General features: G+C 42.4%; 62 protein-coding genes (1 of these 62 running past the window's edge). 51 read left to right on the forward strand and 11 right to left on the reverse strand.

Going from position 1 to position 57671, the window contains the following annotated elements; translation table 11 throughout:
- Positions 1-475 precede the first annotated feature (475 nt).
- The 27 genes from EV210_RS13710 to EV210_RS13840 all read left to right on the forward strand — a co-directional run bounded on the left by EV210_RS13710 (position 476) and on the right by EV210_RS13840 (position 29288).
- Positions 476-1453 (forward strand): porin family protein, encoded by a 978-nt coding sequence (locus EV210_RS13710; protein ID WP_132081603.1) that lies wholly within the window; start codon positions 476-478, stop codon positions 1451-1453.
- A gap of 122 nt (positions 1454-1575) precedes the next feature.
- A complete protein-coding gene (locus tag EV210_RS13715; protein WP_132081606.1) occupies positions 1576-2013 on the forward strand; it encodes a hypothetical protein in 438 nt (145 codons plus the stop codon).
- Positions 2014-2104: 91 nt separating this feature from the next.
- Positions 2105-3016, forward strand: a complete 912-nt coding sequence (locus tag EV210_RS13720; protein WP_132081609.1) for a hypothetical protein — start codon at positions 2105-2107, stop codon at positions 3014-3016.
- Positions 3017-3169: 153 nt separating this feature from the next.
- The gene (gene lptC, locus EV210_RS13725; RefSeq protein ID WP_132081612.1) at positions 3170-4558 is read left to right on the forward strand and encodes an LPS export ABC transporter periplasmic protein LptC; all 1389 of its coding nucleotides are present in this window, start codon (positions 3170-3172) and stop codon (positions 4556-4558) included.
- Positions 4559-4574: 16 nt separating this feature from the next.
- Positions 4575-5579, forward strand: a complete 1005-nt coding sequence (locus tag EV210_RS13730; RefSeq protein ID WP_132081615.1) for a bifunctional heptose 7-phosphate kinase/heptose 1-phosphate adenyltransferase — start codon at positions 4575-4577, stop codon at positions 5577-5579.
- Positions 5566-6036 carry a D-glycero-beta-D-manno-heptose 1-phosphate adenylyltransferase gene (rfaE2, locus tag EV210_RS13735; protein WP_132081618.1) on the forward strand — a complete coding sequence of 157 codons (471 nt, stop codon included), beginning with the start codon at positions 5566-5568 and terminating at the stop codon, positions 6034-6036. The genes EV210_RS13730 and rfaE2 overlap by 14 nt, the downstream gene beginning before the upstream one ends.
- A 94-nt stretch (positions 6037-6130) precedes the next feature.
- A complete protein-coding gene (waaF, locus tag EV210_RS13740; RefSeq protein ID WP_243650553.1) occupies positions 6131-7183 on the forward strand; it encodes a lipopolysaccharide heptosyltransferase II in 1053 nt (350 codons plus the stop codon).
- Positions 7176-7967, forward strand: a complete 792-nt coding sequence (locus tag EV210_RS13745; protein WP_132081621.1) for a tyrosine-protein phosphatase — start codon at positions 7176-7178, stop codon at positions 7965-7967. Before waaF ends, EV210_RS13745 begins: the two co-directional genes overlap by 8 nt.
- 176 nt (positions 7968-8143) lie before the next feature.
- Positions 8144-8350, forward strand: a complete 207-nt coding sequence (locus tag EV210_RS13750) for a hypothetical protein (RefSeq protein ID WP_132081624.1) — start codon at positions 8144-8146, stop codon at positions 8348-8350.
- A gap of 206 nt (positions 8351-8556) precedes the next feature.
- Positions 8557-9183, forward strand: coding sequence for a polysaccharide biosynthesis/export family protein (locus EV210_RS13755; protein WP_132082036.1), 627 nt, complete (start codon positions 8557-8559; stop codon positions 9181-9183).
- A 21-nt stretch (positions 9184-9204) separates the two neighbouring features.
- Positions 9205-10656, forward strand: a complete 1452-nt coding sequence (locus tag EV210_RS13760; protein ID WP_132081627.1) for a GumC family protein — start codon at positions 9205-9207, stop codon at positions 10654-10656.
- 2 nt (positions 10657-10658) lie between these two features.
- Positions 10659-11339, forward strand: coding sequence for a CpsD/CapB family tyrosine-protein kinase (locus tag EV210_RS13765; RefSeq protein ID WP_132081630.1), 681 nt, complete (start codon positions 10659-10661; stop codon positions 11337-11339).
- A 154-nt stretch (positions 11340-11493) separates the two neighbouring features.
- Positions 11494-12870: a sugar transferase gene (locus tag EV210_RS13770; protein WP_132081633.1), complete on the forward strand. Its 1377-nt coding sequence runs from the start codon at positions 11494-11496 to the stop codon at positions 12868-12870.
- A gap of 282 nt (positions 12871-13152) precedes the next feature.
- Positions 13153-14022, forward strand: coding sequence for a glycosyltransferase family 2 protein (locus EV210_RS13775; RefSeq protein WP_132081636.1), 870 nt, complete (start codon positions 13153-13155; stop codon positions 14020-14022).
- 35 nt (positions 14023-14057) lie between these two features.
- Complete coding sequence (locus tag EV210_RS13780; RefSeq protein WP_165898898.1) at positions 14058-15356, forward strand: oligosaccharide flippase family protein; 1299 nt, start codon at positions 14058-14060, stop codon at positions 15354-15356.
- A 187-nt stretch (positions 15357-15543) separates the two neighbouring features.
- Positions 15544-16635 (forward strand): glycosyltransferase family protein, encoded by a 1092-nt coding sequence (locus EV210_RS13785; RefSeq protein ID WP_132081642.1) that lies wholly within the window; start codon positions 15544-15546, stop codon positions 16633-16635.
- Between the two features lie 5 nt (positions 16636-16640).
- A complete protein-coding gene (locus EV210_RS13790) occupies positions 16641-17702 on the forward strand; it encodes an EpsG family protein (RefSeq protein WP_132081645.1) in 1062 nt (353 codons plus the stop codon).
- 245 nt (positions 17703-17947) lie between these two features.
- Positions 17948-19000, forward strand: coding sequence for a glycosyltransferase family 4 protein (locus EV210_RS13795; RefSeq protein ID WP_165898899.1), 1053 nt, complete (start codon positions 17948-17950; stop codon positions 18998-19000).
- Between the two features lie 77 nt (positions 19001-19077).
- Positions 19078-20070: a UDP-glucose 4-epimerase GalE gene (gene galE / locus EV210_RS13800; RefSeq protein WP_132081651.1), complete on the forward strand. Its 993-nt coding sequence runs from the start codon at positions 19078-19080 to the stop codon at positions 20068-20070.
- 198 nt (positions 20071-20268) lie between these two features.
- Complete coding sequence (gene rfbB / locus EV210_RS13805; RefSeq protein ID WP_132081654.1) at positions 20269-21330, forward strand: dTDP-glucose 4,6-dehydratase; 1062 nt, start codon at positions 20269-20271, stop codon at positions 21328-21330.
- 26 nt (positions 21331-21356) lie between these two features.
- Entirely contained in the window at positions 21357-22232 is an 876-nt protein-coding gene (gene rfbA, locus EV210_RS13810; RefSeq protein ID WP_132081657.1) for a glucose-1-phosphate thymidylyltransferase RfbA, read from the forward strand.
- Between the two features lie 61 nt (positions 22233-22293).
- Positions 22294-22845 (forward strand): dTDP-4-dehydrorhamnose 3,5-epimerase, encoded by a 552-nt coding sequence (rfbC, locus tag EV210_RS13815; RefSeq protein WP_132081660.1) that lies wholly within the window; start codon positions 22294-22296, stop codon positions 22843-22845.
- A gap of 15 nt (positions 22846-22860) precedes the next feature.
- On the forward strand, positions 22861-23688 hold the full coding sequence (gene rfbD, locus EV210_RS13820) for a dTDP-4-dehydrorhamnose reductase (protein ID WP_132081663.1): 828 nt from the start codon (positions 22861-22863) through the stop codon (positions 23686-23688).
- 93 nt (positions 23689-23781) lie between these two features.
- The gene (gene galU / locus EV210_RS13825; protein WP_424218042.1) at positions 23782-24699 is read left to right on the forward strand and encodes a UTP--glucose-1-phosphate uridylyltransferase GalU; all 918 of its coding nucleotides are present in this window, start codon (positions 23782-23784) and stop codon (positions 24697-24699) included.
- Positions 24700-24848: 149 nt separating this feature from the next.
- A complete protein-coding gene (locus tag EV210_RS13830) occupies positions 24849-26231 on the forward strand; it encodes a mannose-1-phosphate guanylyltransferase/mannose-6-phosphate isomerase (RefSeq protein WP_132081666.1) in 1383 nt (460 codons plus the stop codon).
- Positions 26232-26291: 60 nt separating this feature from the next.
- Positions 26292-28265 (forward strand): LTA synthase family protein, encoded by a 1974-nt coding sequence (locus EV210_RS13835; protein WP_243650554.1) that lies wholly within the window; start codon positions 26292-26294, stop codon positions 28263-28265.
- An 84-nt stretch (positions 28266-28349) separates the two neighbouring features.
- Positions 28350-29288 (forward strand): glycosyltransferase family 17 protein, encoded by a 939-nt coding sequence (locus tag EV210_RS13840; RefSeq protein WP_132081669.1) that lies wholly within the window; start codon positions 28350-28352, stop codon positions 29286-29288.
- Between the two features lie 87 nt (positions 29289-29375).
- Here EV210_RS13840 and EV210_RS13845 read toward each other — a convergent pair whose 3' ends face one another.
- The gene (locus EV210_RS13845; protein WP_132081672.1) at positions 29376-29852 is read right to left on the reverse strand and encodes a CatB-related O-acetyltransferase; all 477 of its coding nucleotides are present in this window, start codon (positions 29850-29852) and stop codon (positions 29376-29378) included.
- A gap of 226 nt (positions 29853-30078) precedes the next feature.
- Here EV210_RS13845 and EV210_RS13850 point away from each other — a divergent pair, with 226 nt between their 5' ends.
- Together EV210_RS13850 and EV210_RS13855 are read left to right on the forward strand one after the other, a co-directional pair.
- Positions 30079-31044: a glycosyltransferase family 2 protein gene (locus EV210_RS13850; protein WP_132081675.1), complete on the forward strand. Its 966-nt coding sequence runs from the start codon at positions 30079-30081 to the stop codon at positions 31042-31044.
- Between the two features lie 52 nt (positions 31045-31096).
- Positions 31097-32020 carry a glycosyltransferase gene (locus EV210_RS13855; protein ID WP_132081678.1) on the forward strand — a complete coding sequence of 308 codons (924 nt, stop codon included), beginning with the start codon at positions 31097-31099 and terminating at the stop codon, positions 32018-32020.
- A gap of 23 nt (positions 32021-32043) precedes the next feature.
- Here EV210_RS13855 and pelF read toward each other — a convergent pair whose 3' ends face one another.
- Together pelF and EV210_RS13865 are read right to left on the reverse strand one after the other, a co-directional pair.
- Positions 32044-33132: a GT4 family glycosyltransferase PelF gene (pelF, locus tag EV210_RS13860; RefSeq protein WP_132081681.1), complete on the reverse strand. Its 1089-nt coding sequence runs from the start codon at positions 33130-33132 to the stop codon at positions 32044-32046.
- 37 nt (positions 33133-33169) lie between these two features.
- The gene (locus tag EV210_RS13865; RefSeq protein WP_132081684.1) at positions 33170-34186 is read right to left on the reverse strand and encodes a glycosyltransferase family 9 protein; all 1017 of its coding nucleotides are present in this window, start codon (positions 34184-34186) and stop codon (positions 33170-33172) included.
- 43 nt (positions 34187-34229) lie between these two features.
- Between EV210_RS13865 and EV210_RS23465 the strand changes: the two genes are divergently transcribed.
- Positions 34230-34310 (forward strand): DUF1496 domain-containing protein, encoded by an 81-nt coding sequence (locus tag EV210_RS23465; RefSeq protein ID WP_424218044.1) that lies wholly within the window; start codon positions 34230-34232, stop codon positions 34308-34310.
- Between the two features lie 4 nt (positions 34311-34314).
- Here EV210_RS23465 and EV210_RS13875 read toward each other — a convergent pair whose 3' ends face one another.
- Positions 34315-35106 carry a lipopolysaccharide kinase InaA family protein gene (locus EV210_RS13875; protein ID WP_132081687.1) on the reverse strand — a complete coding sequence of 264 codons (792 nt, stop codon included), beginning with the start codon at positions 35104-35106 and terminating at the stop codon, positions 34315-34317.
- A 201-nt stretch (positions 35107-35307) separates the two neighbouring features.
- Between EV210_RS13875 and EV210_RS13880 the strand changes: the two genes are divergently transcribed.
- Together EV210_RS13880 and galE (EV210_RS13885) are read left to right on the forward strand one after the other, a co-directional pair.
- The gene (locus EV210_RS13880; protein WP_207900738.1) at positions 35308-36678 is read left to right on the forward strand and encodes a phosphohexomutase domain-containing protein; all 1371 of its coding nucleotides are present in this window, start codon (positions 35308-35310) and stop codon (positions 36676-36678) included.
- 46 nt (positions 36679-36724) lie between these two features.
- Complete coding sequence (gene galE, locus EV210_RS13885) at positions 36725-37714, forward strand: UDP-glucose 4-epimerase GalE (RefSeq protein WP_132081691.1); 990 nt, start codon at positions 36725-36727, stop codon at positions 37712-37714.
- A 44-nt stretch (positions 37715-37758) separates the two neighbouring features.
- Here galE (EV210_RS13885) and EV210_RS13890 read toward each other — a convergent pair whose 3' ends face one another.
- From EV210_RS13890 to EV210_RS13900, 3 genes are all read right to left on the reverse strand, one after another.
- Positions 37759-38364 carry a hypothetical protein gene (locus EV210_RS13890; RefSeq protein ID WP_132081694.1) on the reverse strand — a complete coding sequence of 202 codons (606 nt, stop codon included), beginning with the start codon at positions 38362-38364 and terminating at the stop codon, positions 37759-37761.
- A 50-nt stretch (positions 38365-38414) separates the two neighbouring features.
- Positions 38415-39044 carry a hypothetical protein gene (locus tag EV210_RS13895; protein WP_132081697.1) on the reverse strand — a complete coding sequence of 210 codons (630 nt, stop codon included), beginning with the start codon at positions 39042-39044 and terminating at the stop codon, positions 38415-38417.
- Between the two features lie 112 nt (positions 39045-39156).
- Positions 39157-39909, reverse strand: coding sequence for a YdcF family protein (locus EV210_RS13900; RefSeq protein ID WP_132081700.1), 753 nt, complete (start codon positions 39907-39909; stop codon positions 39157-39159).
- Positions 39910-40044: 135 nt separating this feature from the next.
- Here EV210_RS13900 and EV210_RS13905 point away from each other — a divergent pair, with 135 nt between their 5' ends.
- From EV210_RS13905 to EV210_RS13930, 6 genes are all read left to right on the forward strand, one after another.
- A complete protein-coding gene (locus EV210_RS13905) occupies positions 40045-41496 on the forward strand; it encodes a glucose-6-phosphate isomerase (RefSeq protein ID WP_132081703.1) in 1452 nt (483 codons plus the stop codon).
- A 21-nt stretch (positions 41497-41517) separates the two neighbouring features.
- On the forward strand, positions 41518-42714 hold the full coding sequence (locus tag EV210_RS13910) for a hypothetical protein (protein WP_207900739.1): 1197 nt from the start codon (positions 41518-41520) through the stop codon (positions 42712-42714).
- A 99-nt stretch (positions 42715-42813) separates the two neighbouring features.
- Positions 42814-43320: a hypothetical protein gene (locus EV210_RS13915; RefSeq protein ID WP_132081710.1), complete on the forward strand. Its 507-nt coding sequence runs from the start codon at positions 42814-42816 to the stop codon at positions 43318-43320.
- A complete protein-coding gene (locus EV210_RS13920; protein ID WP_243650555.1) occupies positions 43317-44612 on the forward strand; it encodes a type II secretion system protein GspD in 1296 nt (431 codons plus the stop codon). The genes EV210_RS13915 and EV210_RS13920 overlap by 4 nt, the downstream gene beginning before the upstream one ends.
- Before the next feature lie 22 nt (positions 44613-44634).
- Positions 44635-45309 (forward strand): response regulator, encoded by a 675-nt coding sequence (locus EV210_RS13925; RefSeq protein ID WP_132081713.1) that lies wholly within the window; start codon positions 44635-44637, stop codon positions 45307-45309.
- A 61-nt stretch (positions 45310-45370) separates the two neighbouring features.
- Positions 45371-45838, forward strand: coding sequence for a glycosyltransferase family 2 protein (locus EV210_RS13930; protein WP_243650556.1), 468 nt, complete (start codon positions 45371-45373; stop codon positions 45836-45838).
- Here the strand turns inward: EV210_RS13930 and EV210_RS13935 are convergent.
- Positions 45825-46394 (reverse strand): hypothetical protein, encoded by a 570-nt coding sequence (locus tag EV210_RS13935; protein ID WP_132081716.1) that lies wholly within the window; start codon positions 46392-46394, stop codon positions 45825-45827. The two genes, EV210_RS13930 and EV210_RS13935, sit on opposite strands and share 14 nt — an antisense overlap.
- Before the next feature lie 123 nt (positions 46395-46517).
- Here EV210_RS13935 and EV210_RS22675 point away from each other — a divergent pair, with 123 nt between their 5' ends.
- The 7 genes from EV210_RS22675 to EV210_RS13965 all read left to right on the forward strand — a co-directional run bounded on the left by EV210_RS22675 (position 46518) and on the right by EV210_RS13965 (position 50825).
- Complete coding sequence (locus EV210_RS22675; RefSeq protein WP_165898903.1) at positions 46518-46682, forward strand: hypothetical protein; 165 nt, start codon at positions 46518-46520, stop codon at positions 46680-46682.
- 105 nt (positions 46683-46787) lie between these two features.
- Positions 46788-47129: a demethoxyubiquinone hydroxylase family protein gene (locus EV210_RS13940; RefSeq protein ID WP_132081719.1), complete on the forward strand. Its 342-nt coding sequence runs from the start codon at positions 46788-46790 to the stop codon at positions 47127-47129.
- A gap of 21 nt (positions 47130-47150) precedes the next feature.
- Positions 47151-47987 (forward strand): family 1 encapsulin nanocompartment shell protein, encoded by an 837-nt coding sequence (locus tag EV210_RS13945; protein WP_132081722.1) that lies wholly within the window; start codon positions 47151-47153, stop codon positions 47985-47987.
- A 116-nt stretch (positions 47988-48103) separates the two neighbouring features.
- On the forward strand, positions 48104-49990 hold the full coding sequence (locus EV210_RS13950) for an ABC-F family ATP-binding cassette domain-containing protein (RefSeq protein ID WP_132081725.1): 1887 nt from the start codon (positions 48104-48106) through the stop codon (positions 49988-49990).
- Positions 49991-50178: 188 nt separating this feature from the next.
- On the forward strand, positions 50179-50403 hold the full coding sequence (locus EV210_RS13955) for a DUF1659 domain-containing protein (RefSeq protein ID WP_132081728.1): 225 nt from the start codon (positions 50179-50181) through the stop codon (positions 50401-50403).
- Positions 50404-50442: 39 nt separating this feature from the next.
- Positions 50443-50655, forward strand: coding sequence for a DUF2922 domain-containing protein (locus tag EV210_RS13960; protein ID WP_132081731.1), 213 nt, complete (start codon positions 50443-50445; stop codon positions 50653-50655).
- Between the two features lie 26 nt (positions 50656-50681).
- Positions 50682-50825: a YvrJ family protein gene (locus EV210_RS13965; protein WP_132081734.1), complete on the forward strand. Its 144-nt coding sequence runs from the start codon at positions 50682-50684 to the stop codon at positions 50823-50825.
- A 47-nt stretch (positions 50826-50872) separates the two neighbouring features.
- On the opposite strand, the gene EV210_RS13970 is transcribed toward EV210_RS13965, so the two are convergent.
- Together EV210_RS13970 and EV210_RS22680 are read right to left on the reverse strand one after the other, a co-directional pair.
- Positions 50873-51331 (reverse strand): DUF2730 family protein, encoded by a 459-nt coding sequence (locus tag EV210_RS13970; RefSeq protein WP_132081737.1) that lies wholly within the window; start codon positions 51329-51331, stop codon positions 50873-50875.
- 26 nt (positions 51332-51357) lie between these two features.
- The gene (locus EV210_RS22680; RefSeq protein WP_165898904.1) at positions 51358-51501 is read right to left on the reverse strand and encodes a hypothetical protein; all 144 of its coding nucleotides are present in this window, start codon (positions 51499-51501) and stop codon (positions 51358-51360) included.
- A 174-nt stretch (positions 51502-51675) separates the two neighbouring features.
- Here EV210_RS22680 and recD2 point away from each other — a divergent pair, with 174 nt between their 5' ends.
- Together recD2 and EV210_RS13980 are read left to right on the forward strand one after the other, a co-directional pair.
- Positions 51676-53835: an SF1B family DNA helicase RecD2 gene (gene recD2, locus EV210_RS13975; protein WP_132081739.1), complete on the forward strand. Its 2160-nt coding sequence runs from the start codon at positions 51676-51678 to the stop codon at positions 53833-53835.
- The gene (locus EV210_RS13980; protein ID WP_132081741.1) at positions 53829-54488 is read left to right on the forward strand and encodes a ComF family protein; all 660 of its coding nucleotides are present in this window, start codon (positions 53829-53831) and stop codon (positions 54486-54488) included. Before recD2 ends, EV210_RS13980 begins: the two co-directional genes overlap by 7 nt.
- 83 nt (positions 54489-54571) lie before the next feature.
- Here the strand turns inward: EV210_RS13980 and EV210_RS13985 are convergent, their stop codons facing one another.
- Complete coding sequence (locus EV210_RS13985; protein WP_243650557.1) at positions 54572-55168, reverse strand: HD-GYP domain-containing protein; 597 nt, start codon at positions 55166-55168, stop codon at positions 54572-54574.
- 242 nt (positions 55169-55410) lie between these two features.
- Here EV210_RS13985 and EV210_RS13990 point away from each other — a divergent pair, with 242 nt between their 5' ends.
- The 4 genes from EV210_RS13990 to flgK form a co-directional block, all read left to right on the forward strand.
- Entirely contained in the window at positions 55411-55803 is a 393-nt protein-coding gene (locus tag EV210_RS13990; RefSeq protein WP_132081745.1) for a flagellar protein, read from the forward strand.
- Positions 55804-56085: 282 nt separating this feature from the next.
- Positions 56086-56364, forward strand: coding sequence for a flagellar biosynthesis anti-sigma factor FlgM (gene flgM / locus EV210_RS13995; protein WP_132081747.1), 279 nt, complete (start codon positions 56086-56088; stop codon positions 56362-56364).
- A gap of 33 nt (positions 56365-56397) precedes the next feature.
- The gene (locus tag EV210_RS14000) at positions 56398-56886 is read left to right on the forward strand and encodes a flagellar protein FlgN (protein ID WP_132081749.1); all 489 of its coding nucleotides are present in this window, start codon (positions 56398-56400) and stop codon (positions 56884-56886) included.
- Between the two features lie 23 nt (positions 56887-56909).
- A protein-coding gene (flgK, locus tag EV210_RS14005; RefSeq protein WP_132081751.1) for a flagellar hook-associated protein FlgK crosses the window boundary here: on the forward strand, positions 56910-57671 show its 5' portion. Its footprint extends 741 nt past the window's final position; 762 of the gene's 1503 nt are visible here — the first part of the coding sequence; it begins with the start codon at positions 56910-56912; the stop codon falls past the right edge of the window.

A 57671-nucleotide genomic window follows, 5' to 3' on the forward strand; every position in this document is an offset into this window, starting at 1 on the left:
GGTCGGTAACCTTTTCAGTGAGTCTTGAGACTCAGCTAGTAACATGCCCTTTTAGGGCTTAATCAAGCCACCCGTTTTACGGGTGGTTAGTGACTTTCTTTTATTGAATATAATCAATAAAATTCATTTTCGCATTACTTAAAAAGATTAGTCATATGCTTAAAATCACCGAGTCTATAATGTACAAATGTCTTATACTGTCGTACTTTGTAATATTATTGTTAACGCAATGTTAAAATTTTTTTACAATAATCCTTAGTATTAGCAGGAGTTTACGAATTCTAATCGAATAAACACTATATTCTCTTTCGGTTATCCTGTTGCAACAAGGATGTGCACTACTTAGTTGCGGCAGGATTTCTTAGTATAGAGATGGTCGTGACTGGGCTGAGTAAGGAAACGTGGACACTTACCCCTGCGCATAACGACCTTGGTGATTTTATAATAATTTATTAAAACCAAGGGGGAAAACAAAATGAAGAAAAAAGCTCTTACCGCTGCATTGGCAGCCGCCTTCGTTCTTACTACCGCTGGTAGTGTATTCGCCGCTCCTATCGAATTTGATGGAAAATTTGAGCACCAGTATCGTTACAACACCTGGGATAACATGGGTAATCCTGCGAAATATCCTGACAACCAGGATGGCTTTAAGTCAACACTTATCTTGAATGCAACTACCAACGTTGGTAAGAACGTAGATTTTTTTGCTCGTTTTGCTGCTCAACATGCTACAATTGGTAAGGACTTTTCTGATTATGCAACAAGTAGCGAAAATACAGCAGCTATTGATCAGTTCGGCTTTGTTTTCAAAGATACGAACGGATTTAGCTACAAATTAGGCCGCCAGGATGCAAGTGTTGGTGCAACTGCTATTTTGTACAATTCTAGCCCCTATCTTGGCAAATATATGTTTGCTGATGGTGTTACGGTAACTGGTAAATCAGGTATAACCGATCTAAAGGTAATAGCTGTAAAAGAAGCTAGATCAGATAAAGAAGATGAGAACAAGTTATTTGCACTATCTGCATCTTATAGCCCTGCTCCCAATTGGACTTTGGGTGGAACCTTGGCAAAATATGATTACGAGAAATCCGCTAACAAGGATACCAATCACTGGGCAGTAAATGCTGGTTATGATCAAGGTAAGGCATCCTATTTTGCTGAGTATGCTAAATCTAATGCTGACTCTGATAATAGTGCTTATGGTTTAGGTGTATCGTACTCACCGGATGCTAAGAATACCTTCTACGCTATTAACTACAAAATTGAAGAATTAGCAGATATGAACGATTGGACTGATTATGAATCCGGCTGGAAGGGTATGTACTATGGTTATAACTATAAGTACAATAAAGATACCACTTTGAAATTGTTCCTGCGCGATATGAAACGGGTAGAGGACAGTTCTAAACAGAATACTTCTTTCCGTACCACTGTTAGTATTAAGTTCTAGTGCTTCTAACTCCCATGCTTAATGCATGGGAGTTTTTACACCTACAACCGACTGTCCAGTCACTTTTTGTTGTATTTCTCTTAATTCTTATGTATAATAGGGGATAAGAAAGGGGGATACATATGAAAACAAAAAAATCCTTTGTTATCGGTTTGCTGCTCTTTTGCCTCCTGTCAGTTGCAGCTGTGCCTGTTACACAGGCGTTTAGTCTTGGCGATGTACTAAAAGTGGGGGGCATAGGGATCTTAATTGATAAGTTTTCCGGACCACTCAATAAGTTTATCAACACGCTTACTTTCCAAAGTGGTGGCGGTCATGACTATGCTACCAAGGTAGTACCGATTATTACCATAGGCAGTGGTGGCTACATTGGAGCAGCGCAGGTAATGGGCTCACAGGAATTAGTAGATCAAGTGCAAGCTGTTCTGCAGGCTGAAGGAAACTTCAATGGCAAGCAATTCCGGGCCAAAGTATTAATTCCGATTGACAGCAAGAATCCTACTAACTTCTCCCGTGTTCAAGGCGTAGGTTTGTCGGCCTTGATTGACGTTAAAATCTAATAAGTTCGCTTATCCTGCCAATCACTGGCAGGATATTTCTTTTTTCAGCACGAACTACTCTGATAAGACATCATAACCTGGGAGGGATTTTATGCTACGCAAATGGATTTCTAGTACGCTTGCAGTATTGGTATTAGCTAGTACACCTGTTTTTGCTCAAAATGCAGAATTAACAATAGTGGACAAAACCAAAGCAGTAGAGCAAGTTTTATATGGAACGGATCAAACAGGTTCTTTATCGGAACGTCTTACCAGGCTGGAAAAAGATATTTACGGTACTGAATCAAAAGAAGCTCTAATGGGAAAAGCTGACAAGCTTTATACTTATGCGAAAGAAAATTCATTAACCGCCCCTTCATTGATTACCCGCTTGAATGCTGTTGAGTGGGCAATCAGTCATAATCAAACGACAGCATCGGCTAAACAAAAACTGGAGCAAATGGAACAACTGCTTATTGGTGCACCTGCAACCGGGTCTTTTGATAAGCGGGTAACGAAAGTATCAAATATTGCATTCACGGAATCTCCAGAAGTGAGTCAAGTCACGCTGTTTCAAGACACTCTTGTAAGAATTAAAATGATCACTCCTTTAGATACTCGACAAAATCGGGAGGGGGATGGGTTTGCTTTCCAAGCCTCTGAAGATGTCTACGTTAATGGTGTACTGGTGATCGCCAAGGGGGCGACTGGTCAGGGAAAGATACTGAAAGTGCAGCAGGCAAGGAATTTTGGCAGAGATGCGAAATTGGACCTAAGCTTTGATACACTGCAGGCTTTTGATGGAACAGAAGTACAGACTTTCCTGGGCGATAAGGCTAAAGAAGAGACGAAATCTTTAGCTAAGGCTGCGGGAGCTACTGTTGCCGGACTGATAGTATTAGGGCCTGTTGGTGTTGTCGGTGGAGCCTTTATTCATGGCAAAGATGTAACAATACCTGCTGGATCGGAGCTCTATATTCAGACTAAATCCGAAGTAAGTGTTTACGGTATAAAAGTTAAATAACTGGAGAAAATAGCGCCAGCATGCTATCATGTCTGGTGCTATTTTGTATATCTGCCTTTCTTTACTATGTCGAATAGTGCAGGAAAAAGCGGACATACAGCGAATCTTATGAAAGATAGGTACATTGTAAGTTTAGACTAGAGGGAGCAATCTATGAATAACTCAAAAAAAATGATGATTGGCTTATTAGCTCTTATATTTGTGTTTGGAACAGCAACAACCCAAGCAGCACCTAATAAGTCGACAGCAAGTTCTTCTGCTGCAAAGGCTCCGATTGTGGTAGAGGCCGATGAACTCTATTTCAGTGATTCTACCGGAGATCTGTATGCGAAGGGAAATGTGCAAATTAAGCAAAATGATGATAAAGTAGAAGCGGACCGCTTGAATGGAAATACACGGAAAAATGAGGTTTGGACCGATGGAAAAGCGCTGCTTTCCCGGCCAGGGATGGAATTGACCACCACTGGTATGCGGTACAACTTAAATGATCACAGCGGCAGTATGCAGTCTAGCAAAGGTACGATTGAAAAATTGCATATTACCAGTAAGTCTATTACTACTACGCCTGCACAAACGAGCCTAAATGAAGGAACTATTACTGGCTGTCCGGCAGAGGTGCCTGATTACCATATTAGTGCCGATCGGGTCGAAATATGGCCTGGCGATAAAATGATCGCCTATAACGCTAAGTTCTGGATTAAAAATACCGTTATTTTTTCCTTGCCTAAGTACCAGTCCTCCTTGCAGGAGGGCGAGGGCGCAAGCGTTGCTTTTCCGAAACCAAGCTATTCATCAGACAATGGCTTCGGTATTTCCCAGCATTTAGAATATCCTTTCAGCCCCCATCTGGCGGCCTTTGCCGATCTCGATTACTACAGCAGAGTAGATTTTAAGCCGATGTACGGTCTAATTAGCCGTAATGGCAACTTTACGGCTAAACTTGGTTACGGCAATGAAGAAAATGATGATCATGACTGGATAAAAAAAGAACCAGAGCTTTCTTTTAAACTCGATTCACAACGGTTGGGATCAAGCCCGTTGAGACTTAATGCTTCTGCTGCCTGGGGACAATGGAATGAAGGTAAGGTAAGAGGCACTCATAGCGGGTTCAAGCTGTATCTGTCCCATGATCCGATTGCACTGGGATCGAAAGCGGCGTTGAAAATAGGTACAGGCTTTGACCGTAATTTCTATGGCTACAATGACGCAAACAACAGTGTTCTTCATTTTGATTCCCTCTTGGATATGAACCCCAGTAGCCGCTTGAATACCTGGATCGGGTACAGCTATAGCAGTAATATTGGTACTACGCCGTATGAATTTGACAGGATTGATGTGTCAAAAGAGGGCAGAATTGGCTTTATGTACCAGGTTGACCGTTTGAACGGCTTAGGTGTTAAAGTGCGCTATGATTTGGAGCATGGACATACGGAAGACATAGATTATACCTGGAGAAGAAACCTGCATTGCTTTGAAGCAGACATCACATACCGGGCTAAACGGAGTGAAGTCCGGGTCAAAGTAGATGCGGTGAAATGGTAAGCGAGGATGAATAGAAATGCGAGAAAGTTTGTTGCAAATTGTAACGAAGATGCAAGATAAAAAAGTCATGCTTATTGGTGACATGATTGCTGATGTATATTTGGAAGGGCGCATTTCCCGGATTTCCCGGGAGGCGCCTGTCTTAATTCTGGAACATACTGCTGAAAATGTTGTCCCCGGCGGCGCTGCTAATGCCGTACACAATACGGCTACGCTAGGCGGCAAGGTTTATGCCGTAGGCATAGTAGGCAACGATTTCTCTGGTCAAGAACTTACTCGAATATTAGGCTCTAAAGGCGTAGTAACCGCAGGTTTTATCCCGGATGATTCTCGCCCAACAATTACCAAGACTCGCGTAATGGCTGGAGGTCAGGCCACAGTGCGTCAGCAAGTGGTCCGTATTGACCGGGAAAACAAAGCTGAATTATCACCAGAGATCGAACAACAAATGATCGACTATATACAACGACTGATTCCTCAAATGGATGCCGTAGTATTAAGTGATTACGGTGGAGTCACGGTAACGCAGACAGTCCTAAAGGCTGCGATTGAGGCTTGTCACCGGCACGGCAAACCATCTATTGTAGATTCCCGTTATAAGGTCATGGCGTATAAAGGCATCACGCTTGTGAAACAAAATGAATCGGAAGCAGCAGCAGCCGTTGGACTGAAAGAACTAGACACGCAATCCTTGCTTGATGCAGGAAAAAGTATTCTATCAGACTTGCAGGCTGAAGCGGTGCTGATTACCCAAGGGCCTGACGGCATGACTCTTTTTGAGAAAACTGGTAAAGTAACTCATATTCCGGTTACAAATGTGAGTGAGGTCTACGATGTTACCGGAGCGGGTGATACGGTTGTCGCCGCCATGATTCTGGCAGTTGCAGCCGGAGCTGCTTATGAAGAAGCAGCTTGCTTGGCCAACTTTGCTGCCGGTATTGTCGTCAGAAAACCAGGTACAGCAACAGCTACACCAAAGGAATTGCGGGATGTTGTAGGAGGCCACTATGAAGCTCGTTAGTCGTGACCAAATTGCAGAGGTTGCTAAGAAAAATAAAGCCGCTGGTAAAATTCTTGTTTTTACCAACGGCTGCTTCGATATTATCCATGCAGGGCATGTCCGCTATTTAGCGGAAGCACGGAAACTGGGTGACTGCCTGATTGTAGGCCTTAATAGTGACCGCTCAGTAAGAGAATTAAAAGGACCTACCCGTCCGGTTAACCATCAGGAGGACAGGGCCGAAGTTATGGCTGCACTGGCAGCAGTAGACTATGTGGTCGTTTTTAATGAGCGCACAGCTGAAGACTTGATTGGTGAAGTTAAGCCTGATATCTATGTTAAAGGCGGAGACTACCGCATTGAGGATATTCCGGAAGCGAAAATAGTAGCTGCCAATGGTGGTAAAACGGTATTAATCCCCGAAGTTCCTGGGAGATCCTCCTCCAACATTATAAAAAAAATAAGCGAAACAAACTAGCTCCACTCAGCCCACTGTCATTGCGAGGAGCAAAGCGACGTGGCAATCTCATCTTTTACCCCAACCTACTTGTCATTGCGAGGAGCGAAGCAACGTGACAATCTCCCCTGATAAACAATATAATAATATTCTAATCGTCAAGCTCAGCGCTATTGGCGATGTAATCCATGCACTGCCGGTGGCTCATGCCTTGAAAGAAAAGTATCCGCAGGCGCGGATCACCTGGGTAGTAGAGAAACCAGCTTATGATCTGTTGACTAATAATCCGGATATAGACGAAATCATCTTGTTCGATAAGCCAAAGTTCAAATCGCTGATAGGTTTAATTAAATATAGCCCTGAGTTGTCCCGGCAATTAAAGGAACGCCAGTTTGATCTGGCTCTTGACCTACAGGGCCTGTTTAAAAGTGCAGCCATTATAGCCTTAAGTGGGGCAAAGCAGCGTCTGGGTTACTGCAATATGCGAGAGTTAAGCCAATGGATCAGCAAACCGGTTTGTGGAAAATACAGTGAAGGTCATGTAGTAGAGCGCTATCTGGATGTGACCAGATATATAGGTTGCGATGTGAAAAAGGCAGTATTTACTCTCAATCATACTCCTGAGGAGGAAGCACATGCAGCAGCTATCGCCGTACAAGCAGGACTCCCCGCAAACCAGCCTTATGTCATATTGGCACCGGGAACCAACTGGCCTAGCAAGTGCTGGCCAGTTGAACGCTTTGGTGAATTGGCAGCCGAGCTTAGTCAGAAGGGAATCATCCCGGTCATCACTGGCGGGGCAAGTGATACCAGTCTGGCTGTGACGATAAGCAATGCCTGCCCTGCAGCAGTTGATTTGACTGGAAAAACGACCCTGAAGGAGCTGGCCTTTTTGATGAAAGGTGCTAGCTGCTTTGTTGGCGGAGATACGGGACCGATGCATCTGGCGGCGGCAGTACAGACGCCGGTAATTGCGTTGTTCGGCCCTACCGATCCGGAAAGAAACGGCCCTTATGGCAATAGTCATACGGTAATTACTGTACAGGAAGAATGTCACAAATGCTGGAAAAGGGAGTGTCCTAAGGCTAAGCAGTGCCTTGCTGCCATTGAGGTTCAACCGGTACTGGAGGCCGTACAAAGAAAGTTGCAGGAGAGAAAACATGATTGATTTACACAGCCATATATTGCCTGGTATAGACGATGGGGCAAAAACAATAGAAGATTCATTAGCGATGGCGCAGATTGCTGTAGACAATGGTACGACAGTCATCGCAGCGACTCCCCATGTAATCGAGGGACGCTGGCTGCCGGAGTGGTCGACTATTAAGAGACTCTGTGTCGAACTAAGCGGCGAACTAAAGAAGAAAAATATAGTTCTTACCATTGTTCCTGGTGCAGAAGTAGCTTTAAATATGGATATTTTGAACCTAGTCGAGGGACCCGGACCTTACTGTATTAATGGCGGAAGATATATGTTGGTAGAATTGCCTGCTACCCATATTCCGCAATACACGGATGAATTCTTCTTTACCTTGCAGGCACGGGGAATCAGTCCGATCTTAGCTCATCCGGAACGGCACCCGGAAATTGCCCGTAATCCGGAACTGATCGTAGAGTGGGTGAATAAAGGCATTCTTATGCAAATGAATGGTCCAAGTCTCGTGGGGAAAATGGGTGAGCGTGCAATGAAGACAGCAGAAGTATTGCTCAATAGTAAGCTCGTGCATATAATCGGATCAGATGCTCATAGTCCCAAAGCCCGTACACCGAGGCTGACTAATGCAGAGGAAAAAGCAATATCGCTTGTAGGAGAAGAGTTGACACGGCAAATATTTTATCTAAACCTCCTACAAATACTTAACAGTGAAGAAATAGCGATACCGGATGTTCAGAAAATTAAAAATATAAAAAAAATGGGCCTCTTAAACAGAATAATCAACCTAATGCAGTGATAAAAAATATCCACCAGATTAAGGTGGATATTTTATTTTATGCTTGCTGGAAATTGTCGGAAAATAGCAGATTAAATTGTTTGAAATTTAATACAATATAAATTATAATAAAGAACAACAAAATGATGCAAAAGTCCTATTTAGTAGGACTTTTGTGATGCGAAAGAAGGTTGCATATGTCGGAACAGCATGAACGGGTAAGTCAGTATGTCAAACAACTGGAGGACTTAGGCTATCGCAGCTTTCAGATTGATGAGATGATCCGCGATGCTGTTGGGACAGCTAAAATAGACAATTTAACACAAGTACAGTTTCAAACTCTGGAGGAATCCTTGCAGGAATGTGTCTCTTTTGCACTGAAATGCAAAGGAAAGACGTGCTGAATGAAAGATAGCGCCTTTTAATTTAAGGGCGTTTTTTTGTTTTGTACAAACGATCAGGATGGCGGAAAGATAGCGAGTTTGGATGAAAATTGACTTTTCATGTGGAAGTTCATTATTTGAAATAATTTGATTGCAGGACTATAACAACGTACGCAGAATAGAACAATTGCAGAATAGTGTCGACTTAAGGGGGTAAAGTGGAAAAAATGCTTTGTAAGTTTATGACCTTTTTCGTAATGATGATAATGCTAGTTTGTCCAGTTTTTGCCGAGGATTATAAACTGGGACCAGGTGATGTACTCACCATCAATGTATGGGGTTATGAGAAGCTAGAGGTCAAAGAGCTTACCGTTAGGCCCGATGGTAAAATCAGCTTTCCTATGGCCGGTGATGTACAAGCTCAGGGAAAATCTGTGTTTGAAGTAACTGAAGAACTAACTGCAAGTCTGGGGAAATATCTCAAGGACCCACAAGTAGCGGTAAACGTTCTTAAATTTCGTACGACCCGTGTATATGTACTGGGAAAAGTGAATAAGCCAGGCATGTACGAAATTGAAAAGCAGCATAACCTGCTTGATGCCATCGGCATGGCCGGGAGCTATACTGATGAAGCAGCTAAAAAGAAGATTTTTATTATACATAAAGATACAACAAAGAAAACAACTAAGGCTAATTTATTAAACTTATTGAATAAGGGTGACATGACGCAGAACTATGTACTGGCAGATGGTGATGTGGTTTATTTGGCGGATAATGGCAGGATTGATTTCATGAAAGATATTATTCCGTTCATAGGTGCGGCATATCAGGTCAATGATATCAAAAAGGACTAGATTGAAGTTGGAGGCTTAATAGTGGACGAGCAAACACTGGACTTGCGGGATATGATAAAAACTATAAAAAAACGCCGCCGCATTATCGGAAGCATATTTTTCGGGTTTATTGCAATAGCGACAATCATAAGCTTACTAATACCGCCTACGTATGAAGCAGAAACAACCTTGCGCGTGAAACAGACTAAAGGCTTAGCGAACTCACTGCTTTCTGAGCTGCCTATGGGTGGCGGCAATACCAAACAGCTCATGTCAACCTATGCGGAAATCATCAAGAGCCGTACTGTTATTCAGGAAGTAATCGAAAAAACGCAGCTTGGCAAAGACAAAGTACCTGACTACGATGATATGCTTAAGCTGATCTCAACTCAGCCGGTAAAGGATACGGAGATATTGAAGATTCAGGTTCGGGCCAAATCCCGTGAAGAGGCCCAAAATGTTGCCAATGTACTTGTAGATACTTTTAATAACCGGATGACCTTTCTTGTTCGCTCCGAACAAAAGGTAGTGCGGGAATTCATTGGACAGCGCCTTCAGGAATCCAAGCAGGAATTAGACCGTGCGGAGACTATCCTGCAGAAATATAAAAATGAACAGAAAATTGTTGCGCCTGCCGAAGAAACCAAGGCGATGGTGGACAAGCTTACGACCATCAGCAAATTAGCGGCAGAAAACTATGTTACGCTCGCTTCGGCTCAAGCTAGGTTTGGCAGTGCTGAGCAGCAGCTATCCAAAGAAAAACCGGGTTTTATCGCGGACAGTCTGGTCATTCAGCAGTATAAGACAAAATTGGCTGACCTTGAAGTTCAGCTTGTTTCGCTTAGCCAAAAATATACCGACAAGCACCCGGAAGTATTGGCAACAAGGGCGGCTATCGGTGAAGCACGCACTAAGCTTAATATCGAAATTTCCCGCGTAGTGAGTGCCGACGCGCCTTCCGCCAATCCTATTCACCAAGGCTTATTGAAGTCTAAAATAGAATCAGAAGCCGAAATTGCAGCTTCTACGGCCCAAAAACAAGCAATTGATAAAGTAATAACAGACAGCGAAAAAGAGCTTGCTAAGTTACCGACGAAAGAACAAGGCTTAGGCCGGGTAATGCGTGATGCTGCGGTGGCCCAGGAGATCTTCATTATGCTGTCCAAGCGCCATGAAGAAGCCCGAATCAGTGAAGTAATGCAGCCTACCGATGTACAAGTAATTGATGCTGCTAATTTGCCGGAAAAGCCGATAAGCCCCAAAAAATTACTTAATGTAGTAATTGCGGCTATATTGGGTTTATTTGTTGGCACAGGCGCAGCTTTTGTCCTGGAATATATGAACAAAACAGTACGTACAGCAGAAGATGTACGGCAATATTTGGATTTGCCGGTATTAGGAAGTATTCCGAACTTCGACAGTGAATTTCAGGAAACTAAGCAGTCATTATGGAGCAGGATCACACAGTCGGCGACAGGGACAAGGAGAGGATAGAGATGGCATCACAACAACGGCAGTTAATCGTTCACAGCCAGGCCAAGTCGCCTATTGCCGAAGCTTACCGGACACTACGGACCAATATTCAATTTTCTAAAATTGACGGCGATCTAAAGACAATCATGTTCACTAGTGCCGGACCAGGAGAAGGAAAGTCAACTACTACCGCGAATACGGCAGTAGCATTAGCACAGACTGGCAAAAAGGTTATACTTATCGACTGTGATTTGCGTAAACCCGTTCAGCATAAGATCTTTTGCAAAAAAAATAGAGGCGTTACCAATTTTCTAGTAGAGGAGTGCTTGGTAGACAGTCTCATTCAAGCTACGGAAATTGATAACTTGCGAATAGTGACTAGCGGCCCTATTCCGCCTAATCCATCAGAACTGCTAGGCTCAAAACGTATGCTAGAATTGATCAAATGTCTATCGGAGCAAACGGAATACCTGATTATTGACGCTCCACCAGTAGTCGCGGTGACGGATGCCAGTGTACTGGCATCGAAGGTAGATGGTGTAGTGTTAGTATTGAATAGTATGTTGGTAAAACCGGAAATGGCACAGAAGGCGAAAGAAAATTTGGTGAAGGCAAAAGGCAATATCCTTGGAGTAGTGCTTAACCGGGTGGAGATTGATGATGAGCATGCTTATTATTACTATTATTATGGAAATGAGAAATAGTTGATGGGTATAGCGTATCAGTCTTTTTGAAAGGATGCATAGTATTTCATTTGATTATAAGTCAGAGTTTTTTAAAAAACTCTGACTTAGTGTGGTAGAACTTTAGCCAAAAGCCAAAGAGATGTAAAGGTTCTGGTTAAGTGAGGCGATGTGTATGCAAAGACGATTTCCTATGTTGAGTAAGTTAATATTATTATTGGGTGATATAGCGTTATTACTGTTAGCCAGTTATTTGGCGATTGTAGTGGTATTTTATGGTAGTATGTATCAACCAGATTTTTCTATATATTATAATATGGCACCAGTTATGATTATTGCAGCTGGTATTTTGTTTAATATTAATGGAATGTTTTCCCTAGCGAGAAAAAGGTATAGTGAGCTTTTATTGAGTTTGGCAGTGGCATTATTTAATTTGTTCATCATTATAATGGCTACTAGTTTTTTCTTAAGGGAATTCAGTTATTCTCGTAGCGTGTTAATTGTCACTATGGTATTACAGTTTATACTGTTAGCAGTATGGAAGTATGCTTTTTGGCGCGCAGAGAGGGCCTTGCTTACGCCGAAAAATGCATTACTTATAGGTAGTCAAGTTGAGTGTTTTCGTGTTATCACTCGCTTACAGGCTCAACCCCAATTAAATTATAATGTGCGTTATGTTTGTATGGATTATGAGAGTGAATCTTGGAAAAAAGTTTCTGAAGATATTGACGTAATGATTGTTTGCGCTGACTTAAGTTTAAAAGATAAAGCAGAAATTGTACATTTTTGTCATACGAATGGAAAACAAATATTTCTGATTCCTGATGTCTATGAGATATTTTGCAGTGGTGTTGAGTTAGATAAAATTGATGATATTCCAGTATTTCGTCCAACTTACTTGAGACCTACGTTGGAACAACAATCCTTGAAACGAATTCTTGATATAGTTGTTTCGGGAACTGCTATATTATTTTTGTGGCCTATATTTATTTTTGTAGCTATTGCCATTAAATTGGATTGTTCTGGTCCTATATTATATAGTCAAGTTCGAACAGGCCTTGATGAGCGAGAGTTTAAAGTATATAAGTTTCGTAGTATGCGTGTAGATGCAGAAAAGATTACTGGACCAGTATTAGCGGGGGAAAACGATCCGCGTATTACAAGATTAGGAAAATTCTTGAGGGCAACTCGGCTTGATGAATTGCCACAGTTATTTAATGTATTACTTGGCGATATGAGTATCGTAGGGCCTCGTCCAGAAAGACCATTTTTCGTTGAAAAGTTCAAACAAGAAATAACTGAATATGTCTATCGTCATAATGTTAAACCTGGCATTACTGGCTTGGCGCAGGTTTATGGCAAGTATAACACTACGCCGTATGATAAGCTAGTTTATGACTTGATTTACATACAGAAATGCAATGTGATTTCAGACTTGGTTATTATGCTGCAAACAGTAAAGGTACTAGTTACAAAGAGCAGTACCGAAGGAGTAGGGGCTAATAAATTGAATCCTGATTTATCACGATATCAGATCGATGAAATGGGCTAAGGTAATCTTCAAGCAGGTATTTAGTAATTTCGTAAATCTTACTGTTTTTATTCGTAAGCCTTATAGTGGCTAGCTTTATTGTCTGGATTATTGGCTACCGCATACCGAAATGGAACGGAGATTTTTAAGATGGGGATTTTTAGATGTAGCTTGAGAGATACGATCTAAAAGCTAAGTAAATAAGATATCATCAAAAATTGCTGTTAGCAGTTGTTTCCCGAGAAACAGCAAATTTCGATCAAGAGTATAAATGATATTTGAGTGGTATTTTAGGGGGATGGCGTGGAGACAGTAGGTGTTGTAGTACTAAATTTTAATAATTACAAGGATACAATACATTGTGTAGAGGGTTTATTCAGACAAAAAGGAATAAACCTGTATATAGTAATAGTGGATAACTGTTCTACTAATGAATCATATCTTCTGTTAAAACAACATAAATTCTCAGGCCCAGTGCGAATTATACTTAATAAGACCAATGCTGGATATGCTGCTGGTAACAACGTTGGCCTCAAGGAAGTTGCCGACTTAGGTATAAAATGGTCATTAATATTGAATCCAGACACATACTTTCCTAGTGAGAATGCGATTAATACTTTATTAGAAGACACGCATAAATTGAGGCAGGTAGGAGTAATTGGTCCACAGGTTCTTACTGATAAGGGTAGAACAATTTTACCGTATTTCTTATCTCCCAATTTAATAACTCTTCTTCTTGAGCCATTTCTAAGAATGGCTTTGTATCCAATATGGTCCGTAATTGGTCACCGACTAATAACATTACCAATCAAAGTGTACAGGGTTTATGGTTGCTGCATGTTTGGGGCAACTGAAATTTGGAAAAAAGCAGGATTTCTGGATGAAGTTACTTTCCTTTACTGGGAAGAGGCGATATTTTCTCATAGGCTTGCTGCTATTGGGTTTTACATTTACTATACTCCAAGATGTACGGTAGTACACTGCCATGAAGTCACGCTCAAGGAAAACAGGGAATTAATGGCTCATGAATTCCAAAGCATGAAATATTTTCTAACGCAATATTTAGGATATGGCTGTGTACGCAATTGTATTGTAAAGAATTCGATTTTAATAAGCTCTCTTATTAGACGAACGTTGGGGTTTTTATATTTAAGGTTATTTAAGCCTTCTTGATAATTCTATTTTAAAAATGTAGCAAGAGGATGATTATGTTTTTACCTTTTAGTATATTTAGTAGATTTACCTCTAATGCTTTATGGTCCTTGTCTGGGGCTATCTTTTTAAGAGGATCAACTTTATTGGCTACAATATTTGTTGCTCGTATCATTGGTAAAGAGGCATTTGGAGAATATGCTATTGTGCAGAATACTCTGATGATGATAGCTACAATTACGGGTGTAGGATTAAGTATGACTGGTACTAAATATGTAGCAGGCTATACTGATATTAATAAACTCGGGAGAATAATTAGTCTCATTATTTGTACATCACTAATTTCGGGACTACTTGGATCTAGTTTAATATATTTTCTTTCTGATATAATTTCGGAAAAAGTTCTCCAGACCGCTAAATTAAAAGATTATTTTTTTATTGGAGCCACCGCGGTAGTTTTTAATGTGATAATATCTGCTATTACTGGCGTATTGTCTGGCCTAAATAAGTTCAAGGACCTAGCTATTATTAATTTAATTGTAGGTTTTTCGACATTTAGCTTATTACTACTATTATCCAATTCTTATGGTGTTTATGGAGCAATAATAGGATTTGTTTTATCTGCTATAATAAATTGTCTCTTATGTTTGTTTTTCTTATATCGATATTGTGCTGTTGCACAAATTCAAATTAATTTTATGACATCATGGACTGAATATTCAATACTCACAAAGTTTAGTCTCCCAACTGTAATTGGAAATGTTGTAGTAATGCTTGCGGTGTGGATTAGTAATATTTTAATCGTTAAACAAACTGTCGGTGGTTACTCTGAGTTGGCTATAATAAATGCAGCTTTGCAATGGCAAAACGCTATTTTATTTGTACCTAATACGCTAACCCCCGTTATATTGACAGCCTTATCAAAAAGCTACACAGAAAGAAGTTATAAAGATTATTCGAATGTAATCAAACTCTCTTTTTATGTAACTTGCCTGGTTTCAGGTTGTATATGCTTGATATTATTTTTTTTCGCTGACTCTCTTATGGGTTTATATGGAACTAATTTTTCTATTTATGGATTAGTACTAAAACTAATTATTATATCATCGTTTCTAATTAGCATTAATAATGTCATAGGACAAATTCTTGCGAGTATTGGCACAATGTGGACTGGATTTATGTTTAATTTATGCTGGGCAATGGTTTTTTCTATATCGTCATTTTATGGAATAAAGTATTATGGACTATACGGATTGGCTTGGGCGTATATATTATCATATTTTATACATTCGGTATGGCAATTTAGTTTTATTTACTTCAAGATAAAGAAATCGAATTCAGACTTTGCCCTATAAAAAAAATAAAATGCTGCTTAAAACCATGTTGTAGTATTGTTTGTGTAGGCTGTGATTCACAACTCTGAACACTAGTTATATTGTAAGGGTTAAAAATACTAGGAGTAATTTTATGCGGGGTACGTGGAGAAGAACATATTATTGGGTCGTTTCATTATATTTGGGCCGATAAAGGAGTGGAACTAAGATGAAAAAGATAATGTATCTTCAACATGTGCCGTGGTCATGGATAAAGCAGCGCCCGCACTTTTTAGCAGAGGCCTTGTCGGACGACTTTGAGGTAGATGTGTACTATAAAAAAGGTTATATTAATAAAGTTGATAATCATACCAATAAGGTAAAGTTAATGGAATTTTTCTCATTACCATTTTCCCGATATCAAACTATACTAAAGATAAATAATTGGCTTATGAGCAAGCATTTATCTAGAAAAATAAAAAAATACGACATTATATGGATTTGCGATCCTCGTACTTATACATTTATTGCACAATATATCACAGAAAATCAGGTGTTAGTATTTGATTGCATGGACGACTTAGCTGAATTTCCAAGTGTTAAAAATGACCCCAATATTTATATGCAGCAAGAGAAAAAGTTACTAGACCGCTGTAATTATGTTTTGGTCAGTTCTAATTTTCTAGGAGATATTCTCCAATCAAGACATGGTCACGTATATAAAGAAAAAATTAGTGTAATAAATAATGCAATTAGTACCGAAAAAATAATGGAGTTTAATAAAATATTACCTATGGAGAAAAACGATATAAGAGCTGATAAAAGGAAAATAATAACTTATATCGGGACAATTTCCTCGTGGTTTGATTTTAGTATTATATTGAAGAGTTTAGAAATTGAAGAAAATATAGTTTATTATTTATACGGACCTAAAGATATTACCATTCCCAACCATGAAAGAATTATATACAAAGGAATATTAGAACATGGTCAGGTTTTTTCTGCAATGGAACAGTCTGATATGCTTGTTATGCCATTTCAATTGACAAAACTAGTATTATCTGTTGACCCAGTCAAATTATATGAATATATTTTTTCAAATAAGCCAATAGCAGCTATTAGGTACGGGGAAACGGAAAAGTTTAAAGATTATGTATACTTATATACAGATACTGAACAATATCTTGATATTATTAATAGGCTTGTGAAAAATACTTTATTTCCTCCGAAAGCAACCGCAGAAATTCAATCTTTCTTATTAAATAATACTTGGAATCACAGAATGAAAGAAATTGTTTCACTTCTTAAAATGGAGGAATAAGTAGTTTGTTTATATATGAGATAGTTGGATTTTATACGATAACTTGTTTATTATCTATTTATAATTGTTTTGAAAAAAATTTATTGATTAAAAATATTTTCGTTTTATTACTATTAAGTTTGATATTAATTGCCGGAATGAGAGAACCGACGATTGATTCGGATTTCACTAATTACGTTCAGGTTTTTGAAACTGCTCCAACGCTATCTAGTTTCGATTTTGATATATATAATTCTATAGAAGTAGGTTATCTCTTTTTAAATGCATTCCTAAAGTGGGTATTCGATGATTATAGAGTGATTTTCATTCTAATGGCTTTTCTGCATTTGTCAATTTATGGATATATATTTATAAGATCTTCTCCTTTCCCGATTTTATCGTTACTAGTCTTGGTATCTACTAATTTTTTATTTGAGATGGCGCAGTTAAGACAGGGAACGGTATGTTCTTTGATGTTACTTGCAGGATATTATATTAGCCAAAGGCAGAACAACAAATTCCTATTAACGATAGCTGTAGGATGCTTGTTTCACTATACTATGTTACTAGGACTTGTCTTATATCCATTAACACTTATCCATTGGTCAAAAAAAAAGGTGTTTTTAGTTGCAGCCATTTGTCTGCTTTTTTTACAAATTAATTGGTTAAACAACTTTATGGAATTACTACCAAATGACTGGACCTTAACGATTAGGCTTTTAAATTACGCAGATAGTATAAATCAAGCTCCTGAAGCGAATCGAATTGTGGGAGACTTGAAAACAATTGTTTTATTAATCATATTTAGTATGCTCAGACCGGTTACTAAGAATCAAGAAAAATACTGTAATGTCCTCATGACTATGTTTGTGTTCGCTACAGTAATTCGATCCGGCTTCCATGAATATATAACATTTGCTACACGGCTTTCTGAACCTCTTTTCCCTAGTCAATATATTTTAATACCTATGTTATTATACACGCGTATGAATAAATATATCACAATAGCATTGATTATGGTATTGTGTATTATATTTTTTATCAAAGGGTTACATGAGCCATTTCTGTTTATTTTTGAATCTGAGTAGTTAGAATCTGTCGACCTTAACTAAAGGGAGCAATCTTCTAATTAGTAACAATGTACTTTGAGAAAGGGACGCCTAGAAGTTTTTCGGCCTAGAGCTAATATAGAAAGAATGAGGCGGTTTATTTGACATACTCAAAACTATTGTTCCTAGCACAGCCAGTATATCTAGAGATTGACTTAACTTTATTAATCTAGAAATACTGAAAGTGAATAAGGAAAAATTTGATTATAAAAGGAGGTATTTATTTGAATATTGTTATTACAGCTTTTGCTAATGGATCAGACCATCAAAGATATGCTACTATTGTAGCTAATTACTTAAGCTTAAAACATAATGTTCTACTAATATGTACATCAAACTTTGATATAAGTCAATTAAATGATAATATTCAAGTTAATAACTTGATTATTTGTGATAAATCTAGAATTGAATTAAGCACTTTGCAGTTAAATATATGGGTTAAAATTTATTCTGATATAATTAGTTTTAAGCCGAAAATTATTCACTTTTTTTGTGCACACCCTCTTAATCTTTTTCTATCACTTTTTTATAAAACAAAAAAAGTATATACCATACATGATGTAAAACCACATCCTGATGAAAATGTCAGTTGTTTAATTTCTATATACAACAATATTATAAAATTTATAGCATATCGTATAATAGTACATAGTAAATTGGCTAAAAGGCAATTAGGGCGATTTGGGAATAAAGCAGTTGTGTTGCCACTTTGCGGTACCGAAATCCTTAAGCTTGAGCCTTATACCGAAAACCAAAAAATATTATTTTATGGAAGAATTAAACCTTATAAAGGATTAGATTTGTTTATAAATGCTGCTGAAAAATTAATTATTGAAATCCCAAATTCGAAATTTGTAATTGCAGGGCAAGGAGATGTGAAAAAATATCTTTCCTTAATAAAAAATAAAGAGAATTTTGAGATATATAACGATTATATTTCTAATAATGAGACAGATAGATTATTTAAGGAATGTAAACTTATAGTTTTACCGTACTATTCAGCTACTCAAAGCGGAGTAATACCGCTTGCATATTCATACAATAGACCAATAGTTGCGACTAATGTTGGTGCTATCTCGGAAATGGTTTTAGATAAAAAAACAGGGATTTTGGTTGAACCAGATATTAATCAGATATCAAATGCTATTAAGATTTTGATTACAAATGATGAATTATATAGAAAGTTATGTGAAAATATTTCGGAAGAATTTTCTAAAAACTACTCCGAAACCAATATGGGTCAGAAATTTAGGCGTTTTTATGAATCCATTGTTTAATACTCCTTAGTAATGGTAATATAACCATGTTGCAAGAAACGTAAAATAGATTAAAGCGATATTAAAGGAGAAATATAGTGCGTATCTTAGTTACAGGTGGGGCAGGATATGTTGGATCACATACTTGTGTTGCTTTAATGGAAGCTGGAAACGAAGTAGTTGTTGCGGATAACTTCTCTAATAGTAAAAAGGAAATTTTGGAGAAAGTAGAAAAAATTACTGGTAAGGAGTTAACTTTTTATGAGATAGATATCACAAATGAATCGTCAGTTAATAATATTTTATCCAAGCACTTAGTTGAAGGGATTATTCATTTTGCCGGATTCAAAGCAGTAGGAGAGTCCTTGGGCAAGCCCTTGGAATATTATCAGAATAATATTGTTAGCACTTTGGTTATAGCAAAACTGTGTGAGAAATATAGTATTAAGCGTTTGGTGTTTAGTTCATCTGCAACGGTGTATGGCAATAATAAAGTTCCTTTTGTAGAGTCTATGCCTCTTTTGCCTACGACAAATCCTTACGGCGAAACGAAAGTAATCAATGAGCGAATTCTTACTGATTTTGCTAAAGTTAATCCACAGTGCTCGATTGCATTGTTGAGATATTTTAATCCTGTAGGAGCCCATGAAAGCGGATTAATCGGTGAGGCTCCATTAGAGATACCAAATAATTTGATGCCCTACATGACACAAGTAGCAAAGGGGAAAATAGATAAGTTACGTATTTTTGGTGGTAACTACGCAACGATTGATGGTACAGGCGTGAGAGATTATATTCACGTTTGTGATCTAGCGCAGGGTCATGTAGCAGCTTTCAATAAGATTACTCCGGGTATACATGTCTATAATTTAGGGACAGGTCGTGGTACAAGTGTGCTGCAAATGGTAAAAGCCTTTGAGCAGGCTAACGGTATAAAGCTGCCTTATGAGATAGTAGCGAGAAGAACAGGAGATATCGCGGAGTGTTATGCAGATGTTTCGAAGGCTAAACAAGAATTAGGCTGGACAGCTAAGCGCAATTTAGTGGAAATGTGCAAAGACGCCTGGCAATTTGAAAGACTAGTTTTTTAAATTAAAGTAGTTGTCATTACTACACTACTGCAGTTAAATGAGTAAATTGCCATGAATTCTTTTATGGTTTTTCGAAAATTAGCTTGGGCAAAAGCTCGGTGATTTAGCAAGACAGATTGCAGCACTTTGCAGATTGGTATTGCGAATATTATCAAGTAAAGTAATAACCTAAGGGTTAAAAAATATGAGGTAGATGATATGAAAACGCTATTGGTTACCGGCGGTGCCGGTTTTATTGGCAGTAATTTTGTTCATTTGATTTTAAAACAATTTCAAGACCTACAAATTATCGTTCTGGATAAGCTTACTTATGCTGGTAATCTTGATTCACTCCGCGATGCGGAGGGTGATCCCCGCTATACGTTCGTCCATGGTGATATATGTGATGCAGGTCTTGTAGCTACTTTGTTAAAAAAACATCAACCGTCCGCAGTCGTGCATTTTGCAGCGGAGTCCCATGTAGACCGTTCTATTGATGGTCCGGCTGAATTTATCCAAACGAATATTAACGGTACCTTCATTCTGCTGGAAGCCGCTCGCCAGTATCTGGCAGATAGTGCGAATGAGGCGAAAAGTGAATTTCGCTTTCTCCATGTGTCGACAGATGAAGTCTATGGATCCTTAGGACTAACCGGCTATTTTACGGAAGAGACACCGTATGCGCCTAACTCTCCCTATTCTGCATCCAAAGCCTCTTCTGATCATCTTGTGCGGGCTTATTTTCATACCTATGGATTACCTGTGCTAATGACAAATTGCTCTAATAACTATGGACCCTACCAGTTTCCGGAAAAGCTGATTCCTCTTATGCTCTTGAATGCTTTAGAAGGTAAGCCTCTTCCTGTGTATGGAACTGGACAGAATGTCAGGGACTGGCTGTATGTAAAGGATCATTGTTTAGCTATTCTACAAGTGCTGGAGAAGGGAACTCCGGGAGAAAAGTATAATATCGGCGGTCACACTGAAAAGACTAATTTGGATATTGTCCACACTCTGTGTGACATCCTGGATAGCAGGAAGCCCAGAGAAGACGGAAAGTCCTACCGCGAGCAGATTGCCTTTGTGAAAGACCGCCCCGGTCATGATATGCGTTATGCGATTGATGCTTCTAAAATTCATAAAGAGTTGGGCTGGGTACCTGCAGAAACTTTTGAAACCGGTATTGTAAAAACTATTGACTGGTACTTGAATAATTTAGACTGGTGCCGACGGATTACGGACGGCAGCTATCAGCGGGAGAGATTAGGTAACTTAAAATAATAAGAGTTAAGTGGGAGTAAAGTATAATGGCGATAAAAAAAGGAATTATCTTAGCGGGAGGTTCCGGTACTCGGCTATATCCGATTACCAAGGCTGTCAGCAAACAACTGATGCCGGTCTATGATAAACCGATGATTTACTACCCGTTAACGACGTTAATGCTGGCTGGTATTCAGGACATCCTAATCATCACCACCCCTCAGGAGCAGGCTTGTTTTCAGCAACTGCTAGGTACCGGCAACCAGTGGGGCATTAATTTGTCCTATGCTATTCAACCTAGCCCCGATGGCCTGGCTCAGGCATTTTTAATTGGTGAGAATTTTATTGCCGGAGAGGGCTGCGCCTTAGTTTTAGGCGATAATATCTTCTATGGCTACGGCTTTAGTGAAAAACTGATAACAGCTGCGAATAATGCGCAGGGTTCGACTGTTTTTGCCTATTGGGTAAAAGATCCTGAACGGTATGGCGTAGTAGGGTTTGATTCAGATGGACAGGCTGTCAGCCTGGAGGAAAAGCCAAAGCAGCCCAAATCCCATTATGCGGTTACCGGCCTGTATTTTTATGACAATCAGGTAGTTGAATTAGCAAAGACGATTAAACCCTCCGCCAGAGGGGAGTTGGAAATTACCGACCTAAACCGGTTGTATTTGGAACAGCAGAACTTACGTGTAGAAACATTGGGCCGAGGTTATGCCTGGCTGGATACGGGAACGCATGATTCTCTGCTTCAGGCCTCCAACTACATCGCGACCATCCAGGAACGGCAAGGCCTGATGGTGGCCTGCCCCGAAGAAATTGCCTACCATAAAGGGTATATTTCCCGCAATGATTTGCTGGCTATGGGCAATGCAATGAGTAAAAATGAGTATGGGCAATACCTGTTGCAACTAGCCAGAGAATGATAGAATGTAGGGATCCCCTTGCAGAAGGGGCCCTTTTTATATTCGCAAGGAGTGAGCGTAAATGAATGTAATCGAAACAAACCTGCCTGGTGTGATTATTATTGAGCCCAAAGTTTTTGGTGATACCCGGGGTTATTTCTTCGAAACCTGGCAACAGGCTCGCTATGAAGCGATTGGTATAAAAGAGAAATTTGTTCAGGATAATGTGTCTTTTTCAGCGCGCGGAGTGCTTAGGGGGCTCCATTATCAGAAGCCTAACACACAGGGAAAACTGGTTTCTGTATTGCAGGGAGAAGTCTTTGATGTGGCGGTGGATATTCGTGTTGGTTCACCGAATTTTGGCCAGTGGACAGGAGTGTTATTATCAGGGGAGAACCACCGGCAGTTGTGGGTACCGCCAGGTTTTGCTCATGGTTTCTGCGTGACAAGTGAAACTGCTTATTTTAGCTATAAATGTACTGATGTATATGCACCGCAGGCAGAAGGCGGTATTATCTGGAATGATCCTGATATTGATATTGAGTGGCCATTAGTGGATGTAGTTCTGTCGGATAAGGATAAGGTATATACGAAGCTGAAAGAGTTGGCTGCCGACAAGCTGCCCCAATATTAGACTAGGAGAGATAAGATGAGAATTGTAGTAACCGGTGCGAACGGTCAACTAGGCAAAGAGATTGCCAAACAAGGTTCCAGTCATGAACTGATTTTAACTGATTATGATACACTTAATATTACCGATAGTTCTGCAGTAGCGGCGTTTATGAAAGCAATAAAACCGGAAGCGGTCATTCATTGTGCTGCCTATACCAACGTAGATGGCGCAGAAGCCGATCATGATGGTGCTTTTCGTGTCAATGTGGTAGGATCACAGAATATAGCCGCAGGTTGCCTGGAAGCAGGAGCCAGGCTGGTATATGTAAGTACCGACTACGTTTTTGATGGTCAAAAACAACAGCCCTACCGGGAATTTGATTCTGTAAATCCCCAAAGTGTATATGGCATCACTAAGTGGCAGGGCGAGGAAATTGTAAGGCAGATCCTAGGCCGTCACTACATTATTCGCACAGCCTGGTTATATGGCGAGGGTAACAATTTTGTCCGTACAATGATGAGTCTAGCCGAGAAAAACAATACGCTTCGAGTGGTCAATGATCAGATTGGTACGCCGACATCAACAGTTGACTTAACCAAAAGTATATTTGCCTTATTAGCAAGTGACGCATATGGTACCTACCATGGAACCTGCCAGGGGCAATGCTCCTGGTATGAGTTTGCCTGCGAAATTTTTCGCCAGACGGGTAAACGAGTCGAAGTATTGCCTGTTACGACTAGCGAATTTCCGCGGCCTGCGAAGCGGCCGGCTCATTCAGTGCTGGATAATTACATGTTGCGTATGACGATTGGTGATCCTATGCGTAATTGGAAGTCAGCTCTTGAAGAGTACCTGCTTAGGTAGACATGGGACTGGCAAGTATTGTCTTTGCAGGAATTACATATATGAAATAGAATAGAAACGTAATGGTAATCAGAGAAGAGGCAGGTGCGTATTGTGGTCCAGAAGAAGATTCGTAAGGCGGTTATTCCGGCTGCTGGATTAGGAACTCGTTTTCTCCCGGCGACGAAAGCTCAACCTAAGGAAATGCTTCCCATAGTCGATAAACCGGCTATTCAATATATTGTGGAAGAAGCTGTTATGTCTGGTATTGAAGAGATCCTCATTATAACCGGCCGCAATAAAAAGTCGATCGAAGATCACTTTGATTGTGCTTTTGAGTTGGAACATACGTTGAAAAATCAGGGGAAATATGATTTACTCGGTTTAGTGCAAGAAATTTCGAATGTTACGATTCATTATGTCCGGCAAAAAGAGGCAAAAGGACTTGGACATGCCGTGTTATGTGCCAAGCAGTTTGTAGGCAATGAACCCTTCGCGGTATTATTGGGTGATGACATTATTGATGCCCAGGTGCCTTGCCTGAAGCAGATGATGGATGTATACGGCGATTGTCCTGGTACTATTTTAGGTGTCCAAGAGGTACCTCTGAATAAGGTCTCAAGCTATGGTATTGTCAAACCATTACCAGTCAGAAATAATATTTGGAAGGCTGTTGACCTGATAGAAAAGCCGTCAGTGGAAGAAGCTCCGTCCCGGTTAGCGATATTGGGGCGGTACATTATTCAACCGGAAATTTTTGATTTGCTCGAAGATACTGCCCCTGGCAGAGGTGGCGAAATCCAACTGACTGATGCTCTTCGGCGACTTGCTGCTATAAAGCCGGTGTACGCCTATAACTTCTGGGGCCGTCGTTACGATGTAGGTGATAAACAGGGCTATCTGGAAGCTACTGTTGAGTTTGCCCTTAAACGTCCTGAGTTGCGAGAGGACTTTCTAAAATATCTAGTGAATAATATTGGACCATTGTTGGTAAGCAATCAAGAAGCAGCTGCAGGCAGGGTAAAAGAATAGCTAAAATCCTCATCTTGCAACAAGATGAGGATTTTTTTATTGAAAGAGGGGTTCTGGCGAATCATGTTGAAAATAAATTGTATAGTATAGCGCGATATAATAAAGTAATTACTAAATAGGATAAAAATAACTGTGAGGAGAAGTGCTGCATGAAGATTGTAATCTTAGCCGGCGGTGGTGGGACCCGCCTTTTTCCATTGTCCCGTCAGGGATATCCTAAACAGTTTTTGAAAATCGGAAATGAAGCCTCCCTATTAGCACAAACAGTTCAGCGCTTTCTACCGGTAGCAGCGGCAACGGATTTGCTGATTGTAACAAATAAAGAATATCTCCACCATGTCCAGGCAGAGCTGAAAACATGCGGTGTTGAAGGTGCTCATATTATCCTCGAACCGGTTGCCAGAAATACCGCACCGGCAATTGCGCTGGCGACACGCTATTGTATAGATAAGTTAGGTGTCACTGAAAATGAAGTTATGTTTGTTACACCTGCAGATCATATCATTCGACCGGTAGTAGACTTCTGCAAGGCCGTACGTTTAGCCTCTAGCATGGCAGAAGCAGGCAAGATCGTTACCTTTGGTATCACACCAGATAAGCCGGAAACTGGCTATGGCTATATTCAGGCAGGAACGCCCTGGAGAGATGGTTTTGTAGTGGATTCCTTCCGCGAGAAGCCGGATACGGAAACTGCTGAGGAATATGTTAGTGCAGGGAATTATTATTGGAACTCTGGTATGTTTGGCTTTACCCTTGCTTCCCTTCAGGAAGAACTAACTGCTTTTGCACCGGAGATTGCAGTTTTATCTTCTCATCCCTTTGAGTGTGTTATTGAAAATTTTGCTGATATGCCGAATATTTCTATCGACTATGCAATCGCCGAAAAATCACAAAAGGTAGTTACTATCCCTCTCACAACATATTGGAATGATATCGGATCATGGGATGCCATCTATGACGTATTGGAGAAAGATGAGAATGGCAATGCCCTTGAAGGCGATTGTTTATTGGTTGATTCGACTAACTCACTCGTTTTGGGACGAAGCCGCCTCATTGCCGGTATAGGTTTGGAAGATTTGTTGGTAGTAGAAACAGATGATGTCATTTTAGTTGCGAAAAAAGGCGAATCTCAAAAGGTAAAGGATCTTGTTACTGAACTAAAAAAGCGGGGACGTACTGAAGCGGAAGTGCCAACCACCGTGCATCGCCCTTGGGGAAGCTATACGGTACTTGGGGAAGGTCCCGGCTACAAAATGAAGAAAATCGTTGTTGCTCCAGAAGGACGGCTTAGCCTGCAAATGCACTACCATCGCAGTGAGCACTGGATTGTCACGGGAGGATCAGCCAGAGTAACAATTGGTGAAGAGGAAAAAATGGTGCATGAAAATGAAAGCGTTTTTATTCCCATGTCTACGAAGCATCGTTTAGAGAATCCGGGTAGGATTCCGCTGGAGATTATTGAAGTACAAAATGGTAAGTATTTAGAAGAAGATGATATTGTTCGTTTTGATGATATCTATGGGCGGATATAGTCTGTACTATGTGTTGACTTGACGAGTGAAAGCGTAAGTGAGTTTAACGGGGTGACTAAAGTGTCCAAATGGGAGCAGTTTTACAAAAATATACAGCAGGATATGAAGTTATTCTTATTTGTACTTGCTACTATTTGTTTATTTCGGGGTAGCTTTATTGCGTTTTTACATAATTATTTAGGAGTAGATACTACCGGTAAAGATGTTGGTTTAGCTTTATATTATGGGACGAGATTAAGTCTGAAAAGTGCCGGTATAATAGCACTATTGTCATTCGTATTCTGCACCTTATTAAACATTTTTGTCAGATCGCCAAAAGTGCAAAATTCGAGATTTATTTTAGGATGTATTTACTTATCGGTTCTTAGCATACTTTTTCAAATAAGAATCCCTTACTATGAACAATTTCATATGGCTTTTAGTATTTTTATTTTTAATGCTTTTCGTGATGATGCAGTTGCATTATTTTATACTTTATGGCAACAATATCACCTTGCGATCCGTCTAGTAGTGGCCTTTCTAACTGCCTTTTTATTGTGCATGCTTCTTAAAAAGACTTTGGCAACAAGTACTTATACGTTGCCGCAGTTTTCGAAGAGCTATCATAAGAATATCTTTAGGACGAGCTTGGTAACCGGTATTTGTTTGTTTATGGTATTTATTCGTTTTGGTGGCAGTTTAACATATGGAAGCGGTATAAGCTGGGAAAGCGCGTCAAAGAGCAAAGATGAGTTTTTAAATGAGGCAATTTTGGATGACGTGCAAGCTTTATATAGGGCGTATAGTATTAATGCTAAGTTAAAAAGCGGTAAAGATTTAAATATCTCCAAAGAGCAAATTATCCAGTATGGAAATTACTTAGCAGGTCACTCAGTAGAAACTTCTAATATTGAAGAATTTTTAAAAAAAGAAGCTCAAGGAGCCCTGATAAATAAGCCGCAGCATATCTTTCTTATTGTCGGTGAAAGTTATGCACAGTGGTCATTGTTACCTCAATACAAAGATCTGAATCTTGCAAACGGCATGAAACATATTATTGCTCAGGATAATTCAGCGTATGTTCAGACCTTTTTACCTGCTAGTTCATCTACAATGCCTGCAGTGAGTTCCATTGTTACGGGATTCCCTGAAATCAATTTATCTCCTAATTACCAGGCTGAATCTTACAAGGTACCTTACGCAACATCTATAGCGGCCCAAATGAAAAAATTGGGTTATAAGACGTTTTTCTGGTATGGCGGCTTTAGCTCGTGGCAGCGCCTGGAGGATTTTACACTAGCGCAAGGTTTTGACAAGTTTTATGGTTGCAGTGATTTACCCAATCAGGCAGGGAATGCGTGGGGAAGTGAAGATAAATACTTTCTGAAGGCTATTCCGGAAGTATTTGAAGACAATCAACCATCTTTTCATGTGATACTTACCACATCTAATCATCCTCCTTATACGATAAATCTGAAAGGTGAAGCATTTGATCCCTCCATTGTTAGTAGCGGTCTGCCTGATAATTTAAAGATGGATGAAGAATGGATTACAAAACTTGGACATTTCTGGTATGCAGATAAAGTCCTGACTGAATTTATCCAAATGATGTATAATAAATATCCAGACAGTTTATTTGTTATTACCGGAGACCATGGAGACAGGGTTAATCTGGAGACCAATCCTGCTTTATATGAGAGATATGCCGTTCCATTAGTTTTTTATGGACAGGGAGTAACAAAAGAAATGCTGCCTAAAAAAACAGCAGGCAGCCATATTGATATTGGGGCAACTTTAATTGAATTAATTGCACCTAAGGGTTTTGAGTATTACTCTGTAGGAGAGAGTTTAACAACAGGTAAGACATTGGGAACAAATGACCAGTTATGGATCACGCCGGATTATATTGGGAGAATAGAAAGTGGCACTGCTGAAGCTTTGAGTTGGGCACAGCCCAATGGCGTGCCGCTGAGCGCAGAGGTAATAAGACAAGAAGCAGATGCTAAACGTGGATTATCATGGTGGAGAATTGCTCATGGAAAAATTATAGATTAAGTGTGCGCTTATTTTAGCTTTTAGCCTTCTCTTGCCATTATCAGTGGTATGAGGTAAACTGACAGGTGTGTAAAAATTATAGATATGAATATAGCTTTATCTAAAAAATATGGGATGGTGATTATTATTAAGATATATGATTGCTTTACATTTTTTAATGAATTTGAACTGCTAGAGTTACGATTAAATTTGTTAAATAATGTTGTGGATTATTTTGTCTTAGTCGAGTCAAATAAGACTTTTAAAAATGAGAATAAAGAATATTATTTCGAAAAAAATCAAGATAAATTTAAAGATTATCTCGACAAAATAATTCATATAAAAGTTAATGATATGCCTGATTATGATCCAGATGATGAATGGAGGCTGGAGGTATATCAGCGTAATTGCATAATGAGAGGATTAAATAATACTTCTCCTGATGATATAGTGCTAATATCCGATGTTGATGAAATACCAAAGCCTAATATATTGGAATTATTAAATAAGAATAAAAGCGATATAATATTTGCTAGTCGTAATAGGGTGCAACACAATATTGTTCAAGTAATAAAATTCCTACCAGACAGTTTGTTTAAAAGTCATGGAATAAAGTTATTAGATAGAACTCCTCTTGCTTTAGAGCAAGATTTGTTTTATTATTTTGTAAATTGTCGTTCTAAAGGTAAATGGAGTGGGACTGTTATTACCAAGGCTAAGAATCTCTCCACTCCGCAGCAATTACGACATAGAAGAAGTAAATTTCCCCGCATTAAAAATAGTGGCTGGCATTTCTCTTATCTAGGGGGTGTCAATAAGATAGTACTTAAACTAAATTCAATAATAACAGAAACAAATGTAGATGCTTATTCGGGAGAATATATAAATAATTGCATAGCTAATGGATTAGATATTTACGGACGCGAAGGAAGCGAATTCGAGTATGAATTTATAGACATAGATGAGGTTGAACCTGCTCAGATGCAAGATTTAGTACAGAAATATTCGTATCTATATTTTGACTATCAAAAAAGAGAGGATTAATCCTCTCTTTTGAATACTTAAGAAAAACCCCTATTTATGGATGAAAATCTTCTTGTTCAAAAAAATCTTTTGAATTAATTAGTAGATCTAGTCTATATTGTTACGAATTTGTGTATCTGACCAATTCCACCATTTTATATTATTTAATTTTTTTATTTTTTCATCGTTAAATCGATATTTAATAACTTTAGCTGGAACTCCCACTGCTATTGCATAATCTGGTATGTCTTTATTAATAACGGCACCTGCACCTATTACTGCACCATTTCCGATTTTGACACCAGGAAGTATAGTAACATCTCGGCCTATCCATACATCGTGCCCGATCTTTAGCTTTTTTATAATTTCAAGTTCTGTTCTATCTTCTTCTAGCATGCCAAATTGTTTTAAATATATGATTGGATGAGTGGTAATGCATTTTAGTGGGTGGTTACTTCTAGCGAGGCTAACATTTTCTGCAATGGAACAAAATGCACCAATACTTTCAATGTTTTCTGCATTCTCGCAATATCCTTCGAATCCATAAGTGTACTTTTCAACAGGTACATTGCAATAACGGTGCATAAATATCTTGCAAGGTTATTCTTTGCTCCGTATTTTCTTCTTGATACCTTTCGTAAATACTTGGGTATTTTGCGATTTCCTTTCGTTAGAAATAGTATCTTACAAATAATTTAAATAAATTCTATAGTGCAAAAAAATATCCTGCTAGTTATATATAATGTAAATTAAAGGCACAAAAGTTGTATTTGCGATTTTACTAAGACGAAGAATAAAAGAGGAGTCAACTATGAATAATAACTTTGTATCTATAATTATTCCGGCATATAATGTAGGACAATTCATTAGTGAAACTCTTGAATCTATTCAAAGGCAGACCTTTGATAATTGGGAAGCAATTATTGTTGACGATGGTTCTACTGATAATACGATAGAGGTTGTTAAGAATTTTACTCAGAATGACAAGCGGTTTCGATTGATCTGTCAACCCAACGGGGGTGTTTCAAACGCCAGAAATACCGGTTTGCTTGCTGCGTCAGGAACATACCTGTCTTTTCTTGATGGTGATGATATGTGGAAGCCTACCTTTTTAGCAGAATTGCTTAGTACATTTCAAGATAATAATATTAACATGGCCTATTGCGGTTATACACATCTCTATGCTAGTGGATTCAGGCGAAAGTTTAGTTATCCATATGTAAATGGTAATATTCTACTTCCTGTTATTCAAGGCGAAACGCAAGTTCATATTGGAGCGATTCTGGTAAAAAAAGAAGTTATCGATAAAATTGGATTGCTTTTTACTGATGGTTGCTCTGTTGGAGAGGATCAAGAATTTCTCTGGAAGCTAGTTTCAGTAGTGCTAGTTCAGAATGTATCCAAAGAATTAATGATTTATCGTATTCGAACCGGATCAGCTATAACTGCGAAATGGAATTGGCAAAAGCATATTCAGGCTTTTTATGGTTTTGAGAGAGCTATGCGCTATATTTTATCTCAGCCCAGTAATGACTGTGATAAAGAATACTTAAGCAAGGTGTTACATAGACGAGTTGCTTATAAGTTATTTAAGATTGTATGGCGAATGATTAAGAACGGATATGTTGTGGAGGCTATGCATCTAATGGACAATAGAGAATATAGTATCTATCTTAATTCATTAGATCCAACTCATTTGAGATTGATGGACAAGCTTAAATATCAAATCACATTTACTAGAAGTAAAAGATGGTGGAAACTAGCCCAATTATTATAGTTCATTCAAACTTTGTCTGAAATATATAAATGTAGTGTGGGGGTGGGAAAAAATGCATAAGGTTGCAATTGTAATATTAAATTATTTAAATTATAAAGATACCATTGAATGTGTTGAAAGCATTATCATTGATAAATATCAAAATAAAGAAATTGTTATCGTAGATAATGGATCCCCTAATGAGTCTCGGGTGAAGCTTCAAGAAAGATTTCATACTAATAATGGAATTCACCTACTAATACATGATAAGAATGATGGATTTGCCAGAGGAAATAATATTGGTATCCGATATGCTACCGATGTTCTAAAATGTGAATTTGTATTAGTTGTTAATAATGACACTATTTTCAAAGATCCAGAGATGATAACTAGTCTGATGGCGGCTTATAAACCAGGTATTGGCGTTTTAGGGCCAAGAATCGTTGGTTCAGATGGAAAAGAACAAAATCCGCTAAGAGAATTTGAAACAGCAAAGAGCAAATTGCGACAAAATTTATATTATAGAAGAAAGATTGCCAACCTAAAACTAAATTCAAAGTTAAATTTTAGTTTTAAACAAAGTAAGTGGTATCAAGGTCTAAAAGAAATAAATTTCCTTAAAAAGAAGAAAAAAGAAAGACAAGAAATTTTACGCAGAAGTTTGGTTTCTTCAAGCAAAACTTCTAAAAGTTTGGTATTGCATGGAGCATGCTTCCTTTTAACCTCAGACTATTTTAAATATTATCCATTCCTCTTTCCTTGTACTTTTTTATACTATGAAGAAGATATTCTTACTATGTTGACTCGTAAAGTCGATCTGTTAAAGAGCTTTATTAATACCACCTATATTTATCATAAGGAACAGCAAAGCAGTAATATAAGCTTTGCTAAAGATAAGAGTGGAAAGACGAAGCATCATATTGCCAGTATAGAGAAAGCTAAAGAAATATATCCACTAGACTATGAAACAATAAAAAAGATGTATTTTAGACTATAGTCTAAAATACATCTTTTTTATTACTAAATATTATCTAATGCTTCAGAGTAGACAGCGAGAGTACTGAGAGTCATCTTTTTAATGGTAAAACTCTCGACTCTGTTCAATCCATTAGCTCTAAACTGATTTGCAAGGTCAGGGTCTGATAAAATTGTTATAACGGCTTCAGCCATTTTTGATGGATCTTCAGGAGGGATAAGCAATCCAGTCTCTCCATCAGTAATAATTTCTGTTGTTCCGCCAGTGTTAGTTGCTACAACAGGGATTCCTGCAGCAAGAGCTTCGACTGTTACCAGGCCAAATGGTTCCTCCAGGGAGGCTAAGACAAATACATCTAAATCTTTCATTATCTCAGGTACGTTATCGCACATACCCAGAAAGATTACGGTGTTATTTATGCGTTTTAATTTTTCAATATAGTCCTTATCATCACAGGCACCGGCAACTACAAAAACAGTATCAGGAACCTTGGAAGATATATCTGAAATACTGCGAAAAAAGGTATCTTGTCCTTTAATAGGAGTAATACGTCCAATCATGCCAATGATCTTCGTTGTTTCTGAGACTGCTAGTTTTTTTCTCAGCACTCCCGGCTTTGCGGTCTTGAATCTTTCTATATCTATTCCATTATAAATAGTAGTTATTTTTTCAGATGGAAAACTGGTAAGCGATTTTCTCACTGCCTGAGAGACAGCTATTACTTTATCTACTTTTTGATAGGCCCAGCGATGGAACATGCTGTTTTTTAAAGGGCATTGTATATGCCTGGTGATTACTATTCGGATTTTTGGGTAGAAGAACTTAGTCCAAACTGCTAGCCAATAATCTCTTCCTGTATGTGCGTGAATAATTTCTATCGAATGTGCTTCGCAATATTTAGCCAATTCACGGGCACTCTTAAGGTCGATAGCTCCGCTAAATGGTTGATTGATAACAGGAATATGAGCTTCTCGGGCATTCTTGTCTATGAAAGTTCCTGGACGGCATGCCAAAGTTACATTAATCCCCAGTTTCATTAGTTCATTGCAGAGCAATACTACATGAACTTCGCCGCCAGCCCAAATCTTCATAGAGCTTATTTGCATTATTTTTGTCGGCATACTTTGCTTCATAATGCCCCCCACGGTAGTAAGATTGGTTACTCATTTATTAGTACTTTACAGCAGTAACCTCATTCATTGCTGTCCTTGTAGCTTCTATCATTTGGTCAATGCTGATACTCTCTATAGAAAGTCCTGTTTGTGGTCTAACAGTCCATTCTGGATGCCGATAAGGACCGACTAGTTGATAATTGGTGGGACCAACGGCCATAACCGTTCGTTTCCCTGCTGCCAAAGCGGCATGCATAAGTCCGGTATCACCGCCTACTACTACGGAAGACAGTGATGTTAAACCAACAGATGTAACAAAGTCTGCTTGTCCTGCGGCGACAGGGAATCGGGTCGCTATAGCAGTGAGTTTTTCACGTTCTGCAGGTCCTCCACCAAAAACTACTTGTATATCCTGACTTTTCCAGTACTCTGCGAGGCTGATATAGCGTTCTAATGGCCAAATTTTACCAGCGATGCCATCTCCGGTGAAAGGCTGTATAAATACGGTTGATTTTTGAAGAGATAGGCCCCAGGTATTAAAGAGCGCTTTGGCTTTATCCAAGTTCGACTGAGGAATAACATAGTGATTTTTTACTGGAAAGGACTTTAATCCCCCCAACTCAAGCAGTTTAAGATGTTGATCGATAAGATGAACGTCTTGTAATTGTCTTACGTGACTAGTGGTATAAAACAACTGGCGTATGGGCTTTCTTGCTTTAATTAACCCCCAGCGGTGTTTAATTCCAGTCAACCACAAGAAAAGAGCCTGTTCCCCATGCCCGGCAAAATCAGTAACTAGTTGGTAGTTATCTTTTTTGATTGTTTGGAACAGATCAATACTCATTTTGCCAAGGTCTAGTACACTTTTAGATGACAGGACATTATCCTTAATAAGGATTACTTTATCAAGACCTGGAAATCCATCCAAGACGTTGGAATATCTATCCTTAACTAAAAAGCTGATTTTGCTATTGGGAAAATTAGCCTTGAGCATGTAATAGGCGGGAAGCGTAAAGATAATATCCCCTATGGCACCACGGCGTATCATTAAAATATTTTCTATTTCATCCGGCATTTAGCTAGCCCCCTTTTGACTTAGCACAAAGATATAGATTTATATATATTGCTACTTCTTAAGAAAATATAGCATTGGTGGAATAGTAAAGCAAGATAAATTCTATTTAGATTGTGCAAAGTAGGACATTAATTTTTAAATAAACGCGAGATAATAAATCGTAAATCAGGCTCTTTGAGAGTATTGCATCTTTTACAAAATTCCTGTATAAATAAGTTGGTTTCAAGCTCATTAGCGGCAAAAGTGGCAAATCTGCTGCTTAATCTGGATAAGTTTTTTACTAATAATAATCTTTTAGGCAAAAAGGGAAGAGAATACATATTATCAATATCTATTAATTGAATTTGAATATCTTCTTTAGTAGATGACACTATTAGATTATCTAGTCCAGGATCTAAATGTACGAATTTATAATTTATTAAATTACTCCATAGTAAAGCTATTTTCTTTATTATTTTCTTTCTTAATTCTAGATCGTTAATATTATCATTACTAAATAAATATGTATATAAATCGACACCGGGAACTTCTTTTGTTACAAAAATGCTTTCACTAAAAAACATATTTTTACTTCTGGTTAGGGCTAAAACAGGTTCAGCAACGGCGAAATGTGCATTGCTTAAGCTAATAGCCGTTTTGAAACAGCGGACAGCTTCTATAGGCCTAAATAAATTCTTAATGATCTTAGAAATGCTGCGAAAGGCATAACTCTTCATATAATAGACCTCATTATTAAAATTAAACCTATAGACCTTAGCTTTTGTTTCTTGAACTAATTCAAATCGACTGCTTTCCGCGGAATAATGTTGATTAGTCCACTTAAAATTAATAATTTCTTGGGCAAGGCTATAAGGTAAGCTATCCTTATAGTATATTTTAATTTCGGAATTATAATTCTTCATAAGTAGTCTTGAGTTCATAGAGGGTTCCTTTCGTAAAAAAATTACAGTTTTTGTATAGCGTATTTCCAAATGACTTATCAGTCATTTGGAAATTAAAGGTTACTTGGAGGAGATTTAGGTGCGGTACAGAATAGTAATGATTATTTTGTGGATACTTTGCACAAATGTAAGTTCTTCTTTTCAATTAAATGCGATGAGATGACTAAAGGAGTGGGTGCTATGACCAGCCTTAAAAGAAGCGCTTTCAAGGCTTATGATATCCGTGGTAAGGTACCGTATGAGTTGAATGAGGAATTAGTCTACAACATTGGCCGGGCCTATATTGAATTATTAGGGGCCAAACAAGTCGTTGTTGGGCGGGATGTTCGTTTGTCCAGTGCGGATTTAGCGGCAGCATTAACTCGTGGAATAACTGACTCCGGTTGCGATGTAGTGGATATCGGCTTGTGCGGTACAGAGCAGGTCTATTTTTCTACTTTTCATTTGGAAACTGATGGTGGTATTATGATTACTGCCAGCCATAACCCGATGGACTATAATGGTCTGAAGCTGGTGAAGGCAGGGGCAAAGCCAATTAGTGGCGATACAGGATTAAGGGATATTGAGGAAATGGCGGTAACTGGTAGTTTTTCACAGAAGCTACCTGAGGAAAAGGGTAGTGTCACCTCTGTCAGCATTTTGGATGAGTATATTCGACATTTGCTAAGCTATTTAGACGCTTCACAATTGAAGCCGTTAAAGATCGTTGTTAATGCCGGTAATGGCTGTGCTGGTCCGGTTATTCAGGCGCTGGAAAGGTATTTGCCCTTCGAGTTAATAAAAATATACACTGACCCTGATGGCACTTTTCCCCACGGCATACCTAATCCGCTTCTGCCTGAGAACCGGGAAGCAACGGCGGCGGTTGTACGTGAAATAGGGGCAGATCTGGGGATAGCCTGGGATGGAGATTTTGACCGGTGCTTCCTGTTCGATGAAAAGGGAAGATTTGTTGAAGGCTACTATATTGTCGGCCTTCTTGCTCAGGCTTTTTTAACCAGGCAGCCGGGAGCCAAAATTATCTATGATCCCCGTTTGACCTGGAATACGATTGAAATTGTTGAACAGTTTGGCGGCATCCCCGTTCAAAGCAAGACTGGCCATGCCTTTATTAAAGAGCGCATGCGCAAAGAGGACGCAGTATACGGTGGGGAGATGTCGGCTCATCATTATTTCCGGGATTTTGCTTACTGTGACAGCGGCATGATTCCCTGGCTGTTAGTGACGGCTGTAATGAGTGCAACCGGGAAATCTTTATCGGTATTATTGAATGAGCGTATGGCGAGCTTTCCTTGTAGTGGTGAAATTAACCGCACGGTAGTAGATTCCAATCAGGTACTTCAACAGGTAGAGGAGAAATTTGTAACTGCTGAAGCCCGTATTGACCGGACTGATGGGCTGGGGGTAGAATATGACACTTGGCGCTTTAATCTTCGCACGTCGAATACAGAACCAGTGATTCGGTTAAATGTGGAATCCCGGGGCGATGAAGCACTTATGCAGGCTAAGACCGAAGAATTATTAAGCTTAATTGATGAAATTGGAAAATAAAAGGTGTTTGAGACAGGAGAATTATCATTATAGGGAGAAGCTTTTAATGAATATTTTAGTAACTGGCGGAGCCGGCTATATCGGCAGCCATACTGTTTATAAACTAATTGAACTAGGACATACGGTGACTGTTTATGACAATTTATCGAAGGGCCATGCTGCAGCAGTCCCGGAACAGGCTGCATTGGTAGTTGGTGATATACGCGATAGCCTATTATTGAGTAGAACACTTAAAGATAATAGTATTCAGGCGGTTATTCATTTTGCTGCCGATAGCTTGGTTGGGGAATCCATGCAGCAGCCTATAAAGTATTATCAAAACAATGTAGCGGCGACATTGGCTCTATTAGAGACGATGCTGGAGTGCAATGTGATGAAAATTGTTTTTTCCTCAACTGCAGCCGTATATGGTGAGCCTAATCATTGGCCTATTACCGAAGATATGCCTACGCAGCCTACGAATGTGTATGGCCGGACTAAGCTGGTGATTGAAGGAATGCTTGCTGACTTTGCTCGTGCTTATGAACTATCGTATGTATCGCTGCGTTATTTTAACGCTGCCGGAGCGTTAGCAGACGGCTCAATAGGTGAAGATCACAATCCCGAGTCACATCTTATTCCACTCGTTCTGAAAACCGCATTGGGTCAGAGACAGGCAATCGATATTTATGGCGCTGATTATCCGACTGCTGATGGTACCTGCATTCGGGATTACATCCATGTAGTAGATTTAGCAATGGCTCATGTTCTTGCTGTATCACATCTGCTGTCAGGCGGCAGCTCCCGGGTATATAATTTGGGTTCTGAGCAAGGATTTAGTGTGCGTGAAGTAATCAATCAGGCTAAAGCTATTACTGGGATCGATTTTAATGTGCGGGAGATTGCGCGGAGATCAGGTGATCCTGCTGTACTCGTGGCATCTTCTGAGAAAATACGCACAGAACTCGGCTGGATGCCGCGCTATAGTAATTTAGACAGTATTATCAAGGACGCCTGGATTTGGCATAGAGGACATCCGGAAGGGTATAAAGCTTAAGTATGTTGCCGCATCACTTTGTGATGCGGCAATATTCAATTTGCTTACATATACTTTTTCAGCGACAAAGCTTTTTTTACACAATAGGCTGTCAAAATTAGTCCTAGATAAGCGATGCACTCATCAAATTCCTCCATAACAGGCAGGTGCAGCTTCTTTTCACCGAATCCGGCAACTGCCAGAGCCAGGATGGAGATTGCCAGCTCGCTTATAGGAAAGCGTTTTTCTTTTAGCAGTTTATAAGGGACTTTATATAAGCCGTACTTGATGACAGCGAATAACCACACAACTATGATAACTGCGAGCGTGGGATTAACAATTGCCCCATAAGGAAGCTGAGCGAGTGAGACGAAAGAAGGACCATTGACTGCATCAAAGCCATTAGGATAAAATACCCGGCCCCAACTCAGCTCTCTGCCGATCATGAGCAGCCATAGTGGAGAAGTACAGAACAGAAAACATGCACTTTCAGGATAACCGTTTGACCTGGCATCATGCCACCATTTACAGTTCAGCACTAATCCTACAGCCAAAATTACCACCTGCAGCCACTCAAGAAAGCTATTCTCCCAACCCCATGAAATCGGCAAATAGGGACTGATGAAATAAGAGAGTAATACACCAGTCAGTAAAATCCATTTAATAGGCATATATGTGACCTCATTTCTAAACAAGCGTAATATTGACTAGTCAGTCGACTTTAGAGAAAACGACTGGGTAATATGATCGTGTTGCGTGCTTGCAATGCCACTTTTACGCGATATGCCGTAAGAATGAGGGAAAGATAGGCAGCGCATTCCACGAGTTCTTCCATAGCAGCGTTGTGCAGGTGTTTTTCTGCCACATAAGCGACCACAAAGGAGAAAATTACCAGGATAAATTCTCCAGTGGGGAAGCGGCCCTGCCGGTAAAGGTCACAGGGAAATGCATACAGCCTGTACTTAATAACGGCATATAACCAGGCTAGGATAATGATGGCAATTACCGGATAAACCAATTTTCCGTAAGGAAGCTGTGCTACAGAGATAAAGTAGGGGCCATTGACAGGATCTAGGCCAGCAGGGAAGAATACCCGTCCCCAGCTGAGTTCACGTCCGATCATCAGCAGCCAGAGCGGTACTGCCCAGGCGAAGAAACGGGCATGATGAAATTGTCTGGATGAGCTTGCTTCCTGCCACCAGCAGCCGGTCAACAGTGCTCCTACAGCTAATATTACTACCTGTGACCATTCGAGAGGGCCATTCTCCCAGCCCCAAGTGAGGGGCAGATAAGAGCTGATATAATAGGAAAGAATAACGAGTACGAGTAGAGGATATTTAAGTAGATGCACGTTTGCGACTCCTTTCTTCTGAAGATAACCTGAAAATAATCTGAAAATCACAATACCTAATTCTATCACTAACTGCTTTATCCGACAAGCACAGTCGGAATGGATATCTAAGTTAATACCATCTAATTGCGGCAATGCCCAGATACTCTTTAATTGAAAGGGCAATATTTGTAAGGGCTCCGCTAGACGGAACGAAATCAAACCATGATACTAGGCTGTGAACGTTAGCCTGATAGTCAGTTGGCCAGGGGAGTACCTTGATGCCGGTCTTTTGAAACTGGAGCACTGCACGGGGCATATGAAAAGCCGAGGTGACCAGTATTGGTTGGCTATAGCCATGGGTATCAAGCAGTTTTTTGCTGTATTCAGCATTTTGTGTGGTATTGAGGCTTTGGTTTTCGATAATAATTTTGTCATCAGGAATGCCAAGGCCCAGCAGAATAGTCCGGGATATTTCCGCTTCCGTACCGGTCGTCTCCAGCACTTTGCCGCCTGATACTAGAATAGGAAGCTTATACTTATGATAGAGCTGGGCAGCAGTGAGCAGACGGTTAGCTGCAGAGCCACTGAGATGGCCGTGTCCGTCGAGATTGGGCGTATCCATCGTTGCACCGCCGCCTAACAGGACGATTACATCGCCGCTAAAAGCAGCAGGAGGTGAATAGCGGGACTCCAGAGAGCGGATAACTGGATCGGCAACAGCCGGAATGGTACACAGGTAAAAAAGAGCAGTGATGACGCACAGTATGGCAGCGCTTTCTCTCTGGCGGCGGTAAAGCTTTGTGACAAGGGCAAGCAGCAGGACAAGAAATAGTCCCGGCGGAACGAAAAATGTACTATAGATCACTTTTAGGACATAGAGCATACAGTCACCTGCTTCTATAATGTATTGATTGAATTTTACTACCGGGAGGAAGGGTTTTCCAGCCTACAAGGCAAATACTGTAGAAAAGTGAAGTAGGGTACTAATCTAAGTAGAGAATGATAGGAGCGTGCAACTATGTCAGTCCTAACACTTTCTTCCGGCTTTACCTTCGATTACACTAACCTGTACGGCGATGGCAAAGTAACTGCTAAGGATCTTGCCGCGGCCGCGGGGCAATTGCGTGAGGCGCATCAGTCTGTCATGCAGATGCGGTCAACGGGTATTGTAAAGGGCCATCTTTCCAAGGACGGACAACCGGAAAAGGTCTTGTTTACCCAGCTGCCTTATATCCAAGAGGGGCATATTAATTCGCCTGAGGGTATTGAGCGCTTACAACAGTTTGGCGGATCATTGCGTTACAAGGTAGATACAGTCGTTTCCTTCGGAATTGGTGGTTCTTTTTTAGGTAACAAGGTCTTATTTGATATACACTGCGGTGATTTTTATAATTTTAAATCAGCAGAAGAACGACAGGGCTACCCTAAGCTGTATTTCAGCGGCAATAATCTCGACCCGCGGCGTACCGATGAATTGATCGGACATATATGCCGGGAGGCAGAGTTAAAGCAAGGTGAACCATACCGGGTAACCCTTATTGTTATTTCAAAGTCCGGCTCAACCTTGGAAACGATGGCTACCTTTATGGTTGCCTATGAGCGCCTAAAACAAACGCCTAACCTTGAAGTAACTGTTGTTGCAGTGACTGATCCGGCTGAAGGAACAAACGAGACACTGCTTCATAAGCTCGCGAGAGAGCAAGGCTGGCCGATGTTCAGTGTAGCGGACGGAGTGGGTGGCCGGTTTAGCATTTTTTCCGAAGTTGGGCTGATTACCGCAGCCTGCATTGGCTTTGATATTGACGAATTTTTAGCTGGAGCCCAGGCAATGGACAAAGCGTGCCAGACGGATGACTTTAGGCACAACCCGGCACTTTTAACGGCAGCGCTCAAATATCTCGGTGCCGAAAAGTATGGCCGGGATATCGAAATATTTATGCCCTATGGAGACTATCTGAAATCGGTATCCGAGTGGTATATTCAGCTGCTGGCCGAATCCCTTGGCAAACGGGTGAATCGTGACGGGCAGGAGGTTTTCTACGGGCGGACCCCCGTTGCTGCCGTAGGTACTACTGATATGCATGCTCAGACCCAGCAGCACCAGGATGGTAAGCGCAATAAAATTGTCCAGTTTATCCGTGTTTTAGAGTGGGATACAGATCCCGTTATTCCCGACCTATTTCCCAATACTGCTAAATTAGCCGAGATCGCCGGGATCAGCTTAAGTCAGGGAATGGAAGCTGCGCGGCAGGCCAATGCCCAGGCCTTAGCGGGCGATTGCCGCTTCAATGCGACTTTTACACTGCCGAAGTTAAATGCCTATCACCTTGGCGAACTGCTGTATTTGCTTGCTTTGTCGGTCGCCTATGAAGGCGAACTGGCCAATGTGGATGCTTTCGACCAGCCTGGTGTTGAGACGTATAAACGCATTCTGGGGCCAAATCTGCAAAAGCTGAAAAATAAGAAATAGAAGATGGAGCGAATGGGTATCATGACATTACGAATTTTAGCGACAACAATTGCCGCATTATTGCTTAGCAGCTCGGCAGCTTTTGCCGAACATGCTTTTGAACAAAAAACGGGCTGGCTTTTTCCCACTATTGGAGCTGGCAGGGGCAACTGGGAAGCCAGCGTAGGATTGTTTATATGGTCCGATGAATTCAAGGCCCGTAACTTTCAGCTGCGTTCTGAAGTGGATTTAGGTCCGGGGCTCCGGCTGCACAGTATCGTTCGCACCAATCGTGAACAGGATACATTAAAAGGTTTTTCACCGATTTTGGATGAAGGCTATGTGGAAGGCTTCGGCTTTAAAGAGAGTAAAAACGGCACGTTAAGTGCCAGTCTGCGCATCGGTAATGTCAGGTATCTGCACTTTCCTTATCCCGATTCTATCGCTGTTTTTGACCAGGTGCCAGGCATCTCTGATTTAAAAGGCGGCGCCAGAACCGGCTACAGCGGTGAGCTGCTAACCCTGGATTATAAACACAAGACAGGGTTAGGGCTTCATGCCACCGGGATTAACTGGGATTTTGACCGCGACGGTGGCGCGCAGATGATCGAGAATTATGTATATTACCAGCAGGACTTCGGTGCCGTCCATTTTGAAACTCATGTAGGCGGCCTGGCTTTGCGCCCCGAGCCCCTGGGGCGCAAAGCTACCGGATTTAATACCTTCCTGGGGACCAAAGTAGGCAAATACCAGGTGGGTGTATTATATGAGAAATTGAAGAACCAAACGGCGTATACAGGCCTAATGGTTACCTTCCCGCAAAATTACGTCACGCGCACCATGGGTAAGGTAGCCTTTGATTATGACCGCAGCCCGGAAGGTTTTGCGATGCAAATTCCGCTGGCTTCTGGAAAAATTGGTGCCCGTATTGCCAAGAAAGCACCGGTGAACGGTATTTTAGTGGGTGAGGTCAAGGCCGAACGCTTACGGACGTATTGGCAAAATGGCCAGGCTCGTAACTATTATGAGCATATTCTGAGTTCCTGGGGCGAAGAGAATAAGTCAGAGCTAGTCATGGTTGTGGAAGAGTCGCCCTGGTATCTCCAGTCGGAGTCGCTGGTCAGTCCGCACACGAATGTGGGCAGCTGGAGTGCGATTAAAGAGTGGGAAAAGGATCGCCAGGGACCTGCCCAGTTAAGTCAGTCTGTGACCTACCGTTTTTACCGGTTGAAAGAATAAACTGAAAATATTCTGCGCGAATCCTGTCAACTATTGACAGGATTTCGTGTTGTTATGTAGAAGTGATAGAAAGTTATTTCTACCATGGGATGTGCGGTTATGGAGTTACCATTGCTTTTCCGGAGAATAACACGTAAGCAGCTCGTTGCAGTACTGCTGATCTCCAGCGGTGTCTTGCTGGGCGTTATCTACTATGATGATGCACCTGAGACAGTCTATGCCCCAGCGGTAGTGGAGGGCAAACCGTCAGCAAAGAGTATACCTCCCCCGGGCAGAATGCCAATTGGTTTTGAGCCGGGGCGGACGCTGCGCGATCCGTTTGCACTGCCCGGCCAGTTTGCGTCGGTGCAGCCAGCTGGTGATCAAGCCTTGCCTACGGCCGCTCTCACTATGCCTGCAGGTAAGGCTGCTACTATTAAACTGCCTGTTTTAGTGGGTGTAGTCGGTGCCGGTGAGCAGTGGGCTGCCATTATCCGGCTTGGGGACGAAAGCCGTTCGTACCAATTGCATGAATATGCCGGCAGCTACCAGGTGGTAGCGATTACTATCGATTCGGCGACCGTGGCTGGGCCGGCAGGTGTAGTGGTATTGAGGGTAGGCAGGTGAGAAAAGTGAATGGCATCAAACAGTTGTTTTTCGTTATGCTGTTTTGTTTTGTCTGTATTATTTCACAAGCTGAGGCAGCGCCGCTGGTCAATATGACGGTGACGAATGCAGAGGTGCGGGATGTTTTAACTGCGCTGGCCAGTGTCGGCCAAGTCAGTATTGTTGCCGACGACTCAGTAACCGGGAAGATCACGATTCAGCTGCGGCAGGTTTCCTTTGAAACAGCTCTGACATTGGTCACGAAAACAAAGGGGCTGGCCTACCAGCAAGTTGGCGGGGTTATTGTCGTAGCCGCTGTCGATAAGCTGACGCAAAATTTTGGTACAACCCACATTATTAAGCTGAATTACGCTGCCGCCGAAGATGTGAAAAAGAGCTTGGCGCTTATTATTCCGGATAATCGCTTGAAAGTGGATACGGCGACAAACTCACTGGTTTTTCTCGGTTCACCCGAAGAAACGGCCCAAATTCGCGCAGCACTAAAGGACCTCGATATTCCTTTTCAGCAGGTCAGCTTAGAAGCCCAGGTAGTAGCTGTTAATAAAGCGGCAAGCAAAGATTTAGGCATTGACTGGAACTGGCAGTCTGCTCCGCAGACGGCTACGTATGAGCGCGATAACTGGAGGGAGCAAAAAGTACTCACCGATGAAAATGGCAATACGGTCTATGGCGATGACGGCAAACCAGCTTACGTTGATATTCAGCACCGTGACTGGAAGGTTACCCGGCCGGGTGATCACGGCGTCATTCAATTTGGCCGAAGTCCAAGCGGCTGGCCCTATGAATTTTATTATCAGGCCAAAATCAGCGCTCTTATCTCCAGCGGCAATGCCAAAATTCTGGCAAAGCCCAAAATAACCGCCATTAATGGCAAAGAAGCGAAAATACTTATCGGTGACCGTATTCCGGTACTCCTGGAGAAAACCGAGAACGGAAAAACAACATCGACCATTGAATATATTGATGCAGGTATCAAACTGAACTATACACCCCGGATTAACGCGGATGGGTATATCACGGCCAGTGTGCATACCGAGGTAAGCACGCCCACCCTCGTACCAGAGATGAAGGCGTACCGGGTTACGACGCGTGAGGCCGGGACTGAGGTGCGCATGAAAGACGGCGAGACAATGGTTATTGGCGGCCTGATCGGCAGTGAAGAATCAGGCGGCAAAAACAAGGTGCCTTTTTTCAGTGATTTTCCCATTTTGGGCAAGTTATTTCAGAGTACTCATACAGCAAAGAGTGAAACAGAAGTAGTCATATTTTTAACGGCCCAAATTGTTAAATAGTGGTAAGGAGAGGAACGCATTCATGTCGATTCGCATATTGATAGCTGATGATCATGCCCTGCTGAGGCAGGGGATCAAAAACGTACTTAGTCTAGAAGCAGACCTGGAAGTAATCGGCGAAGCGGCGGATGGAGAAGAAGCAGTGCGCAAAGCGGTAGAGCTTAAGCCTGACATTATCCTCCTGGATATTAATATGCCCCGCGGTAACGGTCTGGAGGTAACGAAGCGGCTGAGTGCGGCACAACCGGATGTCAAGTGCGTAGTATTAACGATACATGATGATGAAAATTATGTTTTTGAAGTCATCAAGGCCGGTGCGGTCGGCTATCTGCTCAAAGATGTGGAGCCGAGTATGCTGATTAAAGCGATCCGGGCGATTTCCGAAGGAGAGTCGTTTATTTATCCGACTCTTGCCAGAAAGCTGTTCAGTGAAGTAAGCCGCCGCGATACGGAACGGCGTCATGAGTCGGTGGATATGATCAGACGGCGTAAAGAAGAGCGCCTTACTTACCGGGAAGTGGAAGTGCTGCAGCTGGTAGCCAAAGGCCTCAGCAATCAGGAAATGGCCCAGCGGCTGTTCCTAAGTGAAAAAACCGTTAAAAACCATTTGACTAATATTTTCCGGAAGATTAATGTTACTGACCGGACACAGGCCGTGCTGTACGCCATCAAACAGAAAATTGTCTCGCTTGACTAAATCACCAAAACGAACGCGATGAATATACTATCCTATCCCGAAAAAAAGGGGGTAGGATAGTTTGTCTTATACGATGAGTGTTGTGTTGGTATCTCTGGCGCTATATGGTTTATGGACGTTAATGCGCGACATCTGGCAATGGTTTCTCGAACCCCGTCTCATTAAGCCGCCAGGCTGCAGTTTTCTAATTTTTGTCCGGGACCAGCAAGAGGAAATTGAAGAACTCATCCGGTATCTCATCTATGAACTGGAATTAACCGAGGTCGAATGTGATGCAGTAGTGGTTGACTGCGGCTCCAGTGATCTTACTCCGCATATTTTGGAACGTTTGGCAGCACACAGCCCGGTTATTCATACTGTCAGTCTTAATGAGCCATCCCGATCTGTCAGTAAATTGCTGCCGCTGTGCCGCGGCAATATTGTCCATATTTTGGATATGACGACCCGTCTGACCAGCCGGGAGTTTATGATCAGTGTCTGCGCCCTGCTGAGCAATGATAACAAAGAAATCCGTATTAAGAATGTTTGAGAGCTAACAGCTCCCGGAAGACTTCGGCCAGTTTGTGGGCGATGGTGAAAAGCTCCGGTGAATAGACGACCTCTGCTTCCTGTACCTGAGCGTAAGGGGGCGTACAGGCTGTTAGCCGGGCCAATTGTAGATAGCGGCGTATTGTAGCCGGCGTCCACAAGGCAGTAATGCTGTGGCCGCCGGTTAATGTCAGCGTCGTATGGACAGGGTGGCCTTGGCAGGGAGCTATGGCATTTACGGCATAGTAATTGCAATAACCGGTGCAGGTGTCACCGGTTATGCGGGGCGTGCGAACTTTCACCGGGATGAGCAGTAAGCCTGGCGCCAGCGGCAGGGGCTGCAAAATGGAGCGTTGTGTCTTTACTGCCGTAATATGCCGTAAGGCAGCTAAATCGGTTGCCCGGCTGCGGGCTAAGCGGTGCAATACTGCTCGCGAACGAACCGGCAGGGAGAGTGTAGAGCCGCTGGTGGTCAGCAGTCTGGTGCAGTCTCCGTTTTCGGTGTAGCAGGGAACAAGAGCAGCAATATCCTGAGGAATGGGCAGTGGCTGCTGCACATAAAAGACCTCCTTTACAGAACGAATGTTTGGAATTATCTTAACAAAGGACAAGCTGGCGAGTCAAGCGTATAATTTACCCCTTTGCTGCTTATACTCCAAGCAATGACAGGAGGCGAAAACATGAAAGACAAGCAGCCGGATAATACGGAAAGAGGATTTAAGTGCAGCCGCTGCGGCGGAATGTTCGGTGATCATGGTGAACAGGTTGTTCACTGCCCTTTTTGCGCGATGATTTGTGATGAAGCCAAGTGCCGGGTTATTGAGACAAGCAACGAAGATTACTAGCAGGAAAAATTCATTCTCCGGCAGGAAATAAGCGGATCAGAGCGAAATATGCAGATTAGGTAATCAATACCAATTGGTAATAGTTTTGTATAGGAGGTAATTTCTATGTCTTATGGAAAACCGGAGTCCGGCGCTATGCAGGCCAGTCCGTTAGGTCAGCTGCTTATAATGCTGCGGGAAGATCTCATGGGAGAGCTTCAGGCCATTAATCAGTATCAGGCGCATATTGACAACATTGAAGAAGCGGAAATCAAAGAATTGTTGGAGCATATCCGGGATGATGAAAAAGAACATGTCGCTGAGTTGACTCACCTCATCTCACGGGTGGATGCCATTCAACGGGAGAAATTCCTCAATGATCATACGGCAGCTCCTGCGGAGCGGGTCAGTGCTGGTAAGGATGAGTCCCAGGTACTGACTGTCGGTAATTTATTTGGTAAAAAGTAAGAGTAAGAGGAGGGAATTTGTATGGACTTTTTGGATAGAAAAGCTGCACCGCTAACAGATGCTGAATGGCTGCGCCTCGATGAGGCTGTCGTATCAACTGCCAGCCGGACGCTGATCGGCCGTCGTGTAGTTGAAGTCCTGGGACCACTGGGGTCCGGCGTATACAGCATACCCTATTCCATCTTCAGTGGTAAATCTCCCGCAGGCATTGACATGGTGGGAGAAACGGACGAGTATGTTGTGGAGGCAACGAAACGGGCAACCGTTAATCTGCCGATATTGTATAAAGATTTTAAAATTATGTGGCGTGATGTGGAAGCTGACCGTCATCTCGGTTTGCCGCTGGATGTCAGCACGGCAGCCGTTGCCGCCAACTTCGTGGCTGTTCAGGAAGATGATCTGATTTTTAACGGCAACGAAGAACTGGGGCATCACGGCCTGTTCACTGTGAAAGGCCGTCAGACGGTAGCAATCAGCAACTGGGAGGAGTGCGGCAGTGCTTTGGCTGATGTGGTTAAAGCGGTGAGTGCGTTAAGCCAGGCCGGCCACTATGGTCCGTACTCCATGGTAGTCAGTCCGGTGCTGTATGGCAAGATGGTGCGTGTTTTCGGCAATACCGGTATGCTTGAACTGGATCAGGTAAAAGCACTGGTTAGCGGCGGCGTCTATTATTCCAATGTAATCAGCGGCAACAAAGCGGTGATTGTGGCTACAGGCTCGCAGAATATTAATTTGGCTATTGGCCAGGATATGGTCACTTCCTATATGGGCCCTGCCAATATGAATCATGTATTCCGCGTCATGGAAACAGCAGCGCTTCTGGTTCGCCGGGCAGATGCCATCTGTACCATTGAGTAATCCTTACTCAACAAATTAAGCAGCTTTTGTCAGACTCTGCTCACAGGCAGAGTCTGATTTTACGTAAGTCATCAAGAGGGTTAAGTAAGAAAATCGGGAGTAAAAAGAACAGCAATATGGGGATTTTACGAGTAACAGACCTGACAAAATCGTTTGGAATTGAAACAGTGTTTACCAGTATCAGCTTTGAACTGCGCCGGGGAGATAAGCTTGGGCTGATTGGAGCCAATGGAGCAGGCAAGTCGACCCTGATGCGCTGTATGCTGGGCCTGGAGGCGGCCGATAGCGGCCGGGTTGGCATTGAGGAAGGCGAAACAATCGGTTACGTGGAGCAGGACGCTTCCCTGGGACAAGGGACGTTGTATGATGAGCTGAGCTCCGCCTGGCAGGATGTCATTCAGTGGCAGCGGGACATGTCCAGGCTGGAAAAACAGATCGCCGAAGTGCAGGAGCATGACCGGCAGCAAGAACTGATCAGGCAGTATGGCCGGATTACCGAAAGGTTTGAGCGAGGCGGCGGCTATGAATATGAGAATATCATCCGCCGTGTTGCCAGCGGACTCGGCTTTACCGGCAATGATCTGGAACGGCCGATCAGCGCTTTTTCCGGTGGACAGAAAACGCGAATCAGCCTGGCTAAAGCCTTAGCGAGGCGGCCGGATTTTCTCTTTTTGGACGAGCCTACCAATCACCTGGATATTACCATGGTGGAGTGGCTGGAAGAGTATCTGAGGGACTATAGTGGCGGTGTGCTGATCATTTCCCATGACCGGTATTTTCTTGACCAGGTAGCGACAGGCATATTGGAACTGGAGCAGCACCAGATCGCGGAATACAGGGGCAATTACACCCGCTATCTTGTCCAGAAAGCGGAAAGAGTGGCTTCCCAGGCAGCAGCCTATGAAAAACAGCAGGAGTATATTGCGAAAACGGAAGCATATATTGACCGCTTCCGGGCAGGCATCAAGTCCAAGCAGGCCAGGGGCCGCCAGTCGCAGCTCAACCGTCTGGAACGGCTGGCTGCGCCTGTACAGGCGGATACGCTTACCTTTAACTTTTCTGCGCTTAGTGAGTGTGCCGACCGGGTTGCTGAGCTTGATAAGGTCACGGCCGGTTATAAAGAGACAACTGTTTTTTCCGGTCTGTCACTGCTCATACGCAAAGCGGAAGGAGTTGCGCTGATTGGCCCCAACGGGGCAGGCAAAACAACGCTGCTCAAGCTGTTGACAGGTGATCTGGTGCCCAAGGCCGGCAAGGTCAGATTAGGCAGCCGCGTTAAGATTGGCTATTTTGCCCAGGAGCATGAGAACCTGAATGCAGCTAACCGGATGCTGGATGAAATCATGCAGGAATTCGGTCTGGGCGAAGAACGGGCCCGTACCTTGTTAGGCTCATTTCTGTTTACCGGCGATGATGTCTACAAAGTGATTGGTACGTTAAGCGGTGGGGAAAAAGCCCGCCTGGCGCTGCTCAAGCTGATGATGACAGGTGCTAACTTTTTGATTCTGGATGAACCGACCAACCATTTGGACATTCCGGCCAAAGAAGCGGTGGAAGAAGCGATCATGGCATTTCCCGGTACATTTCTGACCGTTTCCCATGACCGGTATTTCCTGGATAAGGTAGCAGACCGGATTATTGAATTGTCGGACGGGAAGCTGACCGACTATGTGGGCAACTACAGTTATTATCGCGATAAGAAAGCTGCCAGTCCGGTTACGGCCCCTGCTAAAGCAGAAAAGCCTGCTGCAAAAGCTGCAGAAAATATATCCTCAGGAACGGCGAAGTCGCGCAAAGTGGACAATACCCGCCTGATTGAGAAGCTGGAGCTGGAGATAACAGAGCTGGAAATTATGGTTAAGGTGGCTGAGCGCCAACTGAATGATCCTGCCAGTCATGCCGATCTGGAGGCCAGCCGGGCGCTAGCGGAAGAATATGCTGCAACAAAAGAAAAACTGGGCAGCAAATATGATAAGTGGCTGGAATTAACCAGCGAAGAGTAAAAGAGATTCTCTAATATAAGAGGGATGACTCAACCGGATTCAAGCCGTGTTGAGTCATCCCTCTTTTTGTTTTCCCCCTGTGCCTTTTAGCAGTGAGCTGGCCTGACTCATTCCTGTACCTGCTTTTCCCCGGTCTTTGTGCTTGTGCAATGCCCCATGGTAAAGTAGCAGTGAAAGGAGGTGAGAATATGGCAGTAACGAAGGTTTCCCAAAACGGCAAACTGGTAGTCAAGGTAGAAACAGGTGTTAATGCTTCGGGCAACCCCACATACCGGCTGCGGTCTTTTCAGAACGTTAAACCCGGAGCAGCAGATGCAGATGTCTATGCGGTTGCCCAGGCGCTGGTCAATCTCCAGCAGCATACTGTAGTTAATGTAGCTCGTATGGAAGAAGGCAATCTCGTCAATCAATAACTCCAGCAAACACATTTAGTAAGAAAGGAGGCGTAGCTAATGGCCAAAACCTTGCAGATGGTATTTCGTGATGCGGCCGGTAAAGAATGCACGTTGTCTTTGGTTGATCCTAAGGCGGATCTGACTCTGGCACAGGTGAATGAGGCTATGACGGAAATTGTCAGCCGCAATATCTTTACTAGCAAAAATGGTGATTATGTGCAAATTGCGGATGCCCGTATACTAAGTCGTGATACGGTCACTTTGGCGTAACCCGTTAGTCAAGGAGGCTGCAGTGAATGGAACAATTGCTGACTTATGCCGCGAATTACGGCTTTCCAATGGTGATTTCTCTCTTTTTGCTCCTGCGCATCGAAACAAAGCTGGAGCAGCTAACGAATAGTATCAGTGAATTAGCCAAAGTAATCGCAACAAAAGGATAACAAAAAAACAGCCGGATAGGAGTTTATGCTCCTGTCCGGCTGTTTGACTATTTCACGGCTTTTAGCTGAACAATATCCGTCCAGTTCTTGGCGGTAATGGCTTCAATGGCATTAATATCACTGCGCAGTCCTTTGACCTCGCCTTCCAGACGTGCTGTGGTAATGATGAGATTGGAGAGCTCAGCTTTTTGCACTTGACTCTGATGCTCCAGTGCCCGGAGAATGGAAGTATTTTCTTCCAGTTGACCCTTTACATCCGTCATATCGGACTTGAGTCCGGAGACGTCGGTCTTTAAGGTTAAGACATCGGACTTTAGTGTAGAAACGTCGGACTTCAGTGTAGAAACGTCGGATTTCAGTGTGGAGACATCAGACTTCAAGGTGGAGACATCAGACTTCAGTTCTGACACGTCAATTTGTATGGTAGCAATTGCTTTACCTTGTGAGTCTAGCCGCCCAATAATTTCTTTTTGACCATCAACCAACTGTTGTAACAGTTCATCCATCTGTTCGATCTCCTTTCTTTTCTCCGTTACCTTATCAGTTTAACCGCTAAGGCTGCAAAAAACACCACAAAACAGCTGGCTGCAAAATGAAAGATGTACTCCGTAATCCGGACACCTTTATTAACAGCACGATGCTTGTAATAATGATAGGTATACATATCCTCTTTCACCGGTAGCGACCTCCACGTTTTCATGCAAGTTACTGTAACTTTTACGATATAATTGTCAAAATCCCTGCATGCCGGAAAAATAAATTTTTGCAGGATTTCTTAAGAATTACTGCGAATAATACAAACAAATGTTTGACCGGTTAGCAACGGTCTGTATGGAATTGGAGTCGGCTTGTGGAAACCATTCGCGGCATCGTAGAAAATATAGTATTTCAAAATGAAACGAATACCTTTGTTGTATTTCGCCTCCGCCCCCAGAGCAGTGCAGGTGCAGCTGTTGTGGTGGGCAGTATTGGCGCGCCCTTGTTGGGAGAAGAAGTGGAGCTTAGCGGTGAGTGGGTAGAACATGCCCGCTTTGGGCGGCAGTTTAAAGCTGAAACCTGCCGTCGGCTTGCGGTTACAACCGAAAAAGGGATTGAACGGTTCTTAGCATCAGGGATTATTAAAGGGATCGGACCCTCACTGGCAGCCAAACTGGTTGGGGCATTCGGTGCCCGGACACTGGAGATCCTGGAGTTTTCGCCGCATCGTCTCACTGACGTAGAGGGAATAGGTGCCAAAAAGGCCGAGGCTATACGTCTGGCTTTTGCTTCGCAAACCGAATTGCGGGATGTCATGCTGTTTTTAGAGCTGCATGGAGTTTCCGGTGCTTACGGTGCAAGAATTGTTGCTGCTTATGGGGCGATGGCCCTTGATATTCTGCGGGAAAACCCTTACCGCCTGGCAGCTGATGTCGATGGAATCGGCTTTCGTACTGCCGATCAGATTGCTCAGTCGCTGGGCCTTGAGCGGGATCATCCCCAGCGGCTAACCGCAGGTATTCACTATGCGTTGCTGCAAATTGCCCAGTCAGGTCATTGCTGTGTGCCCGAGGGCGTACTAGTCGAAGAAGCGGCTAAGCTGCTTGTGGTTGATGCTCTGGAAGTGGGGGTCATTCTCCGGCGGATGATCACCACAGGTCAGTTGATGACAGAAGAACATGCAGGCCTGGAATTGGTTTATCCTGCTTATCTGTATTATGCTGAGAAGAAAGTCGCCGAACGATTGCTGGAAATACGGGATCAGGCGAAACCGGTTAACAGTCTTGATCATGAGGGTGCAGTTGCTCACTGGGAGCAGGCGGCTCACGTCCAGCTAGCCGAGGCTCAGCGGCAGGCTCTTGTTTCGGCGTTATCGCACGGGGTATTGGTGCTCACCGGTGGACCGGGTACAGGGAAAACGACTACCGTCCGGGGCATCTTAGCTGTACTGGAGGACCAAGGATTTAAAATTGTGCTGGGCGCTCCTACCGGACGAGCGGCCAAGCGCCTCAGTGAGGCAACGGGACGGGAGGCGGCTACCATTCACCGGCTGCTAGAGGCAGGCGGCGGAAAGGAAGGGGCGCCGGTCTTCTCCCGCAATGAAGAAAATACGGTCGATGCCGATGTCCTGATTGTTGATGAAGTCTCGATGATGGATATTAACCTGACGAACTTTCTATTGCGGGCAGTACCTGATGGCTGTCGTGTCATTCTCGTGGGCGATGTCGATCAGCTGCCGGCCGTGGGACCTGGTTCGGTTCTGAAGGATATTATCCGCTCCCAGGCAGTGCCGGTGGTGCGTTTGACCGAAGTTTTCCGCCAGGCTGGTGAAAGCATTATTGTGCACAATGCGCACCGGATTAACCGGGGTTTAAAGCCTGACTACAATGTAAATCAGGATTTTTGGTTTTATGAATTTGGCGACAGCCAGTCGGCTGCCAATGCTATTGTGGACTTATGTGTTAATCAGCTGCCTGGCGACGGTTATGCAGTGACGAGTGATATACAGGTCCTGTCCCCAATGCACCGTCATGACTGCGGTGTGGAGAATTTAAACAGTCTGCTGCAGCAGGCTATTAATCCTGCCCAGCCTGACAAACCGGAAATTAGTACGGCTAAATTTACGTTCCGGCAGGGTGATAAAGTCATGCAGATGAAAAATAATTATGCCAAGGGAGTCTTTAATGGCGACATTGGCTTGATTACCGCCATTGATAACGGTCTGGTTTTTGTCCGTTATCCGGATAACGCGATTATCTATGAAAGCAATGAAGTAGATGAGCTTCACCTGGCATACGCCATGAGTGTGCATAAAAGCCAGGGCAGTGAATATCCCGTTGTGGTCATGCCGCTTACTGATAATCATTATGTCATGCTGCAGCGTAATCTTTTATATACAGCAGTGACGCGTGCTAAGGAGCGGGTGATTCTGGTAGGTACGAAGGCGGCACTCAATACGGCACTGTCGAATGACCGCACCAAACGGCGCTATACGCTGCTGGCTGAAAGGCTGCGAGGAGAAAACGTATGCTAAGGTCCATTTGGTCAGGATTGCTGGATTTGCTTTTTCCACCCTGCTGTCCCGGCTGCCGCAAGGCAGTTACTGTTCAGGGAGAATGGTGCAGGGCTTGTCTTACCATGGTGTGGGCCCCACGGGAGCTGAATTTAGCCAGTCACGGCGTTACGGCATTGGATGCCTGTTTTGTGGTCTGTAACTATACGGCAGGAGTGCAAAGGCTGGTCAGGGACATGAAATTCCGTAAAGGCCGCCGTTATGGCTGTCATTTAACCTGGCTGCTAAATCAGGTTCACGTCTTTAGCCGCCTTGGTCCAATTGACAGTGTCATTCCGGTTCCCTTATCGCCCGAACGCTTAAAAGTCAGGGGTTATAACCAAACAGAAGTGATTTTTCGTCCATGGGCCCAGGCGCGACAACTGCCATGGTGTAATAGTTTGCGCAGGCTGAAAGCAACCTTACCCCAGTGGGAGCTAACCTTGGCAGAGCGGCGCAAAAATATAAAAGGCGCGTTTCATGTAACGCGCCCCGAGATCGTGCAAGATAAGCAAATTTTGTTAGTAGATGACTTGTTCACAACTGGAACAACCATGAACGAATGTGCAAAAGTATTAAAGAAAGCCGGAGCGAAAAGAGTAGTCGGATTGGCCATCGCCAGCGGAGCTCAGTAGCGCACTTTGCTGATTGCAGTTGGTTGTCATTGCGAGGAGTGCAACGACGTGGCAATCTCATTTTTTAGTGCTAAGCATCTCTGTTAACCAAGGGCTTCGACAAAAGCCCTAACCACATCCGGGTCCAGTACCATGCCGGACAAAATGAAGAGTTCTTTTACCGCTTCTTCTTTGGTTTTGGTCCAGTTTTGGGTACAGGGATTGATAAACCGGTCATAATAGTTGGCTACGGCAATAATCCGGGCTCCTAAGGGGATATTTACCCCTTTCAGCCTTTTGGGGTAGCCCATGCCGTCCCACCGCTCGTGGTGATAGCGGATATAGGGAATAAGCTCCTGACAGCCAGGGATATTTTCCAGCATATAGCTGCCGGCATTGCAATGATTTTTGAAGACACTTAACTCACGGGTCGACAAGTAAGGCATCTTAGCCAGTATGGCGTTTGGTACTGTAAGATGGCCAATATCGTGCAGCATAGCAGCCTGGCGGATCCGTTCGATTTCCTCACGGGGCAGGCGCATCTTAGCAGCCGTACTTACCGCATAGTTAGCCACTTGCTGACTATGCAGATACAGCTTGTAATCTTTTAGTTTGAGTAAGTGCATTAAATTGGCGATAATTTCCTGCGTGCTTTCGATATCGCCGGAATAAGTATCAGGCGTTTGCATTAATGTTAACATAACCAAGCTAAACTGCCTTTCATAATGAATTGATAGATACACGAATAGAAGTACTTTGTTAAATTAGCTAAAAAGTAACATTATCCTGCAGGAAACGAAAAAAAATGTCTATTTCCCAGGAAATGAGTCTTTGGGCCTATAGGAAAAATGACTAATGAAAGCGAAAAAAGTAGTAACCAGTAAATAGGACTTATAGTATAATTAGGTTAGAAATTTGGGTTAGTAGGAAGGAGAAATTAGCAATGGGACTTACAAATTGTTCCGGCTGCGGCAAATTAATGTTGGATAATCCGAGAGGGATTTGCCCTGATTGCTATGCGCAGGAAGAACAGGACGAATTGGCAATTGTTGAGTTTCTGCGGGAAAAGAAGCGGTCTTCGGTTGAAGATATCCATAAGGCTACCGGCGTTAAATATAAAACAATTATGCGGATGATTCAGGAAAAACGGATTTTAAGTGACATGGAGATAACCTATCCCTGTGAAAGCTGCGGCACACCGATTCTGCAAGGCCGGCTGTGCGCAAGCTGTAACAAAGGGATTCTAGACCAGCTCATGAAAAGCGAGCAAACACGGCAGGCCCCGGACATGCTGCCTAAGCAGACCGGGATGCATACGAACTTCTTTAAGAAGTAATCCAATTCTCTCTGTCATTGTTAGGTACATAGCTTAACAGTATCATCACATGATACTGTTCCCGCTGTCATTGCGAGGAGCATAGCGACGCGGCATTCTCATTTTTTTCCACTGTATCTGCTGCGAAATGAATACAGCTGTTAAGCAGCGATATCTAGAGCAATCAGGCGGTAACGAACGATAAATATTCTAAATGAACTGTGGCGGGGATTAATGTCCCTGCCGTTTTTGTCGATACTACATATGAGTGAATTCGGCTTTATTGCTGTGAGGTGTGGGTACATGATAATTTCAGGTAAAAATGTTCAAAATATCGCGAAGCTGTACGGCGAGCAAACAAAAGTGTCCAAAACGGGGAAAACAGCAGCGAATACTCCGGTGCAAAAACAAGATGAGGTGATTTTGTCGTCTCAGGCCCAGGGGTTTGGTCCATTGCTGCAAAAATTGCAAAATATGCCGGAAGTTCGTCAAGAACGGGTTGCCGAATTATCGGAAAGCATCACATCAGGTAAATACCAGGTAGCTGCTAAAGATATTGCCGAAAAAATGCTTGGTCGTTAAAGGAAGCATTAGCTTATTGAAAGAGGTACGAATATGTGGGATAGACTCATTGCTCTTTTAGCCGAACTATCGCAACTGTGCCAGGGGTTGCTTGAACTGAGCAAGCAAAAACGCGAATTTCTCATTGCCGGTCAGGCGCAAAAGCTTGAGGCGGTAACCCGTCAGGAAGAAGTGCTGATTTTGCGAATTGGCAAGCTGGAAGTCCTGCGCGAAAAAGTTTTGCAGGAAATTGCTGCTGCCCATCAGCTGAATACACAGGGACTGACGATCTCACAGCTCAGGCAACTGGCAGATGATGAGAACGCCAATAAAATAAAAGAGTTTGAACAAGTATTTTCGGGCATAACGAACGAACTTGTGCCGCTGAATCAGTTGAATACGCAGCTCATTCAGCAATCACTCAATTTCGTTAACTATAATATTAACCTGCTAGCACAGACCCAGACAGGTCCAACATACGCAGCTAAGGGCAGTTCCGGGCAAAACCAGCCGTCAAGGAACTTTTTAGATGCAAAAGTATAAACAAAAATATTGGAGTTGGTATCATGCGCTCAACCTTTGCCGGTTTTAATACAGTCGTACGCGGAATTTTTGCACAGCAAGCATCCTTGGATACGGTAGGACATAACATTGCCAATGCCAATACCGATGGATATTCACGGCAAAATGTTAACTTAAGCACAACACGGCCGGAAGTGGTTTATGGCGGTGCTGCCGGTAAAATGCAGCTGGGTACTGGTGTAACGGCCCAGTCAGTCACGCGGGCACGGGACAGCTTTATCGACAGTCAGATGTGGAAAGAATCCGGTACACTTGGCTATGGGCAGATGACCTATGATACGCTCAGCCGGATTGAGGGGATATTTAAAGATACGGCTGAAACGGGGATGCAGGCAGTATTAAATAAGTTTTGGAGTGCCTGGCAGACTTTGAGTACCAAAGCTTCCGATGAGGGGACACGTACGGCACTAAGGCAGCGCGGGGTAGAAATGGTGGATACCATCCAGCATTCTTCTCAGCAGCTCAAAGATGTTGTGGGAGATTTAAATTCCGTTATTGAAATAAAAGTAAATAAAGCCAACCAGATTAATTCAGAGATTTTAAGCCTTAATAAGCAAATTATGACCATTGAAGCTGGCGGCAAGGATAACGCCAATGATTTGCGGGACCGTCGCGATTTGCTGGTGGACCAGCTGTCTGGCCTGATGAAGGTTCAGGTGAGCGAAGATAAAAATGGCAGCTATACCATCCAATCTAACGGAGTGCCGCTGGTTAGTGCTACCAGCTATACCGAACTGGCTGTACGG

Origin of the sequence: Anaerospora hongkongensis (assembly GCF_004339805.1) — a bacterium.
GTDB lineage: Bacteria > Bacillota > Negativicutes > Sporomusales > DSM-15969 > Anaerospora > Anaerospora hongkongensis.

Excerpts from the sequence above, each read along its gene's own strand:
- EV210_RS13910 (WP_207900739.1), top strand. The coding sequence starts at position 41,518 with ATGACATTACGAATTTTAGCGACAACAATTGCCGCATTATTGCTTAGC.
- lptC (WP_132081612.1), top strand. The coding sequence starts at position 3,170 with ATGAATAACTCAAAAAAAATGATGATTGGCTTATTAGCTCTTATATTT.
- EV210_RS13830 (WP_132081666.1), top strand. The coding sequence starts at position 24,849 with ATGAAGATTGTAATCTTAGCCGGCGGTGGTGGGACCCGCCTTTTTCCA.
- galE (WP_132081691.1), top strand. The coding sequence starts at position 36,725 with ATGAATATTTTAGTAACTGGCGGAGCCGGCTATATCGGCAGCCATACT.
- EV210_RS13965 (WP_132081734.1), top strand. The coding sequence starts at position 50,682 with ATGGAACAATTGCTGACTTATGCCGCGAATTACGGCTTTCCAATGGTG.
- EV210_RS13990 (WP_132081745.1), top strand. The coding sequence starts at position 55,411 with ATGGGACTTACAAATTGTTCCGGCTGCGGCAAATTAATGTTGGATAAT.
- rfbA (WP_132081657.1), top strand. The coding sequence starts at position 21,357 with ATGGCGATAAAAAAAGGAATTATCTTAGCGGGAGGTTCCGGTACTCGG.
- rfbB (WP_132081654.1), top strand. The coding sequence starts at position 20,269 with ATGAAAACGCTATTGGTTACCGGCGGTGCCGGTTTTATTGGCAGTAAT.
- EV210_RS13845 (WP_132081672.1), bottom strand. The coding sequence starts at position 29,852 with ATGCACCGTTATTGCAATGTACCTGTTGAAAAGTACACTTATGGATTC.
- EV210_RS13890 (WP_132081694.1), bottom strand. The coding sequence starts at position 38,364 with ATGCCTATTAAATGGATTTTACTGACTGGTGTATTACTCTCTTATTTC.
- EV210_RS13960 (WP_132081731.1), top strand. The coding sequence starts at position 50,443 with ATGGCCAAAACCTTGCAGATGGTATTTCGTGATGCGGCCGGTAAAGAA.
- EV210_RS13840 (WP_132081669.1), top strand. The coding sequence starts at position 28,350 with ATGAATATAGCTTTATCTAAAAAATATGGGATGGTGATTATTATTAAG.
- EV210_RS14000 (WP_132081749.1), top strand. The coding sequence starts at position 56,398 with ATGTGGGATAGACTCATTGCTCTTTTAGCCGAACTATCGCAACTGTGC.
- EV210_RS13780 (WP_165898898.1), top strand. The coding sequence starts at position 14,058 with ATGTTTTTACCTTTTAGTATATTTAGTAGATTTACCTCTAATGCTTTA.
- flgM (WP_132081747.1), top strand. The coding sequence starts at position 56,086 with ATGATAATTTCAGGTAAAAATGTTCAAAATATCGCGAAGCTGTACGGC.
- EV210_RS13970 (WP_132081737.1), bottom strand. The coding sequence starts at position 51,331 with ATGGATGAACTGTTACAACAGTTGGTTGATGGTCAAAAAGAAATTATT.
- EV210_RS13985 (WP_243650557.1), bottom strand. The coding sequence starts at position 55,168 with ATGTTAACATTAATGCAAACGCCTGATACTTATTCCGGCGATATCGAA.
- EV210_RS13955 (WP_132081728.1), top strand. The coding sequence starts at position 50,179 with ATGGCAGTAACGAAGGTTTCCCAAAACGGCAAACTGGTAGTCAAGGTA.
- EV210_RS13850 (WP_132081675.1), top strand. The coding sequence starts at position 30,079 with ATGAATAATAACTTTGTATCTATAATTATTCCGGCATATAATGTAGGA.
- rfaE2 (WP_132081618.1), top strand. The coding sequence starts at position 5,566 with ATGAAGCTCGTTAGTCGTGACCAAATTGCAGAGGTTGCTAAGAAAAAT.
- EV210_RS13950 (WP_132081725.1), top strand. The coding sequence starts at position 48,104 with ATGGGGATTTTACGAGTAACAGACCTGACAAAATCGTTTGGAATTGAA.
- EV210_RS13745 (WP_132081621.1), top strand. The coding sequence starts at position 7,176 with ATGATTGATTTACACAGCCATATATTGCCTGGTATAGACGATGGGGCA.
- EV210_RS13880 (WP_207900738.1), top strand. The coding sequence starts at position 35,308 with ATGACCAGCCTTAAAAGAAGCGCTTTCAAGGCTTATGATATCCGTGGT.
- EV210_RS13905 (WP_132081703.1), top strand. The coding sequence starts at position 40,045 with ATGTCAGTCCTAACACTTTCTTCCGGCTTTACCTTCGATTACACTAAC.
- EV210_RS13865 (WP_132081684.1), bottom strand. The coding sequence starts at position 34,186 with ATGCCGGATGAAATAGAAAATATTTTAATGATACGCCGTGGTGCCATA.
- rfbD (WP_132081663.1), top strand. The coding sequence starts at position 22,861 with ATGAGAATTGTAGTAACCGGTGCGAACGGTCAACTAGGCAAAGAGATT.
- EV210_RS13925 (WP_132081713.1), top strand. The coding sequence starts at position 44,635 with ATGTCGATTCGCATATTGATAGCTGATGATCATGCCCTGCTGAGGCAG.
- EV210_RS13945 (WP_132081722.1), top strand. The coding sequence starts at position 47,151 with ATGGACTTTTTGGATAGAAAAGCTGCACCGCTAACAGATGCTGAATGG.
- EV210_RS13730 (WP_132081615.1), top strand. The coding sequence starts at position 4,575 with ATGCGAGAAAGTTTGTTGCAAATTGTAACGAAGATGCAAGATAAAAAA.
- EV210_RS13750 (WP_132081624.1), top strand. The coding sequence starts at position 8,144 with ATGTCGGAACAGCATGAACGGGTAAGTCAGTATGTCAAACAACTGGAG.
- EV210_RS13855 (WP_132081678.1), top strand. The coding sequence starts at position 31,097 with ATGCATAAGGTTGCAATTGTAATATTAAATTATTTAAATTATAAAGAT.
- EV210_RS13720 (WP_132081609.1), top strand. The coding sequence starts at position 2,105 with ATGCTACGCAAATGGATTTCTAGTACGCTTGCAGTATTGGTATTAGCT.
- rfbC (WP_132081660.1), top strand. The coding sequence starts at position 22,294 with ATGAATGTAATCGAAACAAACCTGCCTGGTGTGATTATTATTGAGCCC.
- EV210_RS22675 (WP_165898903.1), top strand. The coding sequence starts at position 46,518 with ATGAAAGACAAGCAGCCGGATAATACGGAAAGAGGATTTAAGTGCAGC.
- EV210_RS13915 (WP_132081710.1), top strand. The coding sequence starts at position 42,814 with ATGGAGTTACCATTGCTTTTCCGGAGAATAACACGTAAGCAGCTCGTT.
- pelF (WP_132081681.1), bottom strand. The coding sequence starts at position 33,132 with ATGAAGCAAAGTATGCCGACAAAAATAATGCAAATAAGCTCTATGAAG.
- EV210_RS13785 (WP_132081642.1), top strand. The coding sequence starts at position 15,544 with ATGAAAAAGATAATGTATCTTCAACATGTGCCGTGGTCATGGATAAAG.
- EV210_RS13715 (WP_132081606.1), top strand. The coding sequence starts at position 1,576 with ATGAAAACAAAAAAATCCTTTGTTATCGGTTTGCTGCTCTTTTGCCTC.
- EV210_RS13940 (WP_132081719.1), top strand. The coding sequence starts at position 46,788 with ATGTCTTATGGAAAACCGGAGTCCGGCGCTATGCAGGCCAGTCCGTTA.
- EV210_RS13900 (WP_132081700.1), bottom strand. The coding sequence starts at position 39,909 with ATGCTCTATGTCCTAAAAGTGATCTATAGTACATTTTTCGTTCCGCCG.
- EV210_RS13765 (WP_132081630.1), top strand. The coding sequence starts at position 10,659 with ATGGCATCACAACAACGGCAGTTAATCGTTCACAGCCAGGCCAAGTCG.
- EV210_RS13875 (WP_132081687.1), bottom strand. The coding sequence starts at position 35,106 with ATGAACTCAAGACTACTTATGAAGAATTATAATTCCGAAATTAAAATA.
- EV210_RS13710 (WP_132081603.1), top strand. The coding sequence starts at position 476 with ATGAAGAAAAAAGCTCTTACCGCTGCATTGGCAGCCGCCTTCGTTCTT.
- EV210_RS13755 (WP_132082036.1), top strand. The coding sequence starts at position 8,557 with ATGCTTTGTAAGTTTATGACCTTTTTCGTAATGATGATAATGCTAGTT.
- EV210_RS13770 (WP_132081633.1), top strand. The coding sequence starts at position 11,494 with ATGCAAAGACGATTTCCTATGTTGAGTAAGTTAATATTATTATTGGGT.
- EV210_RS13980 (WP_132081741.1), top strand. The coding sequence starts at position 53,829 with ATGCTAAGGTCCATTTGGTCAGGATTGCTGGATTTGCTTTTTCCACCC.